The sequence below is a fragment of the Anaerotignum propionicum genome (assembly GCF_024461735.1).
In the GTDB taxonomy this organism is placed as follows: domain Bacteria; phylum Bacillota; class Clostridia; order Lachnospirales; family Anaerotignaceae; genus Chakrabartyella.
This window is the reverse complement of the sequence record NZ_JANGAD010000004.1, coordinates 230,687-282,413: the sequence shown is the minus strand read 5'-3', so window position 1 is coordinate 282,413 and position 51,727 is coordinate 230,687. Positions and strand designations below refer to the sequence as shown.

Genomic DNA, 51,727 nt, shown 5'->3' with positions numbered 1-51,727 from the left:
TTAGCGGGCTTCTCTGTTTGCGCCCCTTTTGCGGAGCAAAAGACCGAGAAGTCCACGGCTTCGAGGTTCTACGCTTTTTAAGAGAAAATTGGCAATAAACAGAGAAAACTCTAAAAGTATTAGCGGGCTTCTAAGTCTTGATTTGGAGGGTGACTATGTAAGTTAGTGAAATAACATTGAAAAAGGCGCAGTCACGTTAAATACTGCGCCCCCTTTCATATACTGAGTCTATAGTGGAGCATTGTCCACTGCCCCTTGAATCAACAAAGTGCATGCATCACGGTTAAACGGAAATACTCGGTTAAAATAGATATAATAAATCAGCATAGACCAATAAACCTCATATCCACCTTTATCGTATTCCTCCTCTGTAGGAAAATAACCTGTACAACCGTTGGTATATCCACCAAAATAAAAAAATTCATTTCCTGTCAATGCTTGAGCCCGCAAGGCAAATTCACACATAATTTCATTTGCGACACCGCATAAACAACCATTTCCAATGGAAAAGTATTGAATTTCAACGGTCTCTTTTTGGGTCATAACACCACTTTTCTGCAATCTTAAAACCTCAGCCAACCACAAAGTACCATCAATACCCACAAACTGTTTCGCCTCGTTGACAATTTCCACGGCTCGTTCATAGGGAAGTATATCTGCGAATAAATCAAGCCCCAAAGAATACATCCCCAACCGTTTAATAGGAACTGGTTCCATGCTATCAATGACTTCCGAAACCTGCTCCAAGACTTCCTGAGCCATCAAGCTCATTGCCTGCTCAGACCGAATAAATCGCTGATCCCCTGCATCCGGAGGGGTTAACGTTGAGGCGAAATATTTTGGTGCCACATTTCCTGATGCACCTTGGGTTACCATCACTGGGCATCCAAATCTTTGATGTAAGGTATCTCGAACAGCACCAAAATAATCGGGAGATACGGAATAATTATCTGCTTTTAAAACATTTGCATGGGCTGTTAATCGCAAAAGCAACAGCCTTAATTCACCACTTTTTGCATCAACTGCCTTAAAAATGCCAATCCTTCGATCCAAGGCAGGACTGTCCCACCTACGGTTTAAGCCAATATCCCCGTAAGCATTCCCCCATGCCTCATGAATGGGCGAAAGCTTCTTTAATGCTGAATCAACTGCTTTTTTTATTTGATTGTCAACAAACACTGCATATTCCTTCTCAATGGTATCATTGGGTGCCGAATGGGTGTGAGAAAAACAAAGCATTACCTTTTGTTCCTTTACACCTAGGGTTTTACTAATTGCTCTACGCAAATTGTTACAATGATCTTTGGAAAAACCGATATGGTCTATGGCAATCAAACAACATATCTCTTTTCTATATTTCCACAGGGAAACCTGCCCCAAGAGCCTGCCCAGAACCCCTCTGGATTCCTCGTCCTCACGACCAAAGCCAATGGTCTGCATAGGCTTTTGAGGTGTAATATCAACTTCCTCATATGCAAAGGATACTGCATCATTTCCATGGTTTAATCTTTGATTTTTCATTACTTTACTCCTTTATTCTCATTAAGATAATAACCCTTTTCATCAAGGGTAAAACGTAAAATTTTTCTTAACAATTAAAGTGCAAAGTTATTTTAAATATCTACTCCATGCAAATAGTGTCTAAAATAGCTTCGCATGGAGAAAATACAATGGTCAGCCTCATATATAATCCCTTCCTTTCTTATCTTTTTTAATTTTAGCATACTTTCTGAGAAAGAAAAGCCCTTCTCTAAGCAACAATAGACATCGGAATATATAAAATTACTATTTATTTTAATTTATGTCGTATATACTTGACATTAAGTAAATTTTGTTTTAATATATGTCAATGAGGTGATGATATGGGAAGAAATATTTCAATTAAGGTTGCTCGTGCTCAGCTAGATATGACACAAAAACAACTTGCGGAAAAAGTAGATATTTCAAGGCAAACAATGAATGCAATTGAGCAGGGAGAATATAACCCCACCATAAAACTATGCCGAGCAATTTGTAAGGTTCTTGGCAAAACTTTAGATGAACTTTTTGGAGAGGATGATCACAATGAAACTACAAAATAATAACTTAGATGAAATGCAAGAAAAAAAACTTCTTGAAATTGAACATAAAGGGTGTTGGATAGCCTTTTGGGGCCTGCTGGTAGCAATCCTAGTGCAAATGCTTATCTTTGATGAAGGTGTTATTCGCTCTGTTGCAGGCGAATGGATTGTTCTATTTTTTCTTTCCCTTTATATGTCAATCAGCAGTATGAAAAGCGGAATTTGGGATAGACGACTAAAACCAAACATTAAATATAATGCTGTTATAAGCCTCGCAGCGGGCTTGGTTTGTGCCCTAGTTTTCTCTATTTCATCTTATACAAAATATCACGTATTAATGGGTTCCATAGCAACAGGGGTCATTATGTTTATCATCATATTCGCCATCACCTTCTTTACTTTAAGTTTATCTGTAAAGATGTATCATAAAAAGATTCGTAAAATGGAAACCGACTGTAAAGATTAATGAAGCCTTTGATGAACAAAGAAGTGTATAAATCATCAGAAACAATGAAACATCATATTCAAGGTTTTAGATTTACCAAGATGATCAATTTCAACATAAAAAAGCCCGTGAACATTGAAATCATTTTTCAAGGTATGCGGGCCTTTTTTATATCACACCGAAAAGCTTGCTTATTTCCTAATTCTGTGTGCTAACTGTGAAATTAATTATCTTTGTTATTTGCAAACCACCGCTGTTCCTGAAACACTAACCATGAGCATTCCATTATCAGCTCCTAAAACTTCGTAATCAACATCCACACCTACAATGGCATTGGCTCCCATGGCATTGGCTCTTTTCATCATCTCTGCAATGGCTTGCTCCCTTGCATTGATTAATTCATCCTCATAAGTACCGGATCTTCCGCCAAAAAAATTGCTCAAACCAGCAACCATATCCTTTACAAAGTTTACCCCTGCAACGACCTCGCCAAAAACAATGCCCTGATAAGATATAATTTCTTTGCCTTCAATACTATTTGTTGTTGTAATAATCATTTTATTATCCCTCTCTTTTTCTCTTTTTTATTTTAGTAAATCACCCTATGCATTCGTGCCCCAAAGGGCATTAATGCAAGCCCTGCAAATTTAAAATGCTGAATGCCAAAGGGAATCCCAATTATGGTTACACAGCATAAAACGCCTAATGCCAAAGAACCTATGGCCAACTCAAGACCACACAACAAAATCCAAATTACATTTAAAATCACTGAACCTGAGTTTAAATTACCGTAATAAATTTCAGTTCCAAAAGGCCAAATCACCATTTCTGCAAATTTAAAGCACTGCAACCCAATGGGTATTCCTATGATTGTGATACAGCAAACAATTCCCGCTAGGAACCAACCAAGTGCACTAAGAAGTCCACCAAATATCAGCCAAAGAATATTCCCCAATACGCTCATTGTCCTTTTTCCTCTCTATAAAATACTCTATAATAATCAACGACCTTTTCATAATCCAGTGATGATAGAACTTCATATCCCGCCTTTGTAAGCCCATATACACCCTTTTCAATTCTTTCAAACCATTGATAGGCATTGCTCCTAAGATTAGAAGCATACTTATCGTCCTTTCCCAATTCTCTTAGGGCTTTTATTGAAATCTGCCCAAAAGCCTCTATCATACAACAAAGCTCAATGGCTCTTTCCCGATAAGCAGTCATAATTTTTTTCCGTGTCATGCCACCCACATTTTCAGCCACATGACGATTCTCCAACTCAGCCATGAGACGCTCCTGCTTCTTTCGGTTTTTCCGAATCATGCTGTCCGCTGGTTCCAAAATAACATCAACTGTTTGCATTGGGCTGTCCAGTGCAACCGTTATCAGCCCAAGCTCCAACCGTTTTAAAAGCCTCAGCATGTCTTTCCATGCGCGTTCTCTTTGCCCCTTCTGTGGTCTAGGAATGGCCACAAAAACCTCATCCGTTATACTTTGTCGATCTAAAGCCTGATAAACTAACTTTAAATTAAAGCTCTTTTTCAGCTCTATAATCACAGTTTGCCCTTCCTTTACTGCGGCAATATCGCAATGCTTTACTTCCGCCTGCACCTGAAAACCTTGATTCTCCAAAAAAAAACGAATGGGCCCATATAAATCTGTTTCCTTTATGCTCATGCTTATCTTCCTTTAGCCATAAATGCTTCAATATCCGCCACGGTTCTGATTAAATCTTTCGTCATAACTTCACAACCATCTTCTGTAACCAAAACATCATCCTCAATACGAATACCGATTTCCCACTCTTCAATGTATAACCCCGGTTCCACAGTCAGCACCATGCCTGCCTGTAGATTTCTGTCCATATACCGGCCAATATCGTGGGTTTCCGCTCCTAAATAATGACTTACCCCATGGTAATAGTATTTCGCTACATCTTCCATGGTTTCTACCAATCCAATTCTTTTGAGCTCCTCAAGATAATGCTCTTTTAAAACCTCATTTAGCCGTGGAAAAGGCACTCCAGGGCGAATGGTTTCAATTACTTTTTGATGCCCTGCCAAGACAATATTGTAAACCTCTTTTTGTCTTTCAGTAAATTTTCCATTTACAGGGAAGGTGCGGGTTATGTCTCCGTTATACCAATCCACCTGAGCACCCGCATCCAATAAAATCAAATCACCATCCTTGGTTTTTTGATTGTTTGCAACATAATGGAGGATGGTGCCTCTTTTTCCTGCCGCTGCAATGGTTTGAAAAGCCTTTTGCCGCACACCTCTTTTGGTTAGCACAAAATCGTAATAGGCCTCAATTTCATATTCCATCATCCCAGCACGGGCATGCTCCATCATTGCAAGAAACCCCTCTTGGGTAATTGTCATTGCCTGACGCATACGTTCCAATTCCCAATCTTCTTTGATAAGACGTAAATCACTGAAAATCGGATAAAGATTTCCTAGGGTCACAGCAGGATATTGTTCCCGTAATTCCTTGGCAAATGAAAGCCCAGTGCTAGGCAAAGCATTCCAATCTCTATTTTCTAAGTCCAGATAAACTGTATTGATGTTATGCTTAAAAATAAACTCTGCAAAATCCTTCCGAAAGCTGTCGATAAACCCAATATCTTCTATTTCTGATTTATCTCTGGCTTCCTCAACCGTTATATTTGCCCCCACCCATTTCGCCAAAATACCGTTATCTCTGGGGATGTATAAGGTAGTTGTTACGCCTGTAGTTGTCTTTGCCAGAAAGAATACACAGTTTTCCCGTTCTATTCCTGTAACATAATAAAAATTTCTGTCCGGGGAAAAAGGGTACTGCTCATCACCTCGCTTGTAGGGTGCCTGCCCTGCAAAAACAATTGCAACACTGTTTTCTGTTAACCGCTCTATTAATTTATCTCTATTCTTTTGAAAGCTTACCATTTGAAACACCAAGCCTTTCTCCTTTATTTTATCACAATTTATTATTTCAGCTTCTAAGAAAACCAGTTAAAAACCGAAAGATTTCATTAATTTTATTCTTTATCGCACTTTAAAGAATTTCACCCACCAATGGGCAGGAATCCTTTATTATATTACCCAAAATCAATATCCCATTCCGACTTTTATATCTTGTAAGATTTTTATTTTCATACAATTGGGCAATTCTAATTATGAAATCAACTATCAAAAGAAACTATTTTGCAAAATAAAAACCCAATGCTTGTAAAAAAGATAAGATTTTCTCTCTTTCTCCCATTAATTTACCCTGAACCCCTCCATCTTTGCCACCGCCCTTACAATCAAAGGAGGTTTTCAATTCCTCTACAATTTTTTTGGCATCCATTTTTCGACTTACCAGTACAAAAGCAAATCCATCCTCAGAAGGTGTCATAACAATAGCCCTGCCATGGTTTTTTTCCACTGCTAAATCAGCCAGTGATGTCATGTCTTTTCCACTTAGCCCATCCTCTACCATCAATATAGAATCTGCATCCATTGGCAACTTTTCAATTCGGTGCAGAAATACCTGCCATTTCCACTTTTTCAATTCTTGAATAAATCCATCTTTTTCTGATAAAAGCTTTTGTACCCCAACGCCGATTTTCTCCTCTTGAACAGAAAGTGCTCTGCCTACCTCTTTGGAAGCCTGTTGAATTTTCTGAAAATAAGCCAAGCCTCTTTGTCCGCAAAGCAGTTCCAATCGGGTTCCACCCTTATAATTCTGAGCCCCAACAATTTTAATAATCCCTATCTCTCCCGCTAACCTTACATGGGTTCCACAGCAAGCACAACAGTCAAATTCTCCTGCTTTGACAATACGAACCTCACCTGCCAGCTCAATCTTACTGCGGTAAGCTAAGCCTTCCAGCTCTTCTTTCTCAGGATACGTTATCTCAATGGGTGTATTTTCCCAGATAGCTTGATTTGCCCTCTCCTCCAGCCAATTTAAGTCCTCCAAAGGGATTTGGGCATTAAAATCAATGGTGATTTCCTCTCGCCCCATATGAAAACCAACATTATCACAATGATATTTTTTGCAGATAATGCCCGATAAAATATGTTCTCCGGAATGGTTCTGCATCAAATCAAAACGGTGTGCCCAGTCAATCTTTCCCTCTACTTCAATCCCAACAGTCAAGGGTGCTTCCGTATAATGAATAACTTCTCCATGCTTCTCATGTACATCAAATACGGTAACTCCGCCCAAGGTTCCTTTATCCCCAGGTTGCCCTCCTCCTTCGGGATAAAATAACGTCTGATTTAAAACAATATGATAGCCTTCTTTGCTTTTTTCACAAGAAAGCACAGTCCCCTTAAATTCGGTGTTATACCCATTCTGATAATATAATTTTTCAGTCATTTTTTTGCCTCCTGTCATACTTTACCACAGTATATCACGCTTTTATCCTCAAGAAAAGGCTAGTCATTCTCCTGGATTCTTTCATACAGATGTTTGTCAGTTAAAGCAATCACCTTCAATTTCCTTAGTGCTCCTCGTCTATTTACAGAGCAGGCAGTTTTCTCTTGGTACAAAAAAAGCAGGTCTGTTCCTTGGAACAATTCCTGCTTTTCATTATGGGTAATTATTTTTTAATAATAAATCCTATGGCAACTGTACCCGGCCCCGAATACGTGCCTACCACCGGGCCTATAAAGCCGTCAAGAGAATTAGATATATCGTAGTCCTCGGCAAAACAATCCTTTAAAACAGTCAAATTTTCTTCCGCAGCACCATGGCAAAACATAATGGGATAATTCTCATCTACACCATGGGTCATTGCAAGCTCTTTCATCATGGTAATCATTTTTTTCTTACCTTTTGCTTTTGCAGAATTGATTACCAGACCGTTTTCTACCGTTAAGATTGGATGCAAATTCAGCATTGTGCCCACAACTGCAGCGGCACCGGATAATCGTCCCCCTTTTCTAATATATTTCAGGGTTTCTATTGCGGCATAAATTCTGGCTCTTCCGGACAATTCACTGATTTCTTTCGATAATTCCTCTGCCGTTGCTCCCGCCTTTGCCCTCTTTGCCGCTATTTCAACCAAAAGCCCCAAAGAACTGCATACTTGATTGGTGTCAATAATCCATATTCTATCACTACCAATGGTTGACTTGGCAATATTGGCTGACTGCACAGTACCACTCAACTTACTGCCGATTAATATACAAACAACGTCGTTGCCATTATCTAAAGCTGTTTGAAAGGCCTCTTCAAAGGAATGGGGGGTAGGCTGGGCTGTTGTGGGAATTTCAGGATTTGTACGTAGATGATGATAAAATTCCTCTGCTGTGAGGTTTTCGCCATCAATAAATGTTTCTTCTCCAAAATGAACCGTTAAGGGAACACATATAACACCAATTTCCTCTAATCTCTTATGAGGTAAATCACAAGTACTATCCGTAATAATCTGTACCATATTTCTCCTCCTTTATAAAACGTTATAAAACGTAAATAGCATAAATGAATATGTTTTCTTCATATTAATTATAATAGTTTTTAAAACCGCGTCAACTGTTTTTTAATAATGAATCTGGGGATATTTTGGAATAAACAGTTGCCTTACCATGTAATTCCTTCTTCTGGAAAACAAAGATGAAAAAAACCCTAGAACTATTATTCTAGGGTTCAAATAAAACAGCTGTTTTTTATTCAATGATTTCATCTAACATTTCTGCTTTCTTTTCCTCTTCAGCAACTTCTTCATTCCTTCTTTTCAGTAAATAGAAACCACATAACAGCATGGCTATAGCCACAATAATCCGTCCCATATCACCGTTCATCCGCCATACCAAATCCCAAAAGAATCCGCCAAAGAAAGGATCTAACAGATTCATGCAAATTTGCGCCAGCATACAAGCACCCCAAAAAATCAAGGCTATTGCAATTATTTTTTTGTTTCTCTTCAAAAACTCATCGGCATTTGCCATATCAAAATCTTGAAAAAGGAAATACTGGTCTTTTTCTTCCAGAAACTCCTCTTCCGGCATACTGCGCAGATTGTGGGTATGAAAAAAACTAAAAAACCAGATAACCGGTATAAATGCCCACAAAAGCTCTACTCCCGTCCAACCACCAACGGCTCCTACTCCAAAAAACAGAATCATTAAACTGATTCCCTGTTTGTAGAGACCCATATACATTTCACCAGCTCCAGGCACAAGGGAACAGCAAAAAGTAAAGAAAGGACTTTTTTTGTTTTTCATTATAATACCTCCAAATAATTCTTTATGATTTCTTTTATTTAACCATAGTATAACGCCTTCTTCTTTGTATTCTTTTTACACTTTATTAAGATTCTATAAATCTTCATAAAAAAGCACTTACTTTTCAGTAAGTGCTCCAATGAAATTGACGAAAAATGACAATTGCACGCATAACTAAACCCCCATTCCCATGGGGGTTCAATAAGTCTTTATAATAGCCTATCTTACTTTATTCAATCTTAATACCAAAAGTGGAGTGCCCATGGTTTTTTATAAAAACCTGATTCTACAGAAATTTTTCTATCACTGCCCAAAGCTCATCAACACCAGTTTTTTTCTCTCCAGAAAAAGGAATCAAAACATCCTCAGGTCCAAGGTTCAACGCTTTGCGAATAACAGATAACTGCTTGGGAATCTGGCTACGATTCAATTTATCTGATTTGGTAGCCGCAATAATAATGTCATACCCGTAATGCTTCAACCATTCATACATCATTACATCATTTTTACCCGGCTCATGACGCAAATCCAGTAAAAGAATAATGGCCTTGAGTTCATCCCGTTTGCCCAAATATTCTTCAATCATTTTGCCCCATTTTTCAATTTCCGTTTTAGGTGCTTTTGCATAACCATATCCGGGTAAATCCACAATATACATTTGTCCATTCACATCATAAAAATTGATTGTTCTTGTCTTGCCTGGCTGTGAACTGGTTCTCGCCAACGCTCTGCGGCCTAGCATGGCATTAATCAGGGTAGATTTTCCTACATTCGATTTGCCGGCAAAGGCAATTTCTAACCTTCCATCCACAGGATAGTGAGAAAAATTTGTTCCGATTGCCGCCAAAGAAGTTTCTTTTACTTCCATATCTCCGCTCCCTTCACCAATGCAACCTTTAATACATCTTCCATTGTTTTTGCCAAAACAAATTCAATGCCATCTTTGATTTCGTCATTGATTTCTGTCAAGTCCTTGTCATTTTCCCAAGGTAAAATCACCGTTTTTATGCCTACCTTCTTTGCAGCAAGCACCTTTTCCTGTAGTCCACCAATGGGTAGTACTCTGCCTCGAATGGTAACCTCTCCTGTCATAGCAACATCATGGTGCACTTTCTCTTTGATTAAAGCAGAAAGGATAGCTGTGGCCATGGTAATACCCGCAGAAGGACCATCCTTTGGCGTTGCCCCTTCGGGGATATGTATATGGATATCATTCTTTTTATAAAAATCAGGTGCTAGTCCAAAGGTTTTGGCTTGAGAGCGGATATAGCTGATAGCGGCTTCCGCCGATTCCATCATCACCTTGCCTACGTTTCCCGTAAGCTTAAATTTCCCGTCCCCTTCCATGGCATTCACCTCTATGGAAAGAGTGGTTCCTCCCACCGATGTCCACGCTAAGCCACGAACAATACCAACCTGAGGTTTCACGTAAATTGTGTCTTTTCCAAATTTTCTTTTTCCTAAAATGCTTTCCAATGTTTTCTCAGAAACAGTTACACTTTTTACTTCACCCGATAAAATCTTCTTTACTGTTTTTCGACAAATCTCACCGATTACTCTCTCCAGCTGTCTCACGCCAGCCTCTCTTGTGTAGCCGTCGATGATTTGTTCTAAGGCATCATCTTTAAATTTAATTTGTCCTGCACTTAATCCATTTCGTTTGCACTGCTTTTCAATGAAATGTTCCTTTGCAATGTGCAGTTTCTCCTGAGAGGTATAGCTCCCCAATGAAATGACTTCCATTCTATCTAAAAGTGGTTTTGGAATGGTATCCAGACTATTGGCGGTACACATAAAAAGTACTTTTGAAAGATCATAGGGCAATTCTATGAAATGATCACGGAAAGTGCTGTTTTGCTCCCCATCCAATACCTCTAATAATGCTGCCGCTGGGTCTCCGTTATGGGAAACACCCAGCTTATCAATTTCATCCAAAAGCATCAAAGGATTAATTGTGCCAGCTTGCTTCATAGCGTTGATAATCCGACCAGGCATTGCCCCAATATAAGTCTTTCTGTGTCCTCTAATTTCTGCCTCATCCTTTACGCCGCCTAGAGACATTCTGATATACTTGCGGTCTAATGCTCTGGCAACAGATCGGGCAATGGACGTTTTTCCAATTCCCGGAGGTCCAACCAAACAAAGTATTGTAGGCCTCTCCTCAGGAACATTTTTTCTCACTGCCAAATACTCTAAGATACGTTCCTTAACTTTTTCCAAACCATAATGGTCTTCGTTTAAAATCCGCTCTGCCTCTGACAAATCAAAGCTCTCTTGGGTTGTTTCTATCCAAGGCAAGCTCAGTAGTGTTTCGATATAATTTCTGGACACATTTGATTCAGGAGAGGTAACAGGGATACGGAGCATTCTGGTAATTTCTTTTTCAATTGCTGTTCTTACAATCTCAGGTGGATTTTTTTCATTCAGTTGCTTACGGTATTTCTCAGCGTCAGCACCAACTCCATCCTTATCCCCTAATTCTTCTTGGATTACCTTCATTTCCTCTCGAAGATAATATTCTCTCTGATTTTGCTCAATGCGTGTTTTTGTTTTACTCTCAATTTCTTTCTTAATTGTTAAAATATCCTTTTCATTCTGCATAATCTCCAAAACAGCTTCTAACCGCTCCATGGGATTTAGCATTTCAAGAATTCTTTGCTTTCGCTCATAAGAAATTTCAAGCCCTGCCGCAATCAGATCTGCCAGTTTTCCCGGTTTTGAAGCTGCCTCTACACTGCTTAAAAGATCGGTGGCGGTACTGTTGGGCACATATTTGGTATATTCCTCATAATTCTGAATTGCAACACGCATGTAAGCCTTCAAATAGTCATCAGGCTCTTCCGGCAAATCTTGTTCTAAGAGTGTTATTTCTGCATAATCAGAAGAAGTCTTAGTCCAAATACTCTCCAGCCTACCCCTTTCCTTTCCCTCTACAATAACATGGGTCATGTTGCCGGGAAGCTTAAGTACCTGCTTTATTACACATAGGGTGCCGATTGTATATAAATCCTCTTGCTCAGGATTGGGTGTTTGAGGGTTGATTTGTGTAGCTAAAAATACTTGACCACCATTTTTCTCCGCTTCAGCAACGGAATCTAAAGACCTGGTCCTGTTGACAGGAAAGCTAATTGCCATATGGGGAAAAACCGTTAATCCCCTTAAAGCAATAATTGGTATTTTAATTGTTTCTTTTTTCTCCATTCTTTCACCTCTGTTTTTTAACCTTATCTAGGGTAGTATATTCTGCTTTTAAAATAAGCGGAAATCCAAATAAAAATATAAGTCCTTCATTTCTTTCAATCTTGAAAATGAAAAACTCTCTAATCAAAATTTATCAACACTTACAAAAAAACAACTGTCTTTTTTTCCAATTTATCTATAGGTACCTACTTCTTATAGAAATAGGCACCTATTGAAATCCAAATAAAACAAACCGCTTAAATTCGAGGTTCTCCGCTAAAACTTTACATATTATACCCTAAATTATCGCTTCGGTCAAATAACCAAGTGACTTTTCACCAAACTTACCATGAATTCCCCTCTTGGGCTGTCAAAATTCCGCTTTGGTCCACAAACCCATTATTTTCGTCTTTTCGGAATATTTTTTCTAAAAGCTCATCCACATTTTCTAATGCTTCTACAGAAAGATTCAACTTTGTAAAAGCCTCCCTCCAATTTTCCTTTGGAATAAAGGCTCTTTTTACGCCTGCCTCCTCTGCTGCGGCAAGTTTATCCGAAACCCCACCAACAGGTAATACTTGTCCTCTCAGCCCAATCTCCCCTGTCATTGCAATTTCCCCATCTACAGGGGCACCAGTAAAAGCAGAATACACTGCTAAAAACATAGCAACTCCTGCCGACGGACCATCCACAGGCGTTCCTCCGGGGAAATTAATATGCACTTGATACTCATCCTTTTTGAATCCGTACTTCTCCAAAACAGTGAGTACATTTTCTGCGGAGCTACGAGCATTACTTTTCCGTCGACTGGAACGCTGTCTGCCTTTTATCTCCTCTTCTTCCACAATACCTGTTACTGTCAGCAGGCCTTTTTCAGCTTTTAAAACAGTTGCCTCAATCGCCAGAAGTGCACCACCGCCACCACCTTGCACAGCCATTCCATTGACTACCCCAATTTGAGCCTTCTTACTTACTTTTCTACGCAAAATCGGTTGATACCTCCCCGTTTCCGCCACCCATTCCATATCAGCAAACGTAATTTTTCTGTTTCCTTCCATAGCCGCCAAGGATGTTAAGGATTGAACGATATTTACCGTATCTCGGCCCCCTCTGGCATAGCATGCGATTTTTTTACTCAGTCCCTCTTCATAGGGAAAGCCACCTCTATTTAAGCTGTTTCTGGCAATTTGTTCCACTGCCTTTTCATCCAAGCCTTCAAAAAAAATCTCCGTACAGCGAGATCTCAGGGCAGGAGGGATATCCGCAGGGCTTCTTGTGGTTGCGCCTACCAATCGGAAATCAGCAGGAATTCCCTTTTGAAACATCTCGTGAATATAAGGCGGAATATTTTTGTTTTCTCTGTTATAATAACTGCTTTGAAAACGAGCGATTCTATCCTCTAAGACCTTTAAAAGCTTATTCATTTGAACAGGATGGAGCTCACCAATTTCATCAATAAACAGCACCCCGCCATTGGCCTCACAAATGGCACCGGGACGAGGCTGTGGCACACCCATTTGCCCAAATACCCCTGCCCCTTGATAAATGGGATCATGCACAGAACCCATTAGAGGATCAGCAATATTTCTTTCGTCAAATTGAAGGGTAGTCGCATCTATCTCCACAAACTTGGCTTTTTCAGAAAATGGACTTTCCTCTTTTTTCTTTGCCTCCTCCAAGATTAAACGAGCGGCAGCAGTTTTTCCCACTCCCGGTGGTCCGTACATTAAAATGTGCTGGGGATTAGGTCCGCACAGAGCCGCCCTTAGCGCTTTAATCGCCTTTTCCTGACCTATAATTTCTGCCAAATCCTTTGGACGTGTCTGTTCTGCCAAAGGGACGGTCAACTTTTGCTGTCGCATACCATCCAGCTCTTCCATTTGTCTGGTATTTTCAGCTGGTGAAAATTCACCTTTTAATTGCTTTTTTCGAACTCTTGTAAAGAAATAATAGGCTCCCATTCCAAAAAACAGTATTTGCACTATGGTCAAAACGTTCCATCCGTTCACAAAATCCTCTCCCTTTTCAAATTTTCCTGATATTAGTATTCCGAAAAATGAAAAGTCTATGCCATGGGAAGTAAAAACCACACACTTTGTATAATCTTTACGAAAAAAATGTTAAAATCCATATAATCCCTATACAAATCTACCTTTAAAAAGCAACTGTAACTCCTCAAAATCAAGGGCTTCACAGTAATGTTTTTTAGCTTTTATCTCTTATTATTCTTAACAGCCAAACTGGCGTAACCCCTATTCCTATATCTTTTTTTATCAAAGACCTTTAATGGGAATAGCTCCTCCCCTAAAGGGCGATTACTTAAAACTCCTTAAGATGTAATACAAAAGCACCCATACAATAATTGAAATTGAACTAAAACCACTTTTTTGCTACATTTCATCCTTTTATTGCAAAGCCTAAATGGCTTTTTATTGCCTGGAGTACAGAAAGCTTATTCAGATAAATGAGCAATAAAAAAGTGCACCACCAAATATTAAATATTCGGGGTGCACTTTCTAAATACCCTTAAAAACAAAGGATAAAAATTCTTTTGCTATTGGGCTTACGCCCTGTATTCATTGAAGGTTGTGGCCTAAAGACACACTTGTTGCCTTATTCTCCTAAGAGAAAAGCACACCAATACCATTCAAATGAATCTTACTCCATAATTTCTACTACGGAACCAGCGCCTACTGTTCTACCACCTTCACGGATAGCGAAACGAAGACCCTGAGCCATAGCTACGGGAGTGATCAATTCAATCTGCATTTCTACGTTGTCGCCAGGCATACACATTTCAATACCAGCGGGCAAAGAGATAACGCCTGTAACGTCAGTTGTTCTGAAGTAGAACTGAGGTCTGTAGTTGTTGAAGAAAGGAGTATGACGGCCGCCTTCTTCTTTGCTCAAAACGTAAACCTGAGCTTTGAACTTTGTGTGAGGTGTAATGGAACCGGGTTTAGCCAATACCTGTCCTCTTTCGATATCTGTTCTCTGAACACCACGAAGAAGAACACCGATGTTATCGCCAGCTTCAGCCTGATCCAAAAGTTTACGGAACATTTCAACGCCAGTTACAACAACTTTTCTTGTTTCTTCAGCCAAACCAACGATTTCAACTTCTTCCTGAACCTTAACAATACCGCTTTCAACTCTACCAGTTGCAACAGTACCACGGCCAGTGATGGAGAATACGTCTTCGACAGGCATCAAGAAAGGCTTGTCTACATCACGCTTAGGGTTAGGGATATAGCCTTCGATTTCGTTGAACAAATCAACGATCTTGTCGCCCCAAGGGCCAGCAGGATCCTGAAGAGCCTGTAAAGCAGAACCTCTGATGATAGGAATATCATCACCGGGGAATTCATACTCGGAAAGAAGGTCTCTGATTTCCATTTCAACCAAGTCAAGAAGTTCTTCGTCATCTACCATGTCGCACTTGTTCATAAATACAACAATGTAGGGAACGCCTACCTGACGGGAAAGCAAAATGTGCTCTCTTGTCTGAGCCATAGGACCATCAGTTGCAGCAACAACAAGGATAGCACCGTCCATCTGAGCAGCACCTGTGATCATGTTCTTTACATAGTCAGCATGTCCAGGGCAGTCAACGTGAGCGTAGTGTCTAACAGGTGTTTCATATTCAACGTGAGATGTGGAAATTGTGATACCACGTTCTCTTTCTTCGGGAGCCTTATCGATATTATCAAAAGCAACTTCTTGTCCCAGTTTGTATCTTTCGAACAGTGTCTTTGTAATCGCTGCTGTAAGAGTTGTTTTGCCGTGGTCAACGTGACCGATTGTACCAATATTTACATGAGGTTTGGTTCTTTCAAATTTCTGCTTTGCCATTTTAAATTATCCTCCTTTAGGTTTGTGGAAATCTATTGAGTTTAGCGCATTTACTGGAATGCACCTATCGACTACAATTATATTAGACTTCCCTTATTTTTGCAATACTAAAATAGCCACACAATGGATATTTTGGTACTTTTTCTAATCGAAATCAATCTTGATATATCACTGATTTTATTACTGTTTTTTACCTTCCAAAACCTTCTCCTGAACGGATTTAGGGCAAGGTTCATAATGGTCTACTTCCATTACATAGTTACCACGACCCTGTGTTTTGGAGCGAAGGTCTGTGGAGTAACCGAACATCTCAGCCAAAGGCACGAAGGAGTGAATGATCTGTGCGTTAGATCTAGCTTCCATACCATCAATACGACCACGACGAGAGTTAATATCACCGATAACGTCGCCCATATAGTCCTCAGGTACAGTTACTGTAACCTTCATGATAGGCTCAAGAAGAACTGCGTCACCTTTTCTCATAGCTTCCTTGAAAGCCATGGAACCTGCTACCTGATAAGCTGTTTCAGAGGAGTCAACGTCATGGTAAGAACCATCGTAAACTTCTGCCTTAACACCCAAAACTGGGTAGCCGCCTAAGATACCGCTCTGCATTGCCTGCTGAATACCTTTATCAATTGCGGGGATATATTCCTTAGGAATAGAACCACCAACTGTTGCATTTACAAATTCATAATTGTGTTCTGCATCTGTACCAATAGGATAGAAACGAACCTTACAATGACCATACTGACCACGACCGCCGGACTGACGTACGAATTTACCTTCAACATCAACAGCCTTACGGAAGGTCTCCTTATAGGATACCTGAGGAGCACCAACGTTTGCTTCAACCTTGAATTCTCTTAAGAGACGGTCAACGATGATTTCCAAGTGCAGCTCGCCCATACCTGCAATGATTGTCTGTCCAGTTTCAGGGTTTGTGTAGGTCTTAAATGTGGGATCTTCTTCAGCCAATTTTGCCAATGCAATACCCATTTTATCTCTGCCTGCTTTTGTTTTAGGTTCAATCGCAACTTCGATAACGGGTTCAGGGAATACCATGGATTCCAAAATAACTTCGTTATCCTCATGACAAATTGTATCACCTGTTGTTGTCAACTTGAAGCCAACAGCTGCTGCAATATCACCAGAATAAACCTTGTCGATTTCTTCTCTATGGTTAGCATGCATCTGCAGGATACGGCCAACACGTTCTTTTTTACCCTTTGTAGAGTTGTAAACATATGTGCCGGAATCCAACGTACCGGAGTACACACGGAAGAATGCCAACTTACCTACGAAGGGGTCATTCATAATTTTAAATGCCAAAGCAGAGAAGGGTTCTTCATCGGAAGAATGTCTTTCAATTTCTTCCCCTGTGTCAGGGTCAATACCCTTGATTGAAGCAATGTCAGTGGGTGCTGGCATATAATCAATAACGCCATCCAGAAGCTTCTGAACACCTTTATTTCTGTATGCAGAACCACACATAACAGGCACCAACTCGCAAGCGATACAAGCCTTACGCAGTGCAACCTTGAGTTCTTCTTCGGAAATTTCTTCCTCAGCAAAGAACTTCTCCATCAACTCTTCGTCTGTTTCGCAGATAGTTTCAACCATAATTGCTCTGTGCTCTTCTGCTAAATCTCTGTAATCAGCAGGAATTTCTTCTTCATCTACTTCTGTACCTGTTGCATTTTCATAGAAGTAGGCTTTCATCTTCATCAGATCAATGATGCCTTTGAAATCGTTCTCTGCACCAATAGGCAGAGTAACAGCTACTGGATGGCAACCCAGTCTGTCTACGATAGACTTCATAGAACCCAAGAAATCAGCACCCATGATATCCATTTTATTAACGAAAATCATACGAGGTACCATGTAGTTATCAGCCTGTCTCCAAACTGTTTCTGTCTGAGGTTCAACGCCGCCCTTTGCATCCAAAACACAAACTGCACCATCTAATACACGCAGGGAACGTTCTACTTCTACTGTAAAGTCAACGTGTCCAGGTGTATCAATAATGTTGATTCTGTTTTCGTTCCAATGACAAGTTGTTGCAGCGGAGGTAATTGTAATACCTCTTTCCTGTTCCTGCTCCATCCAGTCCATGGTTGCAGTACCTTCGTGGGTATCGCCGATTTTGTAGTTACGGCCGGTATAGAACAGAATACGCTCTGTAAGAGTGGTCTTACCAGCGTCAATATGTGCCATGATACCAATATTTCTGGTTCTAGCAAGCGGGTATTCTCTGTTTGCCACGCTTTACTCCTCCTTTGTTATACTTCAATAAACCAAAAACCAAACGAAAGGGTTTAGGCACATCTTATAAAAAATGCGCCCAAAGAATAGTATTTCCAAAACCTTTCGTATCCATTCCAATTTATTACCACTTGAAATGGGAGAACGCTTTGTTTGCATCTGCCATTTTGTGTGTTTCGTCTTTCTTCTTGCAAGCGCCACCTGCATTGCTTAATGCATCGATGAGCTCGTTGGCCAAACGGTCAACCATGGTCTTTTCGCCACGTTTTCTGGAATAAATGGTTAACCAGCGAAGACCCAGAGTCTGGCGTCTTTCAGGTCTAACCTCCATAGGAACCTGGTAAGTTGCACCACCTACACGGCGTGCTTTAACTTCCAATACAGGCATGATATTGCCCAAAGCTTCTTCGAAAGCCTCTAAAGCTTCTTTACCTGTCTTTTCTGCTACTTTGTCGAATGCACCATAAACGATCTTTTCAGCAACACCTTTCTTACCATCCAGCATAATGCTGTTGATAAGCTTTGTTACAAGTTTGCTATTGTAAACAGGGTCTGCTAAAACCTCTCTTTTCGCAACATGTCCTTTTCTTGGCACGATTCTTCCCTCCTTAATGAATAATCATATTCTCGGTACTTCACAGGCATGATACCTGTGTTTTCATGCCTTAACATTCAATGTATATCTCGTCTAAGCAATCGCAGATTGTATTGATCTGTATAAGGCATTTCTCATTTCTTCTATATTATTACTTCTTTGCTGCTGTTTTGCCTGCTTTGGGGCGTTTTGCGCCGTATTTGGATCTAGCCTGCATTCTCTTCGCAACACCTGCTGTATCCAATGTACCTCTGACGATGTGATAACGCACACCGGGAAGGTCCTTTACTCTACCGCCTCTGATCAAAACAACGCTATGCTCCTGAAGGTTGTGGCCTTCACCAGGGATATAAGCTGTTACTTCAATACCATTGGAAAGACGAACTCTGGCGATCTTTCTGAGCGCGGAGTTAGGCTTCTTAGGTGTGGAAGTCTTAACTGCTGTACATACACCACGTTTCTGAGGAGAAGAAACATCTGTTGCTTTCTTCTGCAGAGAGTTCAAGCCTTTCTGCAAAGCGGGTGCTGTTGATTTTTTCTCAATAGTCTTTCTGCCTTTTCTTACTAACTGATTAAACGTAGGCATTAATTGCACCTCCTTATAAAAATAAATACGATCTGCTCTTGCAATAATTTTGCCTTTTAGGTGTACAAATACAGGCACGCTTAGAAAAGCCCATAGTTGTAGACACTAGGAAATTCTATCATCCGGATTCTCAAAAGTCAAGGTTTTTCTGAAAAGCTAACCATTTTTCCCATTCTTTAAACATCATTTTCTATTTTTGCAGGAAAATGTCTTTTAAAATAAGAAAAATTTTTATTTTGAAGCTAGAAAAGTCACCGGTTTCATAAACGCCTTATGGAAATGGTTTCTATTATCGTACCCCCTTATCGTAGAATAAGAGATAACGACTGCTCCATTTGAAACAGCGTTACAGTAAGGAAGTTGTATTATTTATTTTAGCAATATCAAGCTATATTATAGGAAATCCCTTTCAAACACACTTCCTCAATATTATTATTGAGTGAGATACCTAAATATTAAAATCTCGCATTTTTAATACTATTTGATTTATTCTGCTCTCCATGTTAATCCCATCATACTTTCCTAAGAAAAGCTGAGATTCAATTTTACCGTCTTTCATAAACAAAACTCTTTCTGCCCTAGACGCCACCTTTGCATCATGGGTTACCAGCATAATAGCAGTCCCTTTTTTATGAATGTCTGAAAACAACTCCATAATTTCTTCTGAAGATTTGGAGTTAAGAGCACCAGTGGGTTCATCTGCAAACAAAATTTGAGGGTCGTTCATTAGTGCACGGCAAATGCCAGCACGCTGTAGCTGTCCACCAGATATTTCGTTGATGCCTCTATTCTCTAAATTGGATAGACCTGTATCTTTCAGTAGTTTTTTTGCTTTTGCTATTAAGTTTTTAGCATCTTTTTTGTTGTTTTGTAAGCTGGGAAGAATGATATTATCAAGAATATTCAAATTTTTAAGCATGGTAGGCTGCTGAAATACAAAGCCCATCTTTGTCCTGCGCATATCAGCAAGGGCATTCTCGTTTAATTGTGATAACGCTTGACCCTCAAATTCAATCTCTCCACTATCAATGGTGTCAGTGCCACTCAAAGCAAAAAGCAGTGTTGATTTCCCGCAGCCCGACGGCCCCATCACCCCTACAAATTCTCCAGCTGCTATTTCTATATCCACATTATTTAAAGCATTTGCCTTTTCCTGTCCTTTACCATAGGTCTTAACAATGCTTTTTCCACTGATTATTTTCTTCATAAGCCTACTCCTTAATATAATCCGGTATTTTAAATGAGGAAATACCCGAGATGCCTAGCCGTGTTGCAATCCCTACACTAGCCGCCATAAGAATCGGTGAAAATAGATATGCATACACAGGATTAATCACAAAACGGAATGAGGATGCACCGAAGGATGCAATCAGCCCAGCGCCCAAAAGTTCTCCCAATGTGTTTGCCAAAATTGTGCCAATCAATATACCCAAAATCAATACAGCGTACGCTCTAGCCAAATACTGGATACGAATTTCAGATGTTTTAAATCCCAGTGATTTCATTACAGCAATAGAATATCGTTCCTTTGTCAGAAGCATTTTCATAAAAAGAACCGTCACAAGCATGATGAGCATAATAGCAATCGCAATGGCTGCATAGGAAACCTTTTGTACTGCATCAATAATTCCTCCAAATGACTGTTTGACATACTCATCAATATCCGCCACCTTTGCATAAGAAAACTGCTCCTTGTACACAGCTACTTTTTCGGAAGCAGCCACCCCTCCATGGAGCCTCACCGGAATAATGCTCCAAAGGATCTTGCCTTCCTTCGTTTGAAAAATAGACTTTGCAGTTTTGCCGCCATTTGTAATATCCGAATATATACCGCATATGGTAAGGGCTTTTTCTCGTCCATCAACAATCAGTGTAATGGAATCATTGATACCTATATTCAAATCATCGGCAACAAATCGAGATATAGCAATCTCAGATTCATTCTTTGGTGCCCTGCCGGACGAATACTTGATTGGAAAAATAGAATGGTCTCCCAGCTCCACCTTAAGCTTCCCCAAAGTGCCATCCGCCTTAGGCATATCAAACATATAGCTTGTTAGTACGGTGTACGCTTCTATCTCTGAATCCTTTGCCATAAAGCTTGCGATCTCTTCAGTTCTTATACCAATATTATCCTTTTGCTGAATATCCATTCTCATATCACATTCACCTATGCCCATATAGGTCATGAAGTTCCGCTGAGAAATCGTATTGTAGATATTCTGTGGCACTATTATCAAAAAGCAGGAGATAACCAATACCAGAAGCATTGTAACATAAAGCTTTTTGCGTATCAAAACATCCTTAAGCCCAAGAAATATATTGGGTGAAAGCACCCCAATGCCAGACAGCCGAAATCCTCTAGCCACTTTTGATTTTTCCTGTGGTGCGCCGAAACGAATGGCCTCAGCAGCAGAAATTTTTTTGAAACGGCGTAAAACCCCATTCACATACAGTATCACAACGAAAAAGATAATGAAGACACTGAGCATACCAAACAACAAACCCAGTTCAGAGCCACCGGTCTCCCCCATATATAAACGCATATTTGCTAAGAAAGGCTCTTTTGCAAACAAGGAAAGTACAAAGCCTCCAATGCAGGCAATTCCTCCAAGGGCACCATATTTAGCCAGATACAACTGCCGAATGCTGTGTGTTCTAAGGCCAATTGCTTTCAGCACACCGATTTCTCGGTAATCCTCTTCTATTTTTGCCAGCAGTGTGAATCGGATACACAAGAAACTTACAATGATTACAAGTATGCTGACCAGTATTAACACTGCAATCATAATGCCATCATCAATGGCGTTTGCCATTTTGAACAAGGAATAGGTAATAGGAGGTGGACCATTTGACGGCATACCCTCAGAAAGATATAACGCTTCAAAAGCAGAAGCATCAGAAGGATCAGCAAAGCGAAACTCTATGAGATATTCCAGCTTCCCAAAATTCCTAACCAGATTAAAGTCAGCTTGGTTCACAAGAAAACGTTTTGAGGAAATCATTGAAGCATTCATTTGGGAATCCCGCACAAACCCGGCGACCGTAAAATGTACACCATGAATCACTATGCTGTCCCCCATGTGTACCTGACCACTTTTCATATAATAGATGGGTACATAAATCTCTCCTTTACCGGGTTTGATAATCTCTCCATCAAGATTGAGAAGAAAGTCAAATTGTTGACTTTGCATAGAAAGACCATTATCTTGTATAGAACCAGCTAGAGAATTCTCGCCGATAATTATCTCAGACCCTTCTATATTCAAAAAGGACGTAACTTGAAAATCTTTAATATTTTCCTGCTTATTTACAAAATTTGAAAGTTGCTGCAGATCTATCTCACCGGAATGCATCTGCAAAAAGTGAGGTGTCTTAGCATTTTCCATCATACCTTCAATAGAAGAAAAAAGGCTCACAGAAAGTATTGCCGCCATGGAAGTGAGCATTGTCGCTAACAAAATAAATACGGTAATAGTAATGGTGATAAGCTTGCTTTTCCTCATATCATTTAAAATTAGTTTTCGATACATATTTCACCTCAATTCTAAGTTGCCTAATCCAAAAAAGAACACGTCTTGCCAATTGTTATGCAAAACCCTATGAAACACAAACTTTAGAATCATTTGTTTGAAATAATGACTAAGCATCATTCTCATCCATATGAAACAACGTGATTACACTGTCAAAACACCCCGGCTCAGCCCCAAAAAGTCGTTCCAGATTAAAGATAAAAGCTCTGATTCTTTTTAATAATTCCTCACCAGTAAGCTTTTCAGAATAGTCATCAAACACGGTGTTCACATGAGCTACTACCATTTCCAAGCTCTCATAAGGATAAGGTGTATGAAATATCCCCTCTTTCATCCCATCTTCAATAATATCCATCAGGATAGGGGGTATGCCTTCCAGCATGGTTTGATGTGTTTTCTGATGCATTAAAGCATTCTGTGGTCTATGCATCTGTTGGGTAAGAACCCCTGGCGTTCCCTCTTTATCACCATTCATGGCCATTAACGTTTGAATTAATCGTTTCATAACCGGAATATTTCTATTCTTAGCAATCTGTTTTGCATCTTCTAAAAGTCTTTCGCAATGTCGCTCGATGAGCGCATCCAAAACATCTTCTTTTGACTTAAAATGATAATATACTGTCCCTCTTGCAATTCCCGCTTTTTCTATAATCGCACTGATTGTTGTACCGTCAAAGCCGTTTACGTTGAACAGCTCCTCGGCGGCGTCTAGTATCTCATTTTTACGCACATCGGCATCTTTAATGATCCGCATGTCATCGCCTCCTATTAGACTGAATGTCAGTTTAATTCTATGGGATGCATTGTCATTTGTCAATACATTTTTCACATGGCAATCCAGATAGAGAAGGGACTCCTCTTAACATTTTCTGCCTGCGCCAACTCTTAGCCAGATCGTACAACTTATCAATGTCAGCCCTACAGCTGTTCAAAGTATACCCAGAAAATCTAGCAATGATATATATAGGAGAAATAAGCATATTTTTAGTTCGCTCATCCTTCTGACAGGGTACACAGATATAGAATAACCATTCTATGAAAAAAGAAGTACCCCACTTTCCAGCAAGTGAGGTACCTTTACAAATATATTAAAATGTCTGACAGAATAATGAAACATTGAAGTTGCAACGTCTTAGCTAAAATAGGCTTTCACGGCTTTTCCAATGAACGCAGATGCACCTTCTCCGTATTTTTTATCGTTGACATTTATAAATATAGGATTGGTAAGGTAGTTATCCACCATCAAAGGCCAATAATTCTCCCCTAAATTCAGTCCATTATTGCTTTCATCACACCAGTCAATGAGTTTGCCAACCTTTTTTTGAATCTCTTCACTATAGACATCTTTGCATAAATCCTCCGTTAGCTTTCTGGTAAGGTAATCTGTTTTTTTAATCGATTCTTCTACGTCAACTGCCTCTGCATTAATCTGTAGGAATTTTTCTAAATTCTTTTTGGAAACTTCGGTAAACTTCTCAAGGCTTCCGTACTGTTTAATTGCATGTTGGGAAAGTTGGGATTCGTTTGATTTCAGCTCATTCACCATCTCATCAAATGTCTCTGTGCAACCATATTTGTTCACAATTTCATTGATATAAGCCTTTTTAAACTCATCTAATGCTTTAAAATAATCATCCATATCAAATTTTTCAAAACTCATTACATGCTCTCCTTTCTCCAATTTTTCCAATAGAATTAGTAATCCGTTCAACCGATCTCTTTTCATTTCAATAAATACCCTTTGTTTTTTGAAAGCTTCACTTTTATCAAATTTGGAATTATCCATGATTTCTTTTATTTCTTTCAAAGTAAAATCCAGTTCTTTAAAAAACAATATTTGCTGTAAAATTTCCAATGAAGCATCATCATATAATCTGTATCCGGCATCAGTGACCTCCGTTGGTTTAAATAAACCAATTTCATCATAGAATTGGAGTGTTCTGACGCTAACCCCCGTCAATGAAGAAACCTGTTTTACAGTTCTCATAATTTATCCTCCCTTCTGTGATTTAAGATAAGAGCTGATTATTTATTTCATCTCATCTTTACCTTTAGCATAATCTATCACGAAGGGTAAGAGTCAATGCTTTTTTAAATATTATTAATATATATCTATACTACGGTTGTTGTTTTCCATTTGGCTGTTTTCCTTATGTTTCTTTCTTAGGATAAAGGTTATCTGCTCTTTTATTTCTAGTCGCAAATAAGAGGATGTGTTTTCAGTTACAAAAAACAAATCCTCTCTCACCCTATTGTATGTCATTTATTCTAACCTAGATTTTTGATTCTGCATCACTATTTCCTGAATTCTTATGCACTATCACATTCTGAATGAAGTTGACGAAAAAATAGCCTATGAGCATGAGGGGAAGTGGTGGAAATGCAAATGGTATTCGATAGAAAACAAATAATGCAATTATGTTTATAACCAATAAAAAAAATGATACTTTCTTATTTGAGTTGCCCATCCAGTTTGCCAATACACAAATGAATCCACCAAACATGATATATACCAAAATGGTATAGACCATTAATGGCCAAATCGCAAAATGACGGCGTACATAATTGTTTATTATATGTAATATTGTAGAGTTGGAAAACGCAATTACTTCAAGCAAAATTAGCATAATTATATTTTGCAGCTTCAAGTTATCCCTCCTATTTCACATTATTTGAGGTTAATTTCTCAGAAATGACCGTGGTCATTATATCGAAACGCTAAACATAGACAAATTCATTATCTCCACGCTTAATTTATAAGTCAACCTTAATAATTCGACATTATTTTCATTTATCACCTGAAATATCTATGTTCTAGGGATTAAATACTTATTATATAAATTCATCATTTACTTAAATATTTTAAACTAATTGCATATTCTACTTTTTATAGCTATTAGAAAAGCCCCGCCAAAAGGCGGGGCTTTTCAGAAATTTATTAAATCATATCTTCGTCATCCATATAGATTTCATCATCTGAATAATCGCTTTCGCCACCATCAGGTTGAATTTCTATATTGCGGTATCTAGGCATACCTGTTCCTGCTGGAATCAGTTTACCAATAATAACATTTTCCTTCAGACCAATCAATGGATCAATCTTGCCCTTGATTGCAGCTTCCGTAAGAACTCTAGTTGTTTCCTGGAAGGATGCCGCAGACAAGAAGGAGTCTGTTGCCAAGGAAGCCTTCGTGATACCCAGAAGGACACGGGCACCGTTGGCAGGAGTCTTTCCTTCTGCTTCCAATGCAGCATTGGTATTCTCAAAAACAAGCCAGTCAACCAAGCTGCCGGGTAAGAATTCAGTATCGCCGTTTTCTTCGATTTTTACACGCTTCAGCATCTGACGCACAATAACCTCAATATGCTTATCGTTGATTTCTACACCCTGCAAGCGGTATACACGCTGAACTTCCTGAATCATATAATCCTGAACGCCGCGCAGACCTTTAATTTTCAAGATATCGTGAGGGTTTACACTACCTTCTGTGATTTCATCACCGGCTTCAACCATGTCACCATCATAAACCTTAATTCTGGAACCATAAGGAATTAAATAGTCCTTAATTTCTCCTGTTTCACGGCTTTCAATGGTAACTTCTCTCTTTTTCTTTGTATCCTTTAAGGTAATGCGACCGCCGAATTCTGCAATAATTGCAAGACCCTTAGGCTTTCTTGCCTCAAATAATTCCTCGACACGAGGGAGACCCTGGGTGATGTCATCCCCTGCAATACCACCGGTATGGAACGTACGCATGGTCAACTGTGTACCAGGCTCACCGATGGACTGCGCCGCAATAATACCAACGGATTCACCGATACGTACATATCTGCCGCTGGCCATATTGGCACCATAACACTTAGCGCAAATACCGATATTAGAACGGCAAGTCAATACAGTACGGATTAATACCTTCTTAATGCCTGCTTTTTCCACCTGTTCTGCTTGGTCAAAGGTAATCATAGTATCCTGAGGAACAATCAAATCACCTGTTTCAGGATGAATGATATCCAAAACAGACCATCTGCCACGGATTCTTTCCTGTAAGCCTTCAATCATTTCATTACCATCCATGAATGCGGATACCCATAAACCAGGTGCTTCCCTATCATTGTCTTCACAACAATCCCATTCACGAATAATAATATCCTGAGAAACGTCTACCAAACGACGAGTCAAGTAACCGGAATCGGCTGTTCTAAGCGCTGTATCTGTCAAGCCCTTTCTCGCACCATGGGCGGAGATAAAGTACTCCAATACAGATAAGCCTTCACGGAAGTTAGACTTGATAGGCAATTCGATGATACCACCAGAGGGGTTCGCCATCAAACCACGCATACCAGCCAACTGTTTAATCTGGCTGTTGGAACCACGGGCACCAGAGTTTGCCATCATATAAATGTTGTTATATTTACCCAGACCAGCCAACAAAGCCACAGTAATTTTCTCGTTGGCAATATTCCAAGCTTCAATAACCTTATTATGACGTTCTTCGTCGGTCATCAAACCACGTCTGAACTTTCTGGTAATCAATTCAACCTTTTCTTCTGCCTCAGCCAAGAATGCAGGTTTTTCCTTAGGAATTTCCATATCAGATACGGATACGGTTAAAGCTGCTTTTGTGGAGAACTTGTAACCCAAGGATTTAATCTTATCTAAAACCGCCGCTGTTTCAGTGGAACCACAACGATTGATACATCTGTTGATGATTTTACCAATCTGCTTTTTATCTACCAAGAAGTCGATTTCATAACGGAACTTATCTGCCTCGTCGGTTCTATCCACATAACCTAAAATCTGAGGGATTGCTTCATTGAAAATAATTCTACCCACAGTCGTACGAACCATACGAGCTTCTTTTACACCGCTAAAGGTTAATACTTTCTTCACACGAATGGCTTCATGCAACGTAATTTGATGATTATCGTAAGCAAGCATTGCTTCTTTTTCATCCTTAAAGGCCTTCATAATCAAATCGCCCTTAGCCTTTATTACATTACCTGCCCCATCCAGTAAATCTTCTTCATAACGGGCATTCAAATCTTCTCTTTCCAGTGTCAGATAATACATACCCAAAATCATATCCTGAGAAGGCACTGTAACTGGAGCACCATCAGAAGGCTTCAAGAGGTTGTTTGGAGAAAGCAGTAAGAAACGGCATTCTGCCTGAGCCTCTACAGAAAGAGGAACGTGAACAGCCATCTGGTCACCATCGAAATCGGCATTATAAGCGGTACATACCAAAGGATGCAGCTTAATTGCACGGCCTTCTACCAAAACAGGCTCAAAAGCCTGAATTCCCAATCTATGCAATGTTGGGGCACGGTTCAACATAACAGGATGCTCTTTGATAACATCCTCCAGTATATCCCAAACCTCAGTTTGCAATCTTTCTACCATTCGTTTTGCAGATTTGATGTTGTGAGCCAAGCCATCTTCCACCAGCTTTTTCATAACGAAAGGCTTAAACAATTCGATAGCCATTTCCTTTGGCAAGCCGCACTGGAAAATTTTCAATTCAGGGCCAACAACGATAACGGAACGACCTGAGTAGTCAACACGCTTACCCAAAAGATTCTGGCGGAAACGACCCTGCTTACCTTTGAGCATATCGGAAAGAGATTTCAATGCACGGTTACCGGGACCTGTTACAGGTCTGCCACGTCTGCCGTTGTCAATCAAAGCATCCACCGCTTCTTGCAGCATTCTCTTTTCGTTTCTAACAATAATATCAGGTGCACCCAAATCCAAAAGTCTCTTCAAACGGTTATTTCTGTTAATTACACGTCTATACAAATCGTTCAAGTCACTTGTAGCAAAACGACCACCATCCAGCTGAACCATAGGTCTGATATCAGGAGGAATGACAGGAATAACATCCAAAATCATCCATTCTGGTTTGTTTCCGGAAATTCTGAAGCTTTCAATTACCTCCAGCTTTTTGATAATACGAACTCTCTTCTGTCCTGCTGTGGTTTCCAAGTCCCTTTTCAGCTCAACAGATTCCTTTTCCAAATCAATATCCATCAACAATTGCTTTACTGCTTCCGCACCCATGGCAGCAACAAAGGTGTTGCCAAATTTATCATATGCCTCTCTGTACTCTCTTTCGCTCAAAAGCTGCTTATACTGCAACTCTGTGTTGCCCGCATCCAGCACAACGTAGGAAGCAAAATACAAAATTTTCTCCAAAGCTCTGGGGCTCATAGCAAGAATTAAACCCATTCTGGAGGGGATACCCTTGAAGTACCAGATATGAGAAACAGGAGCCGCCAATTCGATATGGCCCATTCTTTCACGTCTTACCTTCGCCTTGGTAACCTCAACACCACAGCGATCGCAAATAACGCCTTTGTAACGAATTCTCTTATATTTACCACAGTGGCATTCCCAGTCCTTAGTAGGTCCGAAAATTCTCTCACAAAAAAGACCATCCTTTTCAGGCTTTAATGTTCTGTAGTTAATTGTTTCAGGTTTTTTAACCTCGCCTCTTGACCACTCACGGATTTTTTCGGGAGACGCCAAACCAATCTTAATGGAATCAAATACGATTCCCTGTTCATTTTTCTGTGCATTCATGGCTGTGTTCTCCTTTCTTACTCCTCATCCAAAAATTCGTCTTCCAGCAGGTCTTCTTCGAACTCTTCCTCAACCAAATCATCGGTTTCAGTTTCCACTTCTCCTTCAACGCCTTCTTCGCCGTCAAAGAGGAAGTCAACCAATTCCTCTTCCGCTGTCAAAGGTCTTGGACGACGATAGTCTTGTTCTTCTGGATCAAACCCATCAATATTGACATTCAGATCATCCACTTCCTCAATGGATTCTTTGATCTCAACCTCGGTTTGGTCTTCACGCAACACACGAATATCCAACGCTAAGGACTGCAATTCCTTCAGCAATACCTTGAAGGATTCAGGCACGCCGGGTTCAGGGATATTTTCACCCTTAACAATAGATTCGTAAGTCTTAACACGACCAACAATATCGTCAGATTTCACAGTCAAGATTTCCTGAAGAGTATAAGCCGCGCCGTATGCTTCCAGCGCCCAAACTTCCATTTCACCGAAACGCTGACCGCCAAACTGTGCCTTACCACCCAAAGGCTGCTGTGTAACTAAGGAGTAAGGGCCTGTGGAACGAGCATGAATCTTATCATCAACCAAATGGTGGAGTTTCAAATAATGCATGAAACCGATGGTTACACGGTTATCGAAAAATTCACCGGTACGACCGTCACGCAAGGAAACTTTACCGTCTCTGGAAAGGGCAACACCCTTCCACTCTTCTCTGTGATCTCTATTTGCATAAAGCTCATCAAGCACGTCACCTTGCAATAAAGGCTTCCATTTATCGGAGAATTCATCCCAGCTTGTATTTACATAGTCGTTGGCCATTTCCAACGTATCCATAATATCAATCTCGTTTGCACCATCAAATACTGGTGTGCTGATTTTCCAGCCCAAAGCCTTTGCCGCTAAGGAAAGGTGGGTTTCCAATACCTGACCAATATTCATACGAGAAGGAATACCCAGAGGATTCAAAACGATATCCAAAGGTCTGCCATTTGGCAGGAAAGGCATATCTTCCACAGGGAGCACGCGGGAAACAACACCCTTGTTACCATGACGACCCGCCATTTTATCACCAACAGAAATTTTTCTCTTTTGGGCAATATAAACACGAACCAGCTGGTTTACACCGGGGCCTACATCGTCGCCGTTTTCTCTTGTAAAGATTTTCACGTCCACAATAATACCTGTTTCACCGTGAGGTACACGCAGGGAGGTATCTCTAACCTCTCTTGCCTTCTCTCCAAAAATCGCGCGAAGAAGTCTTTCTTCTGCAGTCAGTTCTGTTTCACCCTTAGGTGTTACTTTACCAACCAAAATATCGTTAGGGCGAACTTCAGCACCAATACGAACGATACCTCTTTCATCCAAATCTTTCAGAGCATCATCACCAACGTTGGGAATATCTCTTGTGATTTCTTCAGGTCCCAGCTTCGTGTCTCTGGCGTCAGCTTCAAATTCACTGATATGAACAGAGGTATAAACATCTTCCTGAACCAATCTTTCGCTGAGCAAAACAGCATCCTCGTAGTTGTAACCTTCCCATGTCATAAATCCGATAAGGGGGTTTTTACCCAATGCCAACTCACCCTGACATGTGGATGCTCCATCGGCAATAATCATGCCCGGCTCCACCCTGTCGCCAACATTGATAATAGGCTTCTGGTTTAAGCAAGTGCTCTGGTTACTTCTTTGATATTTTACCATTTTGTATCTGTCTCTTTGAGATGCATCATTGCGTACAACAATTTCATCTGCAGAAATTCTCTCAACCACACCGCCATTTTTTGCGATAACACAAATACCTGAGTCCTTTGCGGTTTTATATTCCATACCTGTACCAACAATAGGAGAATCTGTCACCATCAAAGGCACAGCCTGACGCTGCATGTTAGAGCCCATCAGCGCACGGTTCGCATCGTCATTTTCCAAGAAAGGAATCAGAGCTGTCGCAACAGAAACCATCTGCTTGGGAGAAACGTCCATCAAGTGAATCTGATTTTGGTCAACCTCGATAATTTCCTCTTTGTGACGACCGGTTACCTTTTTGTGAACAAAGTGACCATCATCATCCAAAGGTTCATTGGCCTGAGCAACGTTATAGTTTTCTTCCTCATCAGCAGTTACATATATAAATTCCTCTGTAACACGAGGTTCATCACCGCTGTTGTCCACCTTTCTGTAAGGTGCTTCAATGAAACCATACTCGTTAATTCTTGCAAAGGTAGCAAGGGTATTAATCAAACCGATGTTAGGGCCTTCTGGTGTCTCAATGGGGCACATTCTACCATAATGAGAATGGTGAACGTCTCGAACCTCGAAGCCCGCTCTTTCTCTTGACAAACCACCGGGTCCCAATGCGGACAGACGACGCTTATGTGTCAATTCGGATAGAGGGTTATTCTGATCCATAAACTGAGATAACTGAGAGCTGCCGAAGAACTCTTTAATGGCAGCAGTTACAGGACGAACGTTTACCAGCGCCTGTGGTGTAACTACAGCTAAATCTTGGGTTGTCATTCTTTCCCTTACCACTCTCTCCATTCTGGAAAGACCGATACGGAATTGGTTTTGCAGCAATTCGCCAACGGAGCGAATACGTCTGTTGCCCAAGTGGTCAATATCATCCACATTTCCATATGCATAATCCAAATGTAATACATAGTTAATAGATGCAAAGATATCTTCCAATGTAATATGCTTTGGAATCAATTCATGAATGTTTTCCTTAATTGCAGCTGCCACTTCTTCTGGGCTTTGATATTCTTCCAGAATGCGCATCAATAACGGATAGTACACCATTTCTCTGATGCCTAAATCCTCTGCCTTCAAACCAAACTCTTCAATGTAGCCATCAATTTCAACAGCCTGATTGCTTAAAACCTTCAGTGTTCTATCTTCAACTTCAACATATACGCTGCGGACACCTGTGTTCTGAATTTCTTCACACATATCCATTGTTAAAATAGTACCTGCCTCGGCAACCACTTCACCTGTCATAGGGTCAACAATATTTTGCGCAAGCTTTGCACCACGAATGCGGTTTTTCAAAGCAAGTTTCTTATTGAATTTGTAGCGTCCAACCTTCGCCAAATCATAACGCTTAGGATCAAAGAACATACCATCCAACAAGGACTTGGAGCTCTCTACAGTAGGAGGCTCACCGGGACGAAGTTTCTTATAAATTTCAATTAAGCCTTCTTCATGGTTCTTGGAAATATCTTTTTCCAGGGTAGCCAAAATTTTAGGCTCTTCACCAAACATTTCGAGAATTTCAGCATCTGAACCAATACCCATTGCGCGAATCAAAACAGTAACGGGTACCTTTCTGGTACGATCCACACGAACATAAAAAACATCATTGGAATCTGTTTCATATTCCAGCCACGCACCTCTATTGGGGATTACAGTGGCAGAGATCAGCTTTTTGCCGACCTTATCATAATCAGAAGCATAGTAAATGCCGGGAGAACGAACAAGCTGGCTAACAATAACACGTTCCGCACCATTAATAATAAAGGTACCGGTTTCGGTCATCAAAGGGAAATCCCCCATAAAAATTTCCTGTTCCTTTAATTCATCCATTTCTCTATTGTAAAGTCTTGCCTTCACCTTGAGGGCTGCCGCAAAGGTTGCATCCCGCTCTTTACATTCTTCAATGGAGAATTTAGGTTCGGAATCCAGTGAAAAATCAATGAACTCCAATACAAGATTGCCGCTAAAGTCTGTAATTGGAGAAACATCCTCAAATACTTCCTTCAGCCCCTCACTTAAAAACCACTGGTAGCTGTTTTTCTGCACTTCAATCAAATTGGGCATTTCCAAAACCTCATTGATTCTGGAATAGCTCAATCTGGTTGTGTCGCCCAAACGGAGTGCATGAATTCTGTTTTTTTCCATCTTGTCACCTCTCGAAATAATGATTGCATCGACATAAACACCGCTTCCATACAAGCAAGCGAAAAAGGGTTATCCCCCTGTCTGGACACAAAAAATTTAGAACTGCTTAAACAAAGCTAGACCTTTGCCTGCTCCGCCTTTGATCAGCGGCCATGACAAAAGCCTCTTTCTTTAAGAAATTCTAATCCTTACCATTGAGTATTAGGCCAAAAAAAGCCTCACCCTCGTATATATTGAACAAAAAACAACCCCCCATAAATCATAAAACAGTTCAGTTTACCTAGTAAAATAGGCAAATTCAACCAAAAATCAATCGGATACCAAAAATCTGTTGAACTTTAATTTCCATTGTGTTATACTGCTTTTAAGTTGGGACATTGTCCATGTTCGCCAATGTGTGAAATATTTTACCATTTTTGCGGCTTGCTGTCAAGCCCCTTTTTTATTGGCTTTTTCAAGGATTTTCTGCTTTTTATCAATCTCCTAAACCCTGAGCGTTTTTCCATTCTATTTTATCTCCGATTTTTCTGTCGAATTACCTCTAAATTTGAATTTGCACTAATTTTTTAGTTATTACAAGCAAATATTTAGTAATATTTTTAACTACGGTTTTCTAAAAATAGATCATTTTTGTAAGAAAATATTGTACTTTTTTTAATACATTATTATTTCCCCTCATATCTTCCTTACTTTTATTGCAAAAAGTTATAAAAAGCTATATAGTTTTCAATGAGGTGAATGATTGTGACCAAAGAAAATTATCAGCATATATTAGAAAAGACCTTAAAACAATTAGAGCAAACAAAGAAACGACCAAGCTTATTGTTGCATAGCTGTTGCGCTCCTTGTTCCTCTTACGTTTTGGAATATCTGTCTACTTATTTCGATATTACTATTTTTTATTACAACCCCAATATCGCTCCTTTTGAAGAGTTTGCTATCCGTGCACAGGAGCAGCAAAAATTATTAAAGGAGATGTCCTTAGCGTCCCCCGTCTCCTTTTTATTAGGGACGTATGACTCCCCATCCTTCTTTGCCCTAGCGAAAGGACACGAGAAGGAACCCGAAGGCGGGCCTCGCTGTAAAGCATGCTACCAACTTCGTCTGCGCAAAACTGCAGAGGAAGCAAAAAAGGAAGGCTTTGATTATTTCACCACCACCCTTAGCATCAGCCCCCATAAGGACGCCCAAGCACTGAATCAAATCGGCAAGGAATTATCAGAAGAATATGATATCCCTTATTTATTTTCAGACTTCAAAAAACGAGATGGCTATCGCCGTTCCTGTCAATTATCTGAAACTTATGGTCTTTACCGACAGGATTATTGCGGCTGCCCCTATTCAAAACTAGAGGCAGAACTGCGCAGTCATGGTAATTCTACCCAGAATTCCCATAATTGAAACATAGAAAGGATCTGTAAATATGAGTCAACGTCAAAAGGGCATCTTGTGCATCATTCTGTCCTCTTTTTCTTTCGCCTTGATGAATCTCTTTGTTCACATGGCAGGGGAATTGCCCTCAATTCAAAAGAGCTTTTTCCGAAATTTTGTTGCAATGCTGTTTGCCCTTGCAATCTTACTTAAGGAAAAGCCCGTTGTCTCTTTAGACAAAGAGTCCAAGAGATATTTAATCTACCGTTCAGTATTTGGTACCATTGGCATCGTATGTAATTTTTATGCTGTTGACCATATGTTGCTCTCAGATGCATCCTTACTGAATAAAATGTCACCGTTTTTTTCCGTTTTATTTGCAATACTATTTTTGAAGGAAAAAATCAATTTATTTCAACTTTTCTCGATTATCTTTGCTTTTATCGGGGCTCTATTTGTAATTAAACCGACTGGAATAAATCTAAACACCCTTCCTGCTTTTGTTGGTCTATTCGGGGGGATTTGTGCAGGAGCCGCTTACACCTTCGTGCGAGCAATGGGTCAAAGAGGGGTACAGGGACCTGTTATCGTATTCTTTTTTTCCGCCTTCTCCTGTTTGGTTACATTGCCTTACTTGCTCTTTCAATACCATCCCATGAGCCTTTACCAAATAGCTATGTTGCTTCTTACAGGACTTGTAGCAACCGGTGGGCAATTTGGTATTACTGCCGCTTATTGCTACGCACCTGCAAAGGAAATATCCGTTTTTGACTACTCTCAGATTCCCTTTGCCGCTTTATTGGGTTTTGTATTTTTTGGTCAAATTCCCGATATATATAGTTGGCTTGGCTATTTTATTATTTGTGGTACCGCTCTGGCAATGTTTTTATATTTAAACGAACATCTTCATAAAAGCAAGGAACTCATTACCAAATAATAAAGTAAGGATTTCACCATAAGTTAATCAATATGCATGAGATAAGATGTGCAATTCTTTTCGACTTCATCACGAAACCCATGATCTTGTTGCAACATTTCAAATCATTCCGCAAAAAACCCCGAAAACACATTGTTTTCGGGGTTTTTATTCTGGCTTTTAATTACTTCAATGTAATCTTTGCGCCTACTTCTTCCAACTTAGCTTTGATAGCTTCAGCTTCTTCTTTGGAAGCCTGTTCTTTCAGAACCTTAGGAGCGCCGTCTACAGCTTCCTTAGCTTCTTTCAAGCCAAGGCCTGTTACTTCACGAACAACCTTAATAACTTTGATCTTTTCAGCGCCAACTTCTGTTAATTCAACGTCGAATTCTGTTTTTTCTTCAGCTGCAACTGCAGGGCCAGCTGCTACTGCTACACCAGCTGCTGCGGATACGCCGAATTCTTCTTCTGCTGCCTTTACCAAGTCATTCAGTTCTAATACTGTAAGTTCTTTTACAGCTGCAATAATTTCTTCAATTGTCAATTTTGCCATTTTAAAGCACCTCCGGTTAATTTTTGTATATACCTGATTTCATTAAAACAGGTAATTTTTTTTGATAGATTATTCTGCTGCCGCATCTTTCTTTGCGATCTGATCGATAACGCGTGCGAAAGAGGACATAGGGCTCTTGAAGCTGCCCAAAAGCTTGGAAAGCAATACATCTTTGGAAGGGATATCAGCAACAAGCTTCATGCCTTCAGCGTCATATACAACGCCTTCAATTACACCAGCTTTAAATTCCAAAGCCTTTGCATCTTTCGCAATCTTGTTCAGGATTGCTGCTGCTGCAGTTGCTTCGCCATAGCTGAATGCGAATGCACTAGGGCCGGACAGATACTGATCCAAACCTTCAAATTGTGTACCTTGAATTGCAAAGTGTACCATTGTGTTTTTGTAAACTTTATAGTCAACACCTGCTTCTCTCAGCTGCTTTCTAAGAACTGTGTCCTGATCAACAGTCAAGCCTCTTGCGTCTACCATTACTACGGAAGCCGCTTTTTCCAGCTTTTCTTTGATTTCATTAACGACAACCTGCTTCTGTTCAATCTTTGCCATGTTTACACCTCCTTAAATCCTTTATAGATAAAGAAAGCCTCTTTGCACATAGACAAAGAGGCTTATAGCTCAATTTCAGCAATCTCCTCGGCAGGATTTATGCAAAATGCACCTGCTGTCTACGGCACTATTCGGTTTTTTCTTTTCAACTTGTTTATTATACTAAATAACCAAGCATCCGTCAAGAGCTTTCTTCGAGATTACTCAGAAATTTTCGCAGGGTTAACCTTTACACCAGGGCCCATTGTTGTAGATAATACTACACTCTTTAAATACTGACCCTTTGCTGCGGAAGGTTTTGCTTTTATGATAGCACTCATCAGCGTCTGGAAGTTTTCTTCCAGCTTCTCGGAACCAAAAGATACCTTGCCTACGGGAACATGAATGATATTTGTCTTGTCCAAGCGGTATTCAATCTTACCTGCTTTAATATCGTTAATAGCCTTTGTAACGTCCATAGTTACAGTGCCAGCCTTGGGGTTAGGCATCAAGCCTTTGGGACCCAATACACGGCCTAAACGACCAACAACACCCATCATGTCAGGTGTTGCAACAGCAACATCGAATCCAAACCAGTTATCATTCTGGATTTTGGGGATCAAATCTTCTGCTCCTACGAAATCTGCGCCAGCTGCTAAAGCTTCTTCTGCTTTATCACCTTTTGCGAATACCAATACACGAACTGTTTTGCCTGTACCGTGTGGAAGAACAACAGCACCACGAACCTGCTGATCAGCATGTCTGCTGTCAACACCCAAACGAATATGCGCCTCTACTGTTGCATCGAACTTTGTTACAGATGTTTTCTGAACCAAATCGATTGCATCATTTGTATCGTAAAGCATTGCCTTATCAACGAGTTTTGTAACCTCGTTATATTTTTTTCCTCTTTTCACTTTCGTGACCTCCTTATGTGGTAATATCGGGAGAATTCCCTCCCACTTCTGCCGTCAAATCAGTCGGCTATTATTCTTCAACAACGATACCCATGCTTCTTGCTGTACCGCAAATCATGCTGTATGCAGTATCAATATTGGCTGCATTCAAGTCGGGCATTTTCAGCTCTGCAATTTCCATAACCTTAGCTTTGGAAACCTTAGCAACTTTTGTTTTGTTGGGTACGCCGGAACCGGATTCAATACCGCAAGCCTTTTTCAAAAGAACTGCTGCAGGGGGTGTTTTTGTAATGAAAGTGTAGCTTCTATCCTGATATACAGTAATAACAACAGGGATAATTAAACCTGCTTGAGAAGCTGTTCTTTCGTTGAATTCTTTACAAAAGCCCATGATGTTAACACCATGCTGACCTAACGCAGGACCAACAGGAGGAGCGGGTGTTGCCTTCGCTGCTGGAATCTGTAATTTGATATAACCTGTTACCTTCTTTGCCATGATTGGCACCTCCTATAAATGTGGTAATTAGCGGGGATTTTCCCTCCCACCTGGCGGCTTGCCGCCTTATGAAACGTTGACTTTAAATCTTGGTGATCTGAGTGAAATCAAGCTCAACCGGTGTTTCTCTGCCGAAGATGGAAAGACTGACCACAACGATTTTCTTATTGGTATTGATTTCTTTAATCTGACCAACAGAATCCGCAAAAGGTCCGGAAACAACACGGACAGGCTCGCCCAATGCTATATCCAGATTTTCCACCTCGCCACCAATACCCATTGCTCTTACTTCCATATCGGTCAAAGGCACAGGCTTGGAACCGGGGCCAACAAAACTTGTAACGCCTCTTGTGTTTCTGACTACATACCAGGTTTCATCGTTCATAATCATTTTTATCAGCACATAGCCGGGAAAGACCTTGCGCTGAACAGTTTTTTTCTGTCCGTCCTTAATCTCCACAACATCCTGCAAAGGTACACTGATCTCGTGAATTTGATCTTGCATGCCTCTGTTTTCAACCGTTTTTTCAATATTGGCCTTAACTTTGTTTTCATACCCAGAATAGGTATGTACAACGTACCATTTTGATTCGGCAGATATTTTAATTTCTTCTGGCTTGTTGATTTCTTCAGACATAATACCATCCTTTTTCTACTCGATTTGTTTAACCCAAAAGTCCGATAATCCCACTGTATCCGGCTGAGAATACCGAATCCATACAAAAAATGAGAACACCGAGAATTAGGGAAGTAACAATAACGGTAAACGTTTTCTTCGCAATTTCAGGACGGCTGGGCCAAATAATTTTTTTAAATTCAGCCTTGTACTCCGCGAAGCCATCTCTGTCACTGTTTTTCTTTACTTGCTTCGGCTTTGCTTGTTTCGTTTCGCTCGTTTGGTTAATGTTTTGCTTTTCTTCCATACGTTCACTTCCTTTGTCGGAATTTCCCCTACTTACTTTGTTTCTTTGTGTAATGTATGGGCTTTACAGAACTTACAATACTTTTTGATTTCCATTCTGTCAGGCATAGTTTTCTTGTCCTTGGTAGTGCTGTAATTTCTCTGTTTGCACTCTGTGCAGGCTAAGGTAATTCTTGTTCTCAAGCTCTCCACCTCCATTGCTGATGATATTTTTTTGTACATAAAAAAAAGACCTGCGTCTTCTAGTTCAGAATAACACAAGTCTATTTCAATTGTCAACAACAATTCATGGAAAATACAACTTTTTTCTGCAAAATGAGCAGTATTTGCAAAAATATGTTATTGATTGTTTATAAACTCCTCCAAAGCCTCTGCCAACTGATCGGGACAGCTGCTTTCTCTCATCCCACAAGAAATCCCCTTTAACCTCTTTGCAGCCTCGTCCGGCGTCATACCCTCAGCCAATGCTGCCAAGCCCTTATGGTTGCCATCACAGCCGCCAATAAAGGATACGTTTTTCACCACGCCATCTTCTACATCAAATTCCAACTTCGTGGCACAAATCCCTTTCGTATTATAGCTATAATGCATCCTTTATCCCCCTTGCTTTTCGAATACTGTAACAGCATATCACACAATCCGGCATAATTCAATATTTTTCAGCTTCCTCTGTTGGCTTAAACTGGTTTAAATAGCCTCATTCCAGCTAATTCTGCCTTTTAGATCACCCTTTGATTTTTATTAAACGTAAATTTTACTTTTTGTAGAGGTTATAACATTCACGTTTTTCAGCTAAAAAACTGTTTAAAATTAAAGTGACATTATTATAGGAAGAAAGTCATGGAATCATGCCTTGTTTGCAACAATTTTTCTAGGTGAAAATTTCTACCAATCGAATCTTAACACAATGGGTTCATGTCAAATACCAATCAAAGATTTTGTCGATAAAAATTGAGAAATCCCTATTATTTCACCATACTACGTATTAAAATCAATTCAAATTTATTGTATAATATTACATTTTTTTATGTTTTTTTCTCTGCAAATTTTAAATATCCCTTGCACATTGTAATATTTTGATATACAATAGGCTTTGTAGAATGAAGAAGGAGGTGTTTTAAATGGCTCACAAAATCGGACCTGAATGTATCGGTTGTGGCGCTTGTGCTGGCGAATGTCCTACAAGCTGTATCGTTGACGCTGGCGGTGTTTTTGAAATTAAATCTGCTGATTGCATCGATTGCGGTACATGTGTTGGTGCCTGTCCTACAGGTGCAATTAAACCCGAATAATTTTTACTTAGAAAAGTGGGCTTTTTGTCCACTTTTTTATTTTATAGAGTTATACCAATCCCCTAAATACAATAGGTTTACAAACATGCTATATAAAGCATTATTTTTCTGTAAGACTCTTTTTATATCCTATTTTTACAATAGATAGATTTTCTTCTCCCGAAGAAAACAGTGAAGAGCCATTTCCTTTTCAAACTACTTTGGTAAATTTCAAATTACATTCCTAGATATTTGAAGTTCTTCACAAAATAATTCCGGTGTTATACAGATTTTAGCATTAGGGTTCACCTCTTTTTTAAAATCATCTCTCACAAATTCTTTATCCCTCACCCATTTTCTTGTCCTACTCATATCCCTTTTTAAATAGCCTCTAATCTTACTTAAAAGCTCTTGATTTTTCAATAAGCACCTAAAAATCACCTACTGTCTGTTCTCGCATCTTTATTCATATTTATACATAGCATTTCATTCTGAATCAAAATATAGCTCCTGCTTACTTTAAAATAATTTCTTCCAAAATCCGCATGCAATCCTATACACTTTTAATCTTTAAAACAAAACGCAAAAAACCCCCCTGCATTTTTGCAGGGGGGTAATCTATTAGGAACCAACCTATTTTTTCATCTTCCCCATCTGTTTAACCCTTAAATAAACAGATTTAAATTGTTACATCCGGAAATGACGCCCTTGTCATCTCGTCGTTTTGTTTGGTTATTATACCAAACCTTGAGCCATCATAGCAGCAGCAACTTTCTTGAAGCCTGCAATGTTAGCGCCTGCTACCAAGTCATAGCCTAAGCCATATTCTTCAGCTGCTTCCACAGATACAGCGTGAATGTTTTTCATGATACCTTTCAACTTTTCATCTACTTCTTCAGCAGACCAGTTGTATCTCATGGAGTTCTGAGCCATTTCCAATGCGGAAACTGCTACACCACCAGCATTTACAGCCTTAGAAGGACCAACAACCAAGCCTTTGCTCTGGATGAATGTCAATGCTTCGTTTGTTGTAGGCATATTTGCAACTTCGATGTAGTACTTTGTGCCATTGTCGATGATCTTCTGAGCTTCGTCCATGTTGATTTCATTCTGTGTTGCACAAGGCATGCAGATATCAACTTTAACTTCCCAAGGTTTTGTCTTAGCAACAAACTTGCAACCAAATTTGTCAGCATAATCCTGAGCGCGGTCACGACCAGAAACTCTCATTTCAACTAAATAGTCGATTTTTTCAGGTGTGATAACACCATCAGGATCATATACATAGCCGTCAGGACCGGAAATTGTTACAACTTTACCGCCCAATTCAGCTACTTTCTGGCAAACGCCCCAAGCAACGTTACCGAAACCGGAAATTGCAACTGTTTTGCCCTTCATTGTATCGCCCAAGTGAGTCAATACTTCATTTACATAGTAAGTAGCACCAAAGCCTGTAGCTTCAGGTCTAATTAAAGAACCACCAAATTCAAGGTTCTTGCCTGTGAGAACACCGTTCTCCCAAACGCCTTTGATTCTCTTATACTGTCCGTAAAGGAAACCGATTTCTCTACCGCCAACACCGATATCACCAGCAGGAACGTCAACGTCAGGACCAATATGTCTGTAAAGTTCTGTCATGAAAGCCTGGCAGAATCTCATGATTTCCATGTCGCTCTTGCCTCTAGGATCGAAGTCGGAACCACCTTTACCACCACCGATAGGCAAACCTGTCAAGCTGTTTTTGAAAATCTGTTCAAAACCAAGGAACTTGATGATACCAATGTATACGGAAGGATGGAAACGAAGACCGCCCTTGTAAGGACCGATTGCACTGTTAAACTGTACTCTGAAACCACGGTTAACTTGTACTTTGCCAGCGTCATCAACCCATGTTACTCTAAAAGAAATAGCTCTTTCAGGCTCTACGATTCTTTCTAACAAACCTGTTTTTTCATATTCAGGATGTGATTCTACTACTTTCTCAATAGAGTGAAATACTTCTTCTACTGTCTGGATGAATTCGGGCTCACCAGCATTACGTTTTTTAACCTGTTCGATTACACTTGCCATATAAGCGTTCATAACTCATTGCCTCCTACATTTGTCTTTTCTTTAACTTTATTTTAACTCTAAGACCTAAAAAAAATACTTCGCCGTTGAAGCATCTTTTCATAAAAAACTTGGCAATTTCCTCTTTTATTTTAACAACAAAGCGTCCATCACCTTGTTTTACGTTGATATTATAACACACTTTTTTCTTTTGTGTAGGACTTTTTTGAAGTTTTATCTTTATTTTTACACAAATTTTATGCCCTAGAATTATGCAAAAAAACGTTTAATATTTATTTTGATATAATTCCCCTTTTATGACATAAAAATACACAAAAAACACTTCATTTACACATGATTTGTATACACAATATACGACGTGTGTTTTTTTAGGAAAACAACACTTCTTTCTTATTGATTAATTAACCCTGTTGTTTGAGAAGCTCTTGTTCCTTTTCGCCTCTTCTGTTATCATTTCCACAAAAAAGTGCAATTATAAGAAAAATTCTTATAATTGCACATCTTGTTATTTCTTATTGAAAAAACCCATTTTTACTTTGCTATCTTCGCCCATTGCATCGGCCATAAACTCAATATACCTTCCTGTGCCAATGGCAACACAGCTAACTGCATCTTCAGCAACCATGGCATTTATCCCGGTTTTACTTTGAATCAGTTTATCCAATCCATATAATAAACTGCCGCCCCCGGTCATTACAATTCCTCGTTCAAAAATATCAGCGGCCAATTCAGGTGGTGTGCGCTCCAAAACGCCATGCACCGCATCAGAAATTGCCAATGCAGATTCAAGAAGCGCTTCCATCATCTCATCTGAGGTAACCGTAATATTTTTAGGCAGACCGGTAATTAAATTTCTGCCTCTTACATCCATGCTTACAGGCATAGAACGTTCAAAGACTGTACCAATCTCAATTTTTAAATCTTCCGCTGTTCTTTCACCAATTAAAACGTTATGTTTCTTTCTCATATAACGAATAATTGCATCATCGAAATTATCACCGGCAATCTTTAAGGAATAGCTCACAACGGCTCCTCCCAAAGAAATTACAGCAATATCTGTGGTTCCGCCGCCGATATCCACCACCATACTTCCGCAGGCTCTGGAAATATCAATGCCTGAACCAATGGCTGCAGCAATGGGCTCTTCAATAATATGAACCCGCCTTGCGCCCGCCTGTCTGGTTGCATCCTCTACTGCACGTTTTTCTACCTCCGTTGCACTGCTTGGTACGCATACAGCAATGGTAGGCTTCACAAAAGAACGTTTCCCCAAGGCTTTCTCTATAAAATACTGCAACATTTTTTCCGTTACATCAAAATTTGATATAACACCTTCTCTTAATGGACGAATTGCAACAATATTGCCTGGTGTTCTTCCCAGCATTCGTCTGGCTTCCTCCCCAACAGCTAAGATGCTGTTGGAATCTTTATCAATGGCAACCACTGAGGGTTCACGAATTACGATTCCCTGTCCCTTGATATAAACCAGCACGCTGGCTGTACCCAAGTCTATCCCTATGTTATCGCCAAAACTCATAAAATTGAACATGATGACGCTCCTTTGTCCCTCTAAACTCTCTGTATTCTTACAGTATACTGGAAACATACTGTTCTGAAAAGATGTATTTTTACAAAAAAACCATTATTTTACCTTTTCTCTAAATTTTCTCATCTAACACTGAAATACCCTCTTTCAGCTGAGTATCATCTACCAAAGGTATATCTTTTGCATCTTCATACCCCGCAGGCAGCTCAACTACCTTATCCGGCGTAATTCCTGTACCATGGATAGAGATTCCATTCGGTGTAAAATATTTCTGAATGGTAATATTTAATCCTGAGCCATCAGGCAAGGTAAATAATCGTTGTACTAAGCCTTTGCCAAAGGTTTGGGTTCCCACCAATGTGGCAGCTCCCATATCCTTTGCTGCCCCCGCAAAAATTTCAGAGGCGCTGGCGCTGTTGCCATTTACTAAAACAACCATTGGAATATCCAAATATTTGTCATCACAAATAAGCTCTTCCCGCTTTCCTTCTTTATCCTCCGTATAGACCATAACACCCTTGGGTAAAAGCTCATCCCCAATCAAATAGACAGAACGAACCAACCCGCCGGGATTATTTCTTAAATCAAGAACCAGTCCCTTCATTCCTTGGGCTTGCAATTCCTTTAATGCCGCCATAAATTGGTCATACGTGTTTTCTTTAAAACCACTGATACGAATATATCCTTTTTCCTTATCCAGCATTCTACTTTCAACACTTTTCATAATAACGTCTTCTCGTTTTAGCGTAAACGTTTGGTTTGCTCCTGTAGATGGTCTAAAAACATCCAACTTTACTGTACTACCCACAGGGCCTCGCATTTTCTCTGCTACATCGCTCAAAGTAAGGCCGGTAACATCCTCGCCATCAATTTTTTGAATAATATCTCCGGCCAAAACCCCCGCCTTTTGGGCAGGATAACCCTCCATTAAAGAATAAACAACAACGCCTCCATCTTCCGATTGAAACACTGTTACACCAATGCCCTCAAAATGCCCACCTGTGTTTTGCAGATATTTTTCTAAATAATCTTTTGTCATATAATATGTATACCTGTCTCCAACACCGGCAACCAAGCCTGCAAACATGCCCTCATTCAGCATATCCTTATCCAAGTCATCCACATAATATCTATCTAAAAAATCCTCAATCACATCCATTTTTGCCGCCTTAGACATGCCAATGTCAAAAGGCAGATACTGCCAAGGCACCCACTGTTGAATAAGGGCAGTTCTTCCCACCATGGAACACACTAACATCACCGCTATCGCAGCGCCAAACCCTTTCCAAAAATCCTTTTTCATTCATTCATTCGCCTCGTTTTCCTACGACTTTCTTTTATCCTATGAATTGCCTGTGAAAAACATACCCTATGACCCTCATGAAAAAACCATCCTGCCTCGTTCTTTTTTGAAAAGTTGCTCCTGCAAACGCATTGCTACCGCTCTGCCCTTCTCAAAAAGCTTTTCCGCCCGGATGGTTCCCAATTTTTATACCTGTAAATGCTTACGTATGGAGGTCACACTGCCAATTACACCTAAAAGAACGCCAAAGACCAACGCTACTGGGAATAACACAATAAAAATATCACCTGTAAGCAAAAATTGTATCATCTTAATTACAGGGAAATAGCTATACAGTGAGCTGATAACCTTTGCATAAATGGGCATACCAACAAGTAATGGGATGACCGCCCCAACCAAGCCAATAATTACACCCTCAATGATAAACGGCCATCTGATAAACCAGTCAGTTGCGCCAACATATTTCATAATATTAATTTCAACCCTTCTGTTTACAACAGAAATTCGGATCGTATTCATAATAATCATGATAGAAATAATGCCTAATATCAACATGACTAAAATACTGGCAATATTAAATACTTTGTTGGCCTTCATAATCAACTCTGTTTCCGTCTGACCATGACGAATGTTATCAATGCCATCAATACCCTTCAGCGTCGCCAATACACTGCCCTGATTATCAATGCTGTCCAAAGTGATTTGGAAGGAGTGGGATAAGGGGTTGTTTGTTTCATCCAGCCCTTCAAAAATATCCTCATCTGCGCCCCAATCCTTCTTTAAAGCCTCCAGCGCATCACCGGGAGAAATATATTGCACATCCAAAACGTGATCTATCTTTGAAATTGTTGTCTTCATTCCCTCAATTTCCTGGCTGGTAGGATTTCCCCCCAGAAAAACAGAAATGCCTATAGAATCTTCCATTTGCTGTAGAATATGCTGCAAATTCGATGCAACACAGTATGAGAAAGACATTATGGAAATACAAGCCATTACCGCTACAATGGAAGCCACTGTCATCAGCAGGTTTTTCTTTAATCCACTAAGGCCTTCTTTTAGAAAATATTTAATTGTACTAGGCCTCATCGCTATACCCACCTTTTTTAATATCTCTGACAATTTGTCCCTGTTTTAAGGTAACAACCCTCTTTTGCATATCATCCACAATATCTCTTGCGTGGGTTGCCATTACAATGGTAGTTCCCCGCTTATTGATATCATCCAACAACTGCATAATACCCCAAGCTGTCTCAGGGTCAAGGTTACCCGTAGGTTCATCACAAATCAAAATGGGAGGATTATTAACAATTGCCCTTGCCAATGCAGTTCTTTGCTGTTCCCCACCGGAAAGCTGATTGGGATAACTTCTTCCTTTTTTCCCAAGGCCAACCAATGCCAATACAGCTGGAACATTTCTGCGAATAATACGGCTGGGTGCCTCAATTACCCGCATGGCAAATGCAACATTTTCATATACGGTTTTATTGGGCAATAATCGGAAATCCTGAAATACTACCCCTAAATTTCGGCGAAGATAGGGAACTTGGTTCCTGCTCAATTCATTTGTTTTCACACGGTTAATGGTAATATCTCCTGTTGAGGGTTCCAGTTCCTTTAAAAGCAGCTTAATTAGGGTAGATTTCCCCGAGCCGCTGGAGCCTACAATAAACACAAAATCGCCTTTTTCAATATGTAGGTTTAAGTTTTCAACTCCACGGGAGCCGTTTGGATATGTTTTCGTTACGTTATTGAGCCATATCATTAACGTATCTTCCTTTCTTCCGTAAATTTTAAAAAATATGAACAAATATTTCATATTTCGTCATTTTTCCTTACAATGCATTCTAAAGTATAGCATAAAACGCCTATACGAACAACCCTAAACCACCATTCGACTTCTTGGAAATTATTAAAAATTTGTTAATAAGGATGTTTTTCTTATAATACGCCTCAGTCAAATTTAAACTTGACATTAAAAATAGATATTTTCTTCCAAATAAATATAAAAGCAGATAGCTCCCCAACATCTCCAATGGAAAACTATCTGCTCTTCGTTCAGAATCTTGTTTTAAATCAATAAACCATCTTATCCATATAAATCATATATTTACTTACCATTAAGGTAATCTTGAAAATAATTGCATCATCAAAATTTCTTAAATCCAACCCTGTCATCTTCTGAAGCTTATCTAATCTGTAAACCAAGGTATTTCTATGAATATACAGCTGACGGCTTGTTTCAGATACATTCAGGTTATTTTCAAAGAATTTGTTCACCGTTGCCAAGGTTTCGTCATCAAAATCGTCCATTGTTAAACCATGGAGAACTTCCTTGATAAACATACGGCAAAGGGGCAAAGGCAGCTGATAAATCAGACGGCCAATTCCAAGCTTTTCATAATTTACAATAAACTTATCAGTCTCAAAGATTTTGCCTACTTCCAAAGCCATTTTAGCTTCTTTATAAGAACGGGAAACATCTTTCAAATCACCCACAATAGTACCGCTGGAAATATAAACACGACTGTTTGTTTCGGCATTTAAAGTTTCCTCAACGCTCTTGGCAAAACGGTCAATATCATCAGCAGATTCCTTGTCTTTCAATTCTTTTACCAAAATAATACTGTGTTCATCCACAGCTGTCACAAAATCCTTAGTCTTTGCAGGGAAAACACTTCTCACAATCTCAACTACATTCATTTCCTTATCGATATTTGTTTCAATCAAATATACAATACGGTGAACATTGTTTTCGATATGTAGCTTTTTCGCACGGCTGTAGATATCCACCAAAAGCAGATTATCGAGCAACAAGTTCTTGATAAAATTGTCTTTGTCATATCTTTCTTTGTAAGCCACCAGCAAGCTCTGAATTTGGAAAGAGGCAATTTTACCAATCTGGTAACCGGCCTCATCCTCACCCTTTACCTGAATTACATACTCGGGCACACCATTGTCATAGATTTTGAAATATTGATAGCCCAAAATCAACTGACTTTCTGCAGGGGAGCTGATAAAATTCTCCACAGCATCAATCTGCCGTCCAATCATGTTTTCCTCGGTTGTGGCGATAACTTTTCCTTCTTTTTCCACCACGCTTAGTTCCTTACGGGTGATGTTCTTTAAACCATCAATTGTGCTTTGCAAAATCTGATTGGAAATCATTGCCCTCTCTCCTCAAATTAGTATTTTTATTTCTCTTTATCCTGATACATCAGCCTTTGGGTAACATAAAGACTGTTAAATATGCCGAAAAGATACCATTTCATCTATTGATAAAATAGCCTAATCCTATTTTATAACATAATCACAAAAAAATAAAGAGAAATTGCAAAAAAAACATACAAAATCTCTTTGTATTTAAATTTTACATAAAAAGAGATAGTTTTTTTTATTTAAACTGTCTGAGACGCTCAATTTTTGTACCGAAACGGATACAATAAAAACGAATTTTTACTGTTATTTTTTACTTTTGCATCATGCCCTCCCCTAAAACTTCCCGAATATCGGTAACAAGCAAAATCGCATTTCTGTCAATATTCATGATAATGCTTTTGGCTCCTTGAATCTCTTTTTGGGAAAAGATACAAAACAGAATTCCCCGTTCGTCGGCACCAAGGTTTCCTTTTCCACAAAATTTCGCCGCATCCCTTGCTAATCTTAGGTTTAAAACACAGGCTATTTCTTGTGCATCTTCTGAGATGACAATTGCAGCCCGTACTACATCTCCACCCTCTAATACCCATTTCGTACATCTTTCGGTTATAAAGACAGAGAGTATGGCGTACAAACCGCTGATACCGCCAAACATAAGCATACCTGCCGATATAACCACTGCATCCATTATAAATATTTTTTTTGAAATGGAAGGTCTTGGCCAAATTCTCTGCATTAAGTATGCGGCTAAATCAACCCCACCTGTCGTTCCGCCACAGCGTAAAACTAAACCAATTCCTATTCCCACTAACGTACCGCCGTACACTGATGATATCATATAATCGCCTGTATAAAAGGTAATATCCTGCACCAAAAAAAGCATTAATGAAAATAAAAGAGAGGTCAAAATTGTTTTTCCAACAAATCGACCTCCCTGCATTTTCCAAGCCGCAAGAAAAAGAGGAAGGTTCAATACAGCATTTACCAACCAAAGGGGCGTGGGGAATCCAAGCTGTGCTGAAGTAAAAGCATTGAGCATAATACCGATACCTGTTACACCCCCGGCAACCAAATGTGCCGGCTCTAAAAAGCATTGAATGCCAATGGCCATAAGCAGTGTTCCGCAAATACTTAATACAATATCCTCTATTTTCTTTTCATACATAACATTATCTCCGCTTCCTCATTTTCAGGACTGTGAAAGCAAAAATTGGCAAGCGCATCATTCTGCGCCATCTGGTGGGTTGTGTAATCAGGCGGTAAAACCATTCCAAACCAAGCTTTTGAAATACCTTTGGTGCCCGCTTTACATTTCCTGCCATTACATCAAAGCTGCCGCCCACGCCAATGGAAACTCTAGCTCCAAAAAGACGCATATTTTCATATATCCATTTTTCTTGTTTGGGCGCTCCCAGTCCTACTAACAGTATGGACGGAGATAGTTTTTTTATGTCATGAATTATCTTTTTTTCTTCTTTTCCATCAAAGTATCCATTGTGAATGCCAACAATCTTCAACCCAGGGTATTTCCTTGTCATTCTTCTTGCCGCTTCCGCCGCAACACCGGGGGATCCGCCAAAAAAGTAAAAGGTATGATCCGTTCCTGCCAATTCAGAGAAAAGATTTTGGGTCAAGTCATACCCTGCCACCCGCTCCTTCAAACGAATAGAGCTGTATTTTGAAGCCCAAACTACGCCAATTCCATCAGGTACAACCATATCCGCTTCCCGCAAAATGGACATAAGCTCCTGATCCTTCTGAGCTTCCATCACAATCTCAGGGTTTGGTGTACAGATAAAATACTGCCCCTCGGTATTTAAAAGAATTTTTACCCTTGCTATGGCTTCTTTCATCGTTACCGCATCAAAGGGTACATTTAAAACCTGTGTCAATTTCCTCATTTTTTTCGCCCTCTTCCGTGCCGCAAAAGCTTCGCAAGATACTGCTCATTCTGGTGCGCCTGCCCTTCCAGCAATGCTTCTTTCTCTTCTAAAATCTCAATATACTTTTCTCTGTTATGGATAATATCATCCACCATTTCCAGTGTTTTATCCATATCAAATTCCTTTAACTTCCCGCCACTGGGCATTTCCAGCTTCTCCAAATAATACTCAATTTTAGGGTCATAAATAAACCCAATCAAGGGTACCTTTTGCCGTGCCGCAAATATCAGTGTGTGTAGACGCATGCTCAAAATAAAGTTTGATAAACTAATGATCCCCATCACTTCATAGGGAGAATAGTTATTATGAAGAATATAAGCATTTTGCTTCATTTTTTTGCGAACCTTTTCACTTACCGTAATGTCATTGGGCATCTGCATAGCCAAAAAAACAATGGTTCTATCGTATTTCTCAATAATGGTATCACACAGCTTAGCAAAACGATCAATAAACCGATCCATCTCCCGCCAGTTACGCACAGAAACCACAACCAAAGGTTTGTCTAACGGAATACCTTCTGCTTCCAGAAGACTTTTTGCTTCATCCTTTGTAATGCTTTCCATGGTAAATACAGGGTCAGCAGTCACAAAACACTTTTTGGGATTGACCCCCATGGAAAGAAGTTCATCGTAGGAATTTTCCTCTCTGAGGGTAATCAAATCCGCACGATTCACCACCTGTTTTACCAACCGCCTGTTTCTTTTTCCTGAAACAGGGCCAATGCCGTTGGCATAAAGCATCACTCTTTTACCCATAAGCTTTGCTGCAACGGTAATGGAAAGATAATACATTAAGGATCGGGTGCTGGTGCTATCCTGCAATAATGAGCCACCGCCGCTTAGCAAAACATCACAGTCCCGCACTGCACGTAAAACCTCCCAAAATCCAAAACGGTACACAGCTTCAATGCCGTACTTTTCTCTGGTGCCTACAGGATTATTGGAAAGCACAGTAATGTGGTAGTTGTCACCCATTTGCTGAATATTTTTGTGCATGGAAATCATAATTGCCTCATCACCTGTATTGTTAAAGCCATAATAACCGCTCATAACTACATGATACTGAGGTGTATGCATTTCCTTCCAAGCTCTTTCATAAGCCTTCACACAATCCAGAGCCATTTTTGTAACGGAATAGTATTGGAAAATAACCTCCCTGCCATAAGCCCCCGCCTGCTGACGCTGTTCTGGGGACATCTGGTTAAAGGCATAAACCACATCTTGATACAATTGTTTTTCTGTAGATAATTCACATCCACGACAGCAGAAATTATTTTCTTGGGCAAGCTCTAGCTTATCCCGTCCGAAAATGCCAATATAACCTTCGTTACCTGCAACGATTGTGGTTTTTTCCCCAGCCATGGCTTCCAATGCCGCACGGCTGACACCAACAAAAACGTCCCCAACGGCTACCAGCTCATTTATATCTGTTCTTGCACCTGTCATGGTAATACAGTTTGCCCCTATTTGCTTATTTGCTTCTTTGCTCTTTTCCAACAGCTCATTATAAACATCGCCGCCGCCAACAATAATCATACGAA

Annotated in this window: 44 protein-coding genes and 1 other annotated feature (1 of these 45 only partly in view); of the genes, 5 read left to right on the top strand and 39 right to left on the bottom strand. The window is 39.8% G+C overall.

Annotated elements, in window-relative coordinates:
• Nucleotides 1-228: 228 nt before the first annotated feature.
• Nucleotides 229-1,521: an alkaline ceramidase gene (locus NE558_RS07815; protein WP_256149441.1), complete on the bottom strand. Its 1,293-nt coding sequence runs from the start codon at nucleotides 1,519-1,521 to the stop codon at nucleotides 229-231.
• 341 nt (nucleotides 1,522-1,862) lie between these two features.
• Here NE558_RS07815 and NE558_RS07810 point away from each other — a divergent pair, with 341 nt between their 5' ends.
• A complete protein-coding gene (locus NE558_RS07810; RefSeq protein WP_256149440.1) occupies nucleotides 1,863-2,081 on the top strand; it encodes a helix-turn-helix transcriptional regulator in 219 nt (72 codons plus the stop codon).
• Nucleotides 2,065-2,526 (top strand): DUF6773 family protein, encoded by a 462-nt coding sequence (locus NE558_RS07805; RefSeq protein WP_256149439.1) that lies wholly within the window; start codon nucleotides 2,065-2,067, stop codon nucleotides 2,524-2,526. Before NE558_RS07810 ends, NE558_RS07805 begins: the two co-directional genes overlap by 17 nt.
• A 215-nt stretch (nucleotides 2,527-2,741) precedes the next feature.
• Here the strand turns inward: NE558_RS07805 and NE558_RS07800 are convergent, their stop codons facing one another.
• From NE558_RS07800 to NE558_RS07700, 21 genes are all read right to left on the bottom strand, one after another.
• Nucleotides 2,742-3,062: a putative heavy metal-binding protein gene (locus NE558_RS07800; protein ID WP_256149438.1), complete on the bottom strand. Its 321-nt coding sequence runs from the start codon at nucleotides 3,060-3,062 to the stop codon at nucleotides 2,742-2,744.
• Between the two features lie 32 nt (nucleotides 3,063-3,094).
• Nucleotides 3,095-3,469, bottom strand: a complete 375-nt coding sequence (locus NE558_RS07795) for a YccF domain-containing protein (protein WP_256149437.1) — start codon at nucleotides 3,467-3,469, stop codon at nucleotides 3,095-3,097.
• The gene (locus NE558_RS07790; protein WP_256149436.1) at nucleotides 3,466-4,182 is read right to left on the bottom strand and encodes a DUF2161 domain-containing phosphodiesterase; all 717 of its coding nucleotides are present in this window, start codon (nucleotides 4,180-4,182) and stop codon (nucleotides 3,466-3,468) included. Before NE558_RS07790 ends, NE558_RS07795 begins: the two co-directional genes overlap by 4 nt.
• A gap of 2 nt (nucleotides 4,183-4,184) precedes the next feature.
• Nucleotides 4,185-5,429 (bottom strand): aminopeptidase P family protein, encoded by a 1,245-nt coding sequence (locus tag NE558_RS07785; RefSeq protein ID WP_256149455.1) that lies wholly within the window; start codon nucleotides 5,427-5,429, stop codon nucleotides 4,185-4,187.
• A gap of 253 nt (nucleotides 5,430-5,682) precedes the next feature.
• Nucleotides 5,683-6,849 (bottom strand): alanyl-tRNA editing protein, encoded by a 1,167-nt coding sequence (locus tag NE558_RS07780; RefSeq protein ID WP_256149435.1) that lies wholly within the window; start codon nucleotides 6,847-6,849, stop codon nucleotides 5,683-5,685.
• Between the two features lie 223 nt (nucleotides 6,850-7,072).
• Nucleotides 7,073-7,912, bottom strand: coding sequence for a DegV family protein (locus NE558_RS07775; RefSeq protein WP_256149433.1), 840 nt, complete (start codon nucleotides 7,910-7,912; stop codon nucleotides 7,073-7,075).
• Between the two features lie 229 nt (nucleotides 7,913-8,141).
• A complete protein-coding gene (locus NE558_RS07770) occupies nucleotides 8,142-8,699 on the bottom strand; it encodes a hypothetical protein (protein ID WP_256149432.1) in 558 nt (185 codons plus the stop codon).
• A 286-nt stretch (nucleotides 8,700-8,985) separates the two neighbouring features.
• Nucleotides 8,986-9,567, bottom strand: coding sequence for a ribosome biogenesis GTP-binding protein YihA/YsxC (gene yihA, locus NE558_RS07765; RefSeq protein ID WP_256149431.1), 582 nt, complete (start codon nucleotides 9,565-9,567; stop codon nucleotides 8,986-8,988).
• On the bottom strand, nucleotides 9,558-11,900 hold the full coding sequence (gene lon, locus NE558_RS07760; protein ID WP_256149430.1) for an endopeptidase La: 2,343 nt from the start codon (nucleotides 11,898-11,900) through the stop codon (nucleotides 9,558-9,560). Before lon ends, yihA begins: the two co-directional genes overlap by 10 nt.
• A gap of 323 nt (nucleotides 11,901-12,223) precedes the next feature.
• Nucleotides 12,224-13,888, bottom strand: a complete 1,665-nt coding sequence (lonB, locus tag NE558_RS07755; RefSeq protein ID WP_256149429.1) for an ATP-dependent protease LonB — start codon at nucleotides 13,886-13,888, stop codon at nucleotides 12,224-12,226.
• A 649-nt stretch (nucleotides 13,889-14,537) separates the two neighbouring features.
• Complete coding sequence (gene tuf / locus NE558_RS07750) at nucleotides 14,538-15,731, bottom strand: elongation factor Tu (RefSeq protein ID WP_256149428.1); 1,194 nt, start codon at nucleotides 15,729-15,731, stop codon at nucleotides 14,538-14,540.
• A 180-nt stretch (nucleotides 15,732-15,911) separates the two neighbouring features.
• Nucleotides 15,912-17,996 (bottom strand): elongation factor G, encoded by a 2,085-nt coding sequence (fusA, locus tag NE558_RS07745; RefSeq protein WP_256149426.1) that lies wholly within the window; start codon nucleotides 17,994-17,996, stop codon nucleotides 15,912-15,914.
• A gap of 124 nt (nucleotides 17,997-18,120) precedes the next feature.
• Entirely contained in the window at nucleotides 18,121-18,591 is a 471-nt protein-coding gene (gene rpsG / locus NE558_RS07740; protein ID WP_066052503.1) for a 30S ribosomal protein S7, read from the bottom strand.
• Nucleotides 18,592-18,742: 151 nt separating this feature from the next.
• Nucleotides 18,743-19,177 carry a 30S ribosomal protein S12 gene (gene rpsL / locus NE558_RS07735; protein ID WP_256149425.1) on the bottom strand — a complete coding sequence of 145 codons (435 nt, stop codon included), beginning with the start codon at nucleotides 19,175-19,177 and terminating at the stop codon, nucleotides 18,743-18,745.
• A 448-nt stretch (nucleotides 19,178-19,625) separates the two neighbouring features.
• A complete protein-coding gene (locus tag NE558_RS07730; protein ID WP_256149424.1) occupies nucleotides 19,626-20,384 on the bottom strand; it encodes an ABC transporter ATP-binding protein in 759 nt (252 codons plus the stop codon).
• Nucleotides 20,385-20,388: 4 nt separating this feature from the next.
• Nucleotides 20,389-22,710: an ABC transporter permease gene (locus NE558_RS07725; RefSeq protein WP_256149423.1), complete on the bottom strand. Its 2,322-nt coding sequence runs from the start codon at nucleotides 22,708-22,710 to the stop codon at nucleotides 20,389-20,391.
• Nucleotides 22,711-22,819: 109 nt separating this feature from the next.
• Complete coding sequence (locus tag NE558_RS07720) at nucleotides 22,820-23,464, bottom strand: TetR/AcrR family transcriptional regulator (RefSeq protein ID WP_256149422.1); 645 nt, start codon at nucleotides 23,462-23,464, stop codon at nucleotides 22,820-22,822.
• A 378-nt stretch (nucleotides 23,465-23,842) separates the two neighbouring features.
• Nucleotides 23,843-24,697: a MerR family transcriptional regulator gene (locus tag NE558_RS07715; RefSeq protein WP_256149421.1), complete on the bottom strand. Its 855-nt coding sequence runs from the start codon at nucleotides 24,695-24,697 to the stop codon at nucleotides 23,843-23,845.
• 286 nt (nucleotides 24,698-24,983) lie between these two features.
• Complete coding sequence (locus NE558_RS07710) at nucleotides 24,984-25,358, bottom strand: hypothetical protein (protein WP_256149420.1); 375 nt, start codon at nucleotides 25,356-25,358, stop codon at nucleotides 24,984-24,986.
• A 290-nt stretch (nucleotides 25,359-25,648) separates the two neighbouring features.
• On the bottom strand, nucleotides 25,649-29,290 hold the full coding sequence (rpoC, locus tag NE558_RS07705) for a DNA-directed RNA polymerase subunit beta' (RefSeq protein ID WP_256149419.1): 3,642 nt from the start codon (nucleotides 29,288-29,290) through the stop codon (nucleotides 25,649-25,651).
• A 17-nt stretch (nucleotides 29,291-29,307) separates the two neighbouring features.
• Nucleotides 29,308-33,180, bottom strand: a complete 3,873-nt coding sequence (locus NE558_RS07700) for a DNA-directed RNA polymerase subunit beta (protein ID WP_256149418.1) — start codon at nucleotides 33,178-33,180, stop codon at nucleotides 29,308-29,310.
• A gap of 738 nt (nucleotides 33,181-33,918) precedes the next feature.
• On the opposite strand from NE558_RS07700, the gene NE558_RS07695 reads away from it, so the two are divergent.
• Together NE558_RS07695 and NE558_RS07690 are read left to right on the top strand one after the other, a co-directional pair.
• A complete protein-coding gene (locus NE558_RS07695; RefSeq protein WP_256149417.1) occupies nucleotides 33,919-34,581 on the top strand; it encodes an epoxyqueuosine reductase QueH in 663 nt (220 codons plus the stop codon).
• Between the two features lie 22 nt (nucleotides 34,582-34,603).
• The gene (locus NE558_RS07690; RefSeq protein ID WP_256149416.1) at nucleotides 34,604-35,488 is read left to right on the top strand and encodes a DMT family transporter; all 885 of its coding nucleotides are present in this window, start codon (nucleotides 34,604-34,606) and stop codon (nucleotides 35,486-35,488) included.
• Between the two features lie 163 nt (nucleotides 35,489-35,651).
• On the opposite strand, the gene rplL is transcribed toward NE558_RS07690, so the two are convergent.
• The 8 genes from rplL to NE558_RS07650 all read right to left on the bottom strand — a co-directional run bounded on the left by rplL (nucleotide 35,652) and on the right by NE558_RS07650 (nucleotide 39,489).
• On the bottom strand, nucleotides 35,652-36,011 hold the full coding sequence (gene rplL, locus NE558_RS07685) for a 50S ribosomal protein L7/L12 (RefSeq protein ID WP_256149454.1): 360 nt from the start codon (nucleotides 36,009-36,011) through the stop codon (nucleotides 35,652-35,654).
• A 78-nt stretch (nucleotides 36,012-36,089) separates the two neighbouring features.
• Complete coding sequence (rplJ, locus tag NE558_RS07680; RefSeq protein WP_256149415.1) at nucleotides 36,090-36,584, bottom strand: 50S ribosomal protein L10; 495 nt, start codon at nucleotides 36,582-36,584, stop codon at nucleotides 36,090-36,092.
• Between the two features lie 21 nt (nucleotides 36,585-36,605).
• Nucleotides 36,606-36,727 (bottom strand) — a sequence feature (ribosomal protein L10 leader region).
• 57 nt (nucleotides 36,728-36,784) lie between these two features.
• Nucleotides 36,785-37,480 carry a 50S ribosomal protein L1 gene (rplA, locus tag NE558_RS07675; RefSeq protein ID WP_066052529.1) on the bottom strand — a complete coding sequence of 232 codons (696 nt, stop codon included), beginning with the start codon at nucleotides 37,478-37,480 and terminating at the stop codon, nucleotides 36,785-36,787.
• A 70-nt stretch (nucleotides 37,481-37,550) separates the two neighbouring features.
• Nucleotides 37,551-37,976 (bottom strand): 50S ribosomal protein L11, encoded by a 426-nt coding sequence (gene rplK, locus NE558_RS07670; protein WP_066052532.1) that lies wholly within the window; start codon nucleotides 37,974-37,976, stop codon nucleotides 37,551-37,553.
• Between the two features lie 82 nt (nucleotides 37,977-38,058).
• Nucleotides 38,059-38,613 (bottom strand): transcription termination/antitermination protein NusG, encoded by a 555-nt coding sequence (nusG, locus tag NE558_RS07665; protein ID WP_066052535.1) that lies wholly within the window; start codon nucleotides 38,611-38,613, stop codon nucleotides 38,059-38,061.
• Nucleotides 38,614-38,641: 28 nt separating this feature from the next.
• Nucleotides 38,642-38,899 carry a preprotein translocase subunit SecE gene (gene secE / locus NE558_RS07660; protein ID WP_256149414.1) on the bottom strand — a complete coding sequence of 86 codons (258 nt, stop codon included), beginning with the start codon at nucleotides 38,897-38,899 and terminating at the stop codon, nucleotides 38,642-38,644.
• Between the two features lie 32 nt (nucleotides 38,900-38,931).
• Entirely contained in the window at nucleotides 38,932-39,096 is a 165-nt protein-coding gene (rpmG, locus tag NE558_RS07655; RefSeq protein ID WP_256149453.1) for a 50S ribosomal protein L33, read from the bottom strand.
• A gap of 141 nt (nucleotides 39,097-39,237) precedes the next feature.
• Nucleotides 39,238-39,489 carry a TIGR03905 family TSCPD domain-containing protein gene (locus tag NE558_RS07650; protein WP_256149413.1) on the bottom strand — a complete coding sequence of 84 codons (252 nt, stop codon included), beginning with the start codon at nucleotides 39,487-39,489 and terminating at the stop codon, nucleotides 39,238-39,240.
• Between the two features lie 530 nt (nucleotides 39,490-40,019).
• On the opposite strand from NE558_RS07650, the gene NE558_RS07645 reads away from it, so the two are divergent.
• On the top strand, nucleotides 40,020-40,190 hold the full coding sequence (locus tag NE558_RS07645) for a 4Fe-4S binding protein (RefSeq protein WP_256149412.1): 171 nt from the start codon (nucleotides 40,020-40,022) through the stop codon (nucleotides 40,188-40,190).
• A 714-nt stretch (nucleotides 40,191-40,904) separates the two neighbouring features.
• Here NE558_RS07645 and gdhA read toward each other — a convergent pair.
• From gdhA to csaB, 9 genes are all read right to left on the bottom strand, one after another.
• Entirely contained in the window at nucleotides 40,905-42,251 is a 1,347-nt protein-coding gene (gene gdhA / locus NE558_RS07640; protein ID WP_256149410.1) for an NADP-specific glutamate dehydrogenase, read from the bottom strand.
• 493 nt (nucleotides 42,252-42,744) lie between these two features.
• Nucleotides 42,745-43,788, bottom strand: coding sequence for a rod shape-determining protein MreB (gene mreB / locus NE558_RS07635; RefSeq protein ID WP_256149409.1), 1,044 nt, complete (start codon nucleotides 43,786-43,788; stop codon nucleotides 42,745-42,747).
• A gap of 109 nt (nucleotides 43,789-43,897) precedes the next feature.
• Nucleotides 43,898-45,088 (bottom strand): S41 family peptidase, encoded by a 1,191-nt coding sequence (locus NE558_RS07630; protein ID WP_256149408.1) that lies wholly within the window; start codon nucleotides 45,086-45,088, stop codon nucleotides 43,898-43,900.
• A 186-nt stretch (nucleotides 45,089-45,274) separates the two neighbouring features.
• A complete protein-coding gene (ftsX, locus tag NE558_RS07625) occupies nucleotides 45,275-46,174 on the bottom strand; it encodes a permease-like cell division protein FtsX (RefSeq protein WP_256149407.1) in 900 nt (299 codons plus the stop codon).
• Entirely contained in the window at nucleotides 46,164-46,850 is a 687-nt protein-coding gene (ftsE, locus tag NE558_RS07620) for a cell division ATP-binding protein FtsE (RefSeq protein WP_066052554.1), read from the bottom strand. Before ftsE ends, ftsX begins: the two co-directional genes overlap by 11 nt.
• Nucleotides 46,851-47,161: 311 nt before the next feature.
• Nucleotides 47,162-48,253, bottom strand: a complete 1,092-nt coding sequence (locus tag NE558_RS07615; RefSeq protein ID WP_256149406.1) for a PucR family transcriptional regulator — start codon at nucleotides 48,251-48,253, stop codon at nucleotides 47,162-47,164.
• 301 nt (nucleotides 48,254-48,554) lie between these two features.
• A complete protein-coding gene (locus NE558_RS07610; protein ID WP_256149405.1) occupies nucleotides 48,555-49,409 on the bottom strand; it encodes a YitT family protein in 855 nt (284 codons plus the stop codon).
• A gap of 4 nt (nucleotides 49,410-49,413) precedes the next feature.
• The gene (locus NE558_RS07605) at nucleotides 49,414-50,145 is read right to left on the bottom strand and encodes a WecB/TagA/CpsF family glycosyltransferase (protein WP_256149403.1); all 732 of its coding nucleotides are present in this window, start codon (nucleotides 50,143-50,145) and stop codon (nucleotides 49,414-49,416) included.
• Nucleotides 50,142-51,727, bottom strand: the 3' portion of a protein-coding gene (csaB, locus tag NE558_RS07600) for a polysaccharide pyruvyl transferase CsaB (protein ID WP_256149402.1). It continues 658 nt past the right edge of the window; only the last 1,586 of its 2,244 coding nucleotides appear in the window; its start codon lies off the right edge, out of view; the stop codon is at nucleotides 50,142-50,144. The genes NE558_RS07605 and csaB overlap by 4 nt, the downstream gene beginning before the upstream one ends.

Excerpts from the sequence above, each read along its gene's own strand:
- rplJ (WP_256149415.1), bottom strand. The coding sequence starts at position 36,584 with ATGGCAAAGATTGAACAGAAGCAGGTTGTCGTTAATGAAATCAAAGAA.
- ftsE (WP_066052554.1), bottom strand. The coding sequence starts at position 46,850 with ATGATATGGCTCAATAACGTAACGAAAACATATCCAAACGGCTCCCGT.
- NE558_RS07815 (WP_256149441.1), bottom strand. The coding sequence starts at position 1,521 with ATGAAAAATCAAAGATTAAACCATGGAAATGATGCAGTATCCTTTGCA.
- rpoC (WP_256149419.1), bottom strand. The coding sequence starts at position 29,290 with ATGAATGCACAGAAAAATGAACAGGGAATCGTATTTGATTCCATTAAG.
- NE558_RS07800 (WP_256149438.1), bottom strand. The coding sequence starts at position 3,062 with ATGATTATTACAACAACAAATAGTATTGAAGGCAAAGAAATTATATCT.
- NE558_RS07720 (WP_256149422.1), bottom strand. The coding sequence starts at position 23,464 with ATGCGGATCATTAAAGATGCCGATGTGCGTAAAAATGAGATACTAGAC.
- NE558_RS07795 (WP_256149437.1), bottom strand. The coding sequence starts at position 3,469 with ATGAGCGTATTGGGGAATATTCTTTGGCTGATATTTGGTGGACTTCTT.
- lon (WP_256149430.1), bottom strand. The coding sequence starts at position 11,900 with ATGGAGAAAAAAGAAACAATTAAAATACCAATTATTGCTTTAAGGGGA.
- ftsX (WP_256149407.1), bottom strand. The coding sequence starts at position 46,174 with ATGAGGCCTAGTACAATTAAATATTTTCTAAAAGAAGGCCTTAGTGGA.
- NE558_RS07715 (WP_256149421.1), bottom strand. The coding sequence starts at position 24,697 with ATGAGAACTGTAAAACAGGTTTCTTCATTGACGGGGGTTAGCGTCAGA.
- secE (WP_256149414.1), bottom strand. The coding sequence starts at position 38,899 with ATGGAAGAAAAGCAAAACATTAACCAAACGAGCGAAACGAAACAAGCA.
- yihA (WP_256149431.1), bottom strand. The coding sequence starts at position 9,567 with ATGGAAGTAAAAGAAACTTCTTTGGCGGCAATCGGAACAAATTTTTCT.
- NE558_RS07605 (WP_256149403.1), bottom strand. The coding sequence starts at position 50,145 with ATGAGGAAATTGACACAGGTTTTAAATGTACCCTTTGATGCGGTAACG.
- rpsL (WP_256149425.1), bottom strand. The coding sequence starts at position 19,177 with ATGCCTACGTTTAATCAGTTAGTAAGAAAAGGCAGAAAGACTATTGAG.
- NE558_RS07645 (WP_256149412.1), top strand. The coding sequence starts at position 40,020 with ATGGCTCACAAAATCGGACCTGAATGTATCGGTTGTGGCGCTTGTGCT.
- rpmG (WP_256149453.1), bottom strand. The coding sequence starts at position 39,096 with ATGGAGGTGGAGAGCTTGAGAACAAGAATTACCTTAGCCTGCACAGAG.
- mreB (WP_256149409.1), bottom strand. The coding sequence starts at position 43,788 with ATGTTCAATTTTATGAGTTTTGGCGATAACATAGGGATAGACTTGGGT.
- tuf (WP_256149428.1), bottom strand. The coding sequence starts at position 15,731 with ATGGCAAAGCAGAAATTTGAAAGAACCAAACCTCATGTAAATATTGGT.
- NE558_RS07690 (WP_256149416.1), top strand. The coding sequence starts at position 34,604 with ATGAGTCAACGTCAAAAGGGCATCTTGTGCATCATTCTGTCCTCTTTT.
- NE558_RS07630 (WP_256149408.1), bottom strand. The coding sequence starts at position 45,088 with ATGAAAAAGGATTTTTGGAAAGGGTTTGGCGCTGCGATAGCGGTGATG.
- rplK (WP_066052532.1), bottom strand. The coding sequence starts at position 37,976 with ATGGCAAAGAAGGTAACAGGTTATATCAAATTACAGATTCCAGCAGCG.
- NE558_RS07730 (WP_256149424.1), bottom strand. The coding sequence starts at position 20,384 with ATGAAGAAAATAATCAGTGGAAAAAGCATTGTTAAGACCTATGGTAAA.
- NE558_RS07805 (WP_256149439.1), top strand. The coding sequence starts at position 2,065 with ATGAAACTACAAAATAATAACTTAGATGAAATGCAAGAAAAAAAACTT.
- NE558_RS07810 (WP_256149440.1), top strand. The coding sequence starts at position 1,863 with ATGGGAAGAAATATTTCAATTAAGGTTGCTCGTGCTCAGCTAGATATG.
- NE558_RS07650 (WP_256149413.1), bottom strand. The coding sequence starts at position 39,489 with ATGCATTATAGCTATAATACGAAAGGGATTTGTGCCACGAAGTTGGAA.
- NE558_RS07770 (WP_256149432.1), bottom strand. The coding sequence starts at position 8,699 with ATGAAAAACAAAAAAAGTCCTTTCTTTACTTTTTGCTGTTCCCTTGTG.
- NE558_RS07695 (WP_256149417.1), top strand. The coding sequence starts at position 33,919 with ATGATTGTGACCAAAGAAAATTATCAGCATATATTAGAAAAGACCTTA.
- NE558_RS07610 (WP_256149405.1), bottom strand. The coding sequence starts at position 49,409 with ATGTATGAAAAGAAAATAGAGGATATTGTATTAAGTATTTGCGGAACA.
- NE558_RS07615 (WP_256149406.1), bottom strand. The coding sequence starts at position 48,253 with ATGATTTCCAATCAGATTTTGCAAAGCACAATTGATGGTTTAAAGAAC.
- NE558_RS07790 (WP_256149436.1), bottom strand. The coding sequence starts at position 4,182 with ATGAGCATAAAGGAAACAGATTTATATGGGCCCATTCGTTTTTTTTTG.
- gdhA (WP_256149410.1), bottom strand. The coding sequence starts at position 42,251 with ATGAACGCTTATATGGCAAGTGTAATCGAACAGGTTAAAAAACGTAAT.
- NE558_RS07780 (WP_256149435.1), bottom strand. The coding sequence starts at position 6,849 with ATGACTGAAAAATTATATTATCAGAATGGGTATAACACCGAATTTAAG.
- NE558_RS07785 (WP_256149455.1), bottom strand. The coding sequence starts at position 5,429 with ATGGTAAGCTTTCAAAAGAATAGAGATAAATTAATAGAGCGGTTAACA.
- NE558_RS07725 (WP_256149423.1), bottom strand. The coding sequence starts at position 22,710 with ATGTATCGAAAACTAATTTTAAATGATATGAGGAAAAGCAAGCTTATC.
- nusG (WP_066052535.1), bottom strand. The coding sequence starts at position 38,613 with ATGTCTGAAGAAATCAACAAGCCAGAAGAAATTAAAATATCTGCCGAA.
- NE558_RS07775 (WP_256149433.1), bottom strand. The coding sequence starts at position 7,912 with ATGGTACAGATTATTACGGATAGTACTTGTGATTTACCTCATAAGAGA.
- NE558_RS07700 (WP_256149418.1), bottom strand. The coding sequence starts at position 33,180 with ATGGAAAAAAACAGAATTCATGCACTCCGTTTGGGCGACACAACCAGA.